Annotated in this window: 46 protein-coding genes, 13 tRNA genes, 1 rRNA gene and 1 other annotated feature (1 of these 61 running past the window's edge); of the genes, 28 read left to right on the top strand and 32 right to left on the bottom strand. The window is 32.0% G+C overall.

The features are described 5' to 3' along the window. The 16 genes from BG261_RS08290 to BG261_RS08215 form a co-directional block, all read right to left on the bottom strand. Positions 1 to 237: the beginning of an amino acid ABC transporter ATP-binding protein gene (locus BG261_RS08290; RefSeq protein WP_070793122.1), read on the bottom strand. 510 nt of this gene lie to the left of the window's left edge; the window shows 237 of its 747 coding nt (coding positions 1-237); the start codon lies at positions 235 to 237; its stop codon lies beyond the left edge, outside the window. Between the two features lies 1 nt (position 238). Then, entirely contained in the window at positions 239 to 913 is a 675-nt protein-coding gene (locus BG261_RS08285; RefSeq protein WP_070792870.1) for an amino acid ABC transporter permease, read from the bottom strand. Then, positions 894 to 1,553, bottom strand: coding sequence for an amino acid ABC transporter permease (locus BG261_RS08280; RefSeq protein ID WP_070792869.1), 660 nt, complete (start codon positions 1,551 to 1,553; stop codon positions 894 to 896). Before BG261_RS08280 ends, BG261_RS08285 begins: the two co-directional genes overlap by 20 nt. A gap of 71 nt (positions 1,554 to 1,624) precedes the next feature. Further along, positions 1,625 to 1,847 (bottom strand) — a binding site (T-box leader). Positions 1,848 to 2,018: 171 nt separating this feature from the next. Beyond that, positions 2,019 to 3,401 (bottom strand): amino acid permease, encoded by a 1,383-nt coding sequence (locus BG261_RS08275; RefSeq protein WP_070792868.1) that lies wholly within the window; start codon positions 3,399 to 3,401, stop codon positions 2,019 to 2,021. 166 nt (positions 3,402 to 3,567) lie between these two features. Next, the gene (gene ftsH, locus BG261_RS08270) at positions 3,568 to 5,595 is read right to left on the bottom strand and encodes an ATP-dependent zinc metalloprotease FtsH (protein WP_070792867.1); all 2,028 of its coding nucleotides are present in this window, start codon (positions 5,593 to 5,595) and stop codon (positions 3,568 to 3,570) included. Between the two features lie 159 nt (positions 5,596 to 5,754). Beyond that, positions 5,755 to 6,294: a hypoxanthine phosphoribosyltransferase gene (hpt, locus tag BG261_RS08265; protein ID WP_070786947.1), complete on the bottom strand. Its 540-nt coding sequence runs from the start codon at positions 6,292 to 6,294 to the stop codon at positions 5,755 to 5,757. Positions 6,295 to 6,298: 4 nt separating this feature from the next. Next, entirely contained in the window at positions 6,299 to 7,516 is a 1,218-nt protein-coding gene (gene tilS, locus BG261_RS08260; RefSeq protein WP_158007195.1) for a tRNA lysidine(34) synthetase TilS, read from the bottom strand. A gap of 179 nt (positions 7,517 to 7,695) precedes the next feature. After that, positions 7,696 to 7,989 carry a S1 RNA-binding domain-containing protein gene (locus tag BG261_RS08255; protein ID WP_070792865.1) on the bottom strand — a complete coding sequence of 98 codons (294 nt, stop codon included), beginning with the start codon at positions 7,987 to 7,989 and terminating at the stop codon, positions 7,696 to 7,698. Continuing rightward, on the bottom strand, positions 7,982 to 8,380 hold the full coding sequence (locus BG261_RS08250) for an FtsB family cell division protein (protein ID WP_070792864.1): 399 nt from the start codon (positions 8,378 to 8,380) through the stop codon (positions 7,982 to 7,984). Before BG261_RS08250 ends, BG261_RS08255 begins: the two co-directional genes overlap by 8 nt. Next, positions 8,355 to 8,639, bottom strand: coding sequence for an RNA-binding S4 domain-containing protein (locus tag BG261_RS08245; protein ID WP_070786881.1), 285 nt, complete (start codon positions 8,637 to 8,639; stop codon positions 8,355 to 8,357). The genes BG261_RS08250 and BG261_RS08245 overlap by 26 nt, the downstream gene beginning before the upstream one ends. 83 nt (positions 8,640 to 8,722) lie before the next feature. After that, positions 8,723 to 9,643 (bottom strand): ABC transporter ATP-binding protein, encoded by a 921-nt coding sequence (locus BG261_RS08240; protein ID WP_070792863.1) that lies wholly within the window; start codon positions 9,641 to 9,643, stop codon positions 8,723 to 8,725. Then, positions 9,644 to 10,723: an ABC transporter ATP-binding protein gene (locus tag BG261_RS08235; protein WP_070792862.1), complete on the bottom strand. Its 1,080-nt coding sequence runs from the start codon at positions 10,721 to 10,723 to the stop codon at positions 9,644 to 9,646. It lies immediately after the preceding gene. 11 nt (positions 10,724 to 10,734) lie between these two features. Beyond that, entirely contained in the window at positions 10,735 to 11,766 is a 1,032-nt protein-coding gene (locus BG261_RS08230) for an ABC transporter permease (protein WP_070793121.1), read from the bottom strand. Positions 11,767 to 11,841: 75 nt separating this feature from the next. Further along, complete coding sequence (locus BG261_RS08225; protein ID WP_070792861.1) at positions 11,842 to 12,756, bottom strand: ABC transporter permease; 915 nt, start codon at positions 12,754 to 12,756, stop codon at positions 11,842 to 11,844. Between the two features lie 60 nt (positions 12,757 to 12,816). Next, positions 12,817 to 14,481 (bottom strand): peptide ABC transporter substrate-binding protein, encoded by a 1,665-nt coding sequence (locus BG261_RS08220; RefSeq protein WP_070792860.1) that lies wholly within the window; start codon positions 14,479 to 14,481, stop codon positions 12,817 to 12,819. A 177-nt stretch (positions 14,482 to 14,658) separates the two neighbouring features. After that, positions 14,659 to 16,314, bottom strand: a complete 1,656-nt coding sequence (locus tag BG261_RS08215) for a peptide ABC transporter substrate-binding protein (RefSeq protein WP_070792859.1) — start codon at positions 16,312 to 16,314, stop codon at positions 14,659 to 14,661. A gap of 233 nt (positions 16,315 to 16,547) precedes the next feature. Between BG261_RS08215 and BG261_RS08210 the strand changes: the two genes are divergently transcribed. From BG261_RS08210 to BG261_RS08200, 3 genes are all read left to right on the top strand, one after another. After that, positions 16,548 to 18,887, top strand: a complete 2,340-nt coding sequence (locus BG261_RS08210; protein ID WP_070792858.1) for a 5'-nucleotidase C-terminal domain-containing protein — start codon at positions 16,548 to 16,550, stop codon at positions 18,885 to 18,887. 161 nt (positions 18,888 to 19,048) lie between these two features. Beyond that, on the top strand, positions 19,049 to 19,561 hold the full coding sequence (locus BG261_RS08205) for a helix-turn-helix domain-containing protein (protein ID WP_070792857.1): 513 nt from the start codon (positions 19,049 to 19,051) through the stop codon (positions 19,559 to 19,561). 65 nt (positions 19,562 to 19,626) lie between these two features. Then, the gene (locus BG261_RS08200; RefSeq protein ID WP_070792856.1) at positions 19,627 to 20,157 is read left to right on the top strand and encodes a helix-turn-helix domain-containing protein; all 531 of its coding nucleotides are present in this window, start codon (positions 19,627 to 19,629) and stop codon (positions 20,155 to 20,157) included. A 29-nt stretch (positions 20,158 to 20,186) separates the two neighbouring features. Here the strand turns inward: BG261_RS08200 and BG261_RS08195 are convergent, their stop codons facing one another. The 11 genes from BG261_RS08195 to BG261_RS08145 all read right to left on the bottom strand — a co-directional run bounded on the left by BG261_RS08195 (position 20,187) and on the right by BG261_RS08145 (position 39,580). After that, positions 20,187 to 21,665, bottom strand: coding sequence for an oligosaccharide flippase family protein (locus BG261_RS08195; protein WP_070792855.1), 1,479 nt, complete (start codon positions 21,663 to 21,665; stop codon positions 20,187 to 20,189). Further along, on the bottom strand, positions 21,652 to 25,209 hold the full coding sequence (gene mfd, locus BG261_RS08190; RefSeq protein ID WP_070793120.1) for a transcription-repair coupling factor: 3,558 nt from the start codon (positions 25,207 to 25,209) through the stop codon (positions 21,652 to 21,654). The genes BG261_RS08195 and mfd overlap by 14 nt, the downstream gene beginning before the upstream one ends. Before the next feature lies 1 nt (position 25,210). Continuing rightward, complete coding sequence (gene pth, locus BG261_RS08185) at positions 25,211 to 25,783, bottom strand: aminoacyl-tRNA hydrolase (protein WP_070792854.1); 573 nt, start codon at positions 25,781 to 25,783, stop codon at positions 25,211 to 25,213. A 66-nt stretch (positions 25,784 to 25,849) separates the two neighbouring features. Continuing rightward, positions 25,850 to 26,968 (bottom strand): redox-regulated ATPase YchF, encoded by a 1,119-nt coding sequence (gene ychF / locus BG261_RS08180; protein ID WP_070792853.1) that lies wholly within the window; start codon positions 26,966 to 26,968, stop codon positions 25,850 to 25,852. A gap of 33 nt (positions 26,969 to 27,001) precedes the next feature. Beyond that, a complete protein-coding gene (locus tag BG261_RS08175) occupies positions 27,002 to 27,199 on the bottom strand; it encodes a DUF951 domain-containing protein (RefSeq protein WP_070792852.1) in 198 nt (65 codons plus the stop codon). 78 nt (positions 27,200 to 27,277) lie between these two features. Then, the gene (gene addA / locus BG261_RS08170; RefSeq protein ID WP_070792851.1) at positions 27,278 to 30,937 is read right to left on the bottom strand and encodes a helicase-exonuclease AddAB subunit AddA; all 3,660 of its coding nucleotides are present in this window, start codon (positions 30,935 to 30,937) and stop codon (positions 27,278 to 27,280) included. Next, complete coding sequence (rexB, locus tag BG261_RS08165; RefSeq protein WP_070792850.1) at positions 30,924 to 34,247, bottom strand: ATP-dependent nuclease subunit B; 3,324 nt, start codon at positions 34,245 to 34,247, stop codon at positions 30,924 to 30,926. Before rexB ends, addA begins: the two co-directional genes overlap by 14 nt. 69 nt (positions 34,248 to 34,316) lie before the next feature. Further along, positions 34,317 to 35,459, bottom strand: a complete 1,143-nt coding sequence (dnaN, locus tag BG261_RS08160) for a DNA polymerase III subunit beta (RefSeq protein ID WP_070792849.1) — start codon at positions 35,457 to 35,459, stop codon at positions 34,317 to 34,319. A 165-nt stretch (positions 35,460 to 35,624) separates the two neighbouring features. Beyond that, complete coding sequence (gene dnaA, locus BG261_RS08155) at positions 35,625 to 36,998, bottom strand: chromosomal replication initiator protein DnaA (RefSeq protein WP_070792848.1); 1,374 nt, start codon at positions 36,996 to 36,998, stop codon at positions 35,625 to 35,627. Positions 36,999 to 37,381: 383 nt separating this feature from the next. Then, positions 37,382 to 38,179, bottom strand: coding sequence for a ParB/RepB/Spo0J family partition protein (locus BG261_RS08150; protein ID WP_099098651.1), 798 nt, complete (start codon positions 38,177 to 38,179; stop codon positions 37,382 to 37,384). A gap of 108 nt (positions 38,180 to 38,287) precedes the next feature. Then, positions 38,288 to 39,580, bottom strand: coding sequence for a S1C family serine protease (locus BG261_RS08145; protein ID WP_070792847.1), 1,293 nt, complete (start codon positions 39,578 to 39,580; stop codon positions 38,288 to 38,290). A gap of 242 nt (positions 39,581 to 39,822) precedes the next feature. On the opposite strand from BG261_RS08145, the gene rlmH reads away from it, so the two are divergent. From rlmH to BG261_RS11585, 20 genes are all read left to right on the top strand, one after another. Next, the gene (gene rlmH, locus BG261_RS08140) at positions 39,823 to 40,302 is read left to right on the top strand and encodes a 23S rRNA (pseudouridine(1915)-N(3))-methyltransferase RlmH (protein ID WP_070792846.1); all 480 of its coding nucleotides are present in this window, start codon (positions 39,823 to 39,825) and stop codon (positions 40,300 to 40,302) included. A 43-nt stretch (positions 40,303 to 40,345) separates the two neighbouring features. After that, positions 40,346 to 40,990 (top strand): YoaK family protein, encoded by a 645-nt coding sequence (locus BG261_RS08135; RefSeq protein ID WP_158007194.1) that lies wholly within the window; start codon positions 40,346 to 40,348, stop codon positions 40,988 to 40,990. A 111-nt stretch (positions 40,991 to 41,101) separates the two neighbouring features. Further along, complete coding sequence (gene guaB, locus BG261_RS08130) at positions 41,102 to 42,583, top strand: IMP dehydrogenase (protein ID WP_070792844.1); 1,482 nt, start codon at positions 41,102 to 41,104, stop codon at positions 42,581 to 42,583. 113 nt (positions 42,584 to 42,696) lie between these two features. Then, complete coding sequence (locus BG261_RS08125) at positions 42,697 to 43,863, top strand: DUF998 domain-containing protein (RefSeq protein ID WP_070792843.1); 1,167 nt, start codon at positions 42,697 to 42,699, stop codon at positions 43,861 to 43,863. Positions 43,864 to 43,952: 89 nt separating this feature from the next. Beyond that, a tRNA-Glu gene (locus tag BG261_RS08120) sits at positions 43,953 to 44,024 on the top strand. A 5-nt stretch (positions 44,025 to 44,029) separates the two neighbouring features. Further along, a tRNA-Ser gene (locus BG261_RS08115) sits at positions 44,030 to 44,119 on the top strand. 9 nt (positions 44,120 to 44,128) lie between these two features. Continuing rightward, positions 44,129 to 44,202 (top strand) — tRNA-Met (locus BG261_RS08110). A 34-nt stretch (positions 44,203 to 44,236) separates the two neighbouring features. Further along, positions 44,237 to 44,309, top strand: a tRNA-Phe gene (locus BG261_RS08105). 13 nt (positions 44,310 to 44,322) lie between these two features. Beyond that, positions 44,323 to 44,393 (top strand) — tRNA-Gly (locus BG261_RS08100). A gap of 45 nt (positions 44,394 to 44,438) precedes the next feature. Beyond that, positions 44,439 to 44,512: transfer RNA gene (locus BG261_RS08095), tRNA-Ile, on the top strand. A gap of 4 nt (positions 44,513 to 44,516) precedes the next feature. Then, a 5S ribosomal RNA gene (rrf, locus tag BG261_RS08090) occupies positions 44,517 to 44,632 on the top strand. Between the two features lie 5 nt (positions 44,633 to 44,637). Continuing rightward, positions 44,638 to 44,711 (top strand) — tRNA-Asn (locus BG261_RS08085). A 25-nt stretch (positions 44,712 to 44,736) separates the two neighbouring features. After that, positions 44,737 to 44,808 (top strand) — tRNA-Glu (locus BG261_RS08080). A 5-nt stretch (positions 44,809 to 44,813) separates the two neighbouring features. Further along, a tRNA-Ser gene (locus BG261_RS08075) sits at positions 44,814 to 44,903 on the top strand. A gap of 9 nt (positions 44,904 to 44,912) precedes the next feature. Then, a tRNA-Met gene (locus tag BG261_RS08070) sits at positions 44,913 to 44,986 on the top strand. A gap of 34 nt (positions 44,987 to 45,020) precedes the next feature. Further along, a tRNA-Phe gene (locus BG261_RS08065) sits at positions 45,021 to 45,093 on the top strand. 13 nt (positions 45,094 to 45,106) lie between these two features. After that, positions 45,107 to 45,177 (top strand) — tRNA-Gly (locus BG261_RS08060). 47 nt (positions 45,178 to 45,224) lie between these two features. Continuing rightward, a tRNA-Ile gene (locus BG261_RS08055) sits at positions 45,225 to 45,298 on the top strand. Between the two features lie 253 nt (positions 45,299 to 45,551). Further along, positions 45,552 to 47,171, top strand: a complete 1,620-nt coding sequence (locus BG261_RS08050) for an ABC transporter ATP-binding protein (RefSeq protein ID WP_070792842.1) — start codon at positions 45,552 to 45,554, stop codon at positions 47,169 to 47,171. 171 nt (positions 47,172 to 47,342) lie between these two features. Next, the gene (locus BG261_RS11585; RefSeq protein ID WP_206598620.1) at positions 47,343 to 47,777 is read left to right on the top strand and encodes a class I SAM-dependent methyltransferase; all 435 of its coding nucleotides are present in this window, start codon (positions 47,343 to 47,345) and stop codon (positions 47,775 to 47,777) included. 371 nt (positions 47,778 to 48,148) lie between these two features. Here the strand turns inward: BG261_RS11585 and BG261_RS08040 are convergent, their stop codons facing one another. Next, complete coding sequence (locus BG261_RS08040; protein ID WP_070792841.1) at positions 48,149 to 48,940, bottom strand: helix-turn-helix domain-containing protein; 792 nt, start codon at positions 48,938 to 48,940, stop codon at positions 48,149 to 48,151. Between the two features lie 220 nt (positions 48,941 to 49,160). Here BG261_RS08040 and BG261_RS11755 point away from each other — a divergent pair, with 220 nt between their 5' ends. The 5 genes from BG261_RS11755 (at position 49,161) to BG261_RS11635 (ending at position 53,030) form a co-directional block, all read left to right on the top strand. Continuing rightward, positions 49,161 to 50,183 carry an acyltransferase family protein gene (locus BG261_RS11755; protein ID WP_070792840.1) on the top strand — a complete coding sequence of 341 codons (1,023 nt, stop codon included), beginning with the start codon at positions 49,161 to 49,163 and terminating at the stop codon, positions 50,181 to 50,183. Between the two features lie 87 nt (positions 50,184 to 50,270). Further along, entirely contained in the window at positions 50,271 to 51,137 is an 867-nt protein-coding gene (locus BG261_RS08030; RefSeq protein ID WP_070792839.1) for an ATP-binding cassette domain-containing protein, read from the top strand. 2 nt (positions 51,138 to 51,139) lie between these two features. Then, positions 51,140 to 52,270 carry an ABC transporter permease subunit gene (locus BG261_RS08025; protein WP_070792838.1) on the top strand — a complete coding sequence of 377 codons (1,131 nt, stop codon included), beginning with the start codon at positions 51,140 to 51,142 and terminating at the stop codon, positions 52,268 to 52,270. A 37-nt stretch (positions 52,271 to 52,307) separates the two neighbouring features. Then, positions 52,308 to 52,811, top strand: coding sequence for an AAA family ATPase (locus tag BG261_RS08020; protein WP_233278920.1), 504 nt, complete (start codon positions 52,308 to 52,310; stop codon positions 52,809 to 52,811). Positions 52,812 to 52,820: 9 nt separating this feature from the next. Next, on the top strand, positions 52,821 to 53,030 hold the full coding sequence (locus BG261_RS11635) for a hypothetical protein (RefSeq protein WP_233278919.1): 210 nt from the start codon (positions 52,821 to 52,823) through the stop codon (positions 53,028 to 53,030). Between the two features lie 34 nt (positions 53,031 to 53,064). Here the strand turns inward: BG261_RS11635 and BG261_RS08015 are convergent, their stop codons facing one another. From BG261_RS08015 to apf, 4 genes are all read right to left on the bottom strand, one after another. Then, positions 53,065 to 53,595, bottom strand: a complete 531-nt coding sequence (locus BG261_RS08015) for a nucleoside/nucleotide kinase family protein (protein ID WP_075201860.1) — start codon at positions 53,593 to 53,595, stop codon at positions 53,065 to 53,067. Between the two features lie 8 nt (positions 53,596 to 53,603). Beyond that, on the bottom strand, positions 53,604 to 54,554 hold the full coding sequence (locus tag BG261_RS08010; RefSeq protein ID WP_070792836.1) for an ABC transporter ATP-binding protein: 951 nt from the start codon (positions 54,552 to 54,554) through the stop codon (positions 53,604 to 53,606). Then, positions 54,551 to 56,089, bottom strand: a complete 1,539-nt coding sequence (locus BG261_RS08005) for an ABC transporter permease/substrate-binding protein (protein WP_070792835.1) — start codon at positions 56,087 to 56,089, stop codon at positions 54,551 to 54,553. Before BG261_RS08005 ends, BG261_RS08010 begins: the two co-directional genes overlap by 4 nt. A 198-nt stretch (positions 56,090 to 56,287) precedes the next feature. Then, the gene (gene apf, locus BG261_RS08000) at positions 56,288 to 56,944 is read right to left on the bottom strand and encodes an aggregation-promoting factor (RefSeq protein ID WP_070792834.1); all 657 of its coding nucleotides are present in this window, start codon (positions 56,942 to 56,944) and stop codon (positions 56,288 to 56,290) included. Positions 56,945 to 57,671 lie beyond the last annotated feature (727 nt).

The raw sequence follows: 57,671 nt of genomic DNA, 5'->3' as shown, positions 1-57,671 counted from the left end.
AAGTTTTTCCCAAGTTTTTTCTTTAAGGTCAACATTCTCTCCTTCAAAAAAGATAGAACCTGAATCAATATTTTCTAAACCATTCAAACATCTGAGAAGGGTACTTTTACCACTACCTGATGGTCCCAATAAAGCAACCACCTGACCTTTTTCGATAGAAAAATCGATATCTTTTAATATTTCTTTTTTATCAAATGATTTATATAAATTTTCTACTTTTAAAATTGTATCTGTCATTTTATATTGCCTTTCTTTGTACATATTGAGCTAATTTGCTAAGTGGGTAACACAAAATAAAATATAAGAAAAAGATAAATCCATAGACCCATAAGCTAGCTGTAGGTTCACTAACGACATAATTTTCTATTATCTGTGTTCCAACTCGCATAAGTTCTGTAACACCAATCATCATGAGGAGACTAGTAGTCTTGATGACGCGCGTGGATAGATTGATTACGCTGGGAAGAATGGCACGTAATGCTTGAGGTATCAGTACGTAATAATATAATTGAAATTTTGAAAAACCAATGGATTTACCTATGTCTACCTGACTTTGTGGAACACTTTTAATCCCACTTCTCACCAAATCACTCATTTCGGCTGATATCCATAATACAAAAACTAAAATAGCAACCTGTCGATTATCGACTTCATGATTGAATGATTCAGGTAAAATATAGTAAAAGACAAATAGCAACACTAACAATGGAACTATCCGAAAAACTTCCAAATAAATTTTAAATATAAAATTTACTATCTTATTTCCACTGGTTCTAACTATTCCTATTATTATACCTAGCGTTAACCCTATAAGTAGAGAGATTAGGGATAGACTTATTACCTGTCCAACTGCTGACATAAGTCTTTGAAAATTATTACCTTCAAATAAAACTCTATATCCTGTTAACTGCATACTGAACCCTCCTTTCTATGAAATTTATTATCCAAATCATCGGTATAATAATCACTGCATAGCTTACTACAAGCATGAATAAAAATTCACGGGTCATATAATACATTCCAATCAAATCTTTAGCTGTATTTGTCAAATCCATAATAGAAATAGCTGAAAATACAGAGGTCTCCTTAAGTAAAAAAATACAATTCGCCCCTAAACTAGGAATTGCGATTGGAAGTCCTTGAGGAAGAATAACTTCTCTAGTCAGAAGCAATCTATTAAAGCCAATGGATTTTGCTGATTCAACTTGCACTTGCGGGACACTATTGAATCCTGAAAGAAAAGACTCAGCAATATATGCTGCTCCTAAAAATGTTAAACCAACAATAGCTGCTGTATTTTTCCCTATTGGAATACCAGCTTTTGGCAGACCATAGTAGAGAAAAAATATTTGGATTAATAAAGGTGTATTTCTCGCAAGTTCAGTATATATTGATACCAATTTTGAAATAAATGGGATCTTAAAGTACCGAGATAGTGCGCAAATAAATCCTATTATTATAGACAATAGGATTCCTGTGAAGCCTAAAAATAATGTTGTCTTCATACCTTCAATAAATAAAGGAATGTTATCTTGAATAACTTTGAAATCCATTTTTTACTCCTTAATAAAATATAACGACACAAATTTGTAATAAAAAATCGCCTCTTTGTCAGAAAAACCAACAAAGGGACGATCATATCGTGTTACCACCCTAATTTACATAGTAAAATACTATGCCTCCTTGTCTCTAATAAGACATGACCATTAACGGGGTAACCGTCCAAATTGCGTAAACAAAATGGAAACTCAGAGCTCATCTTCAACTGTTCAATAAGTACCCGCTCTCACCATTCGGGCTCTCTTTTAACTCATCTACAAGTCTACTCTTCTCTTCAATGTTGTATTATATTGTGAATTTGTTAATTGCTATGATAATAAATATACATTCTTCTGTCAATATTAATAACAAAATAATCTGATAATTTGATAATGTTATTTTCTTGAAGTACTTGAAGTATATAGATATATAAGAAAATAAAAAAACCTCTTAAATTATTAAGAGGCGATATATTTATACTATTCATTGATTTCGCTATTTTTATAGCCATAAGCGAAGTAAATCACTACCGCAATTATCAATGCAACTATGAATGCAATCCAAGTTTTAGCTTCAAACTGTGTCATAAATCCTATACAAATAATAATTGAAAGAATCGGTAGAAAAGGTACCCAAGGAGTTTTAAATTGCCCTTCTTTAGGCGCACCTTGATCTCTTCTTAGTTTAATAATTCCAGCTGCTAATAAGATTAAGTAAGCTAAGGTACAGATAACTACAAATTCAGTTAGTTGGTTAAGTGATGTAAATCCTGCAGCAAATGCTGAAAGCAAACCAGCAAGTATTGTAGCATTTTTAGGTATTTTAGACTTTACAGTAAGTTTACTTAATGATTTTGGTAATAATCCATCACGACTAATTCCATAAATCATTCGAGCATTGGCGTAGGTCATCGAAATACACACAGTAATCAACGTAAAGATAGCGACAACTGAAACGTAATTTGCTGCCCACGTAGCACCTACTGAACGTAGTGCAAATGCTACAGCGTCCTCAACATTTAAGTTTTTATAGTTTACAACTCCTGTCAACACAAGTGTAATTATGATGTAAAAAAGGGTAGCAATAATAAGAGATCCAATAATCCCACGAGGAATTGATTTTTGAGGATCTTTTGTTTCATCAACTGCGGTACCTATTGATTCAAATCCTAAAAATGCAAAGAACATTATAGCTGCACCACCAATTATACCAGTCTTACCTCCGAAGAATGAACCCCAACCATAAGGTGCAAAGTCAGACCAATTATCTGGCTTGATAAAGAAAACTCCAACAACAATAAATAATATTAGAGCTGAGAATTTTAAAATAACCAAACCGCTATTAAAACCAAGTGCAAGCTTTGAATTTAACAGTAATAAAGCAGTAACTGCCAAGATAACAAGTACGGGCATTATATCAATATAAGTACCTTTAGAGGGATCAAATGGACCAGAAACTGCTAAAGGTAGATTTAGATTGAACATACCTTTTAAATACGAACCCCACCCTGCTGCAACTCCAGATATTGCTGACATAAATTCCATAATCATTAGCCAGCCAGCTATCCAAGCAATAAACTCTCCAAAAACTGCATATAAATAACCATAAGCACCACCAATAACCGGTAAGCGAGAAGCAAATTCAGCAAAGAATAAACCAGATAAACCAACAGCAAAGGCAGCCATTATAATTGAAATGATTAGAGCAGGCCCGGCATAAATAGCTGCTCCTATACCAGTAATTGTAAATATACCTGTTCCGACCATAGCTCCAAGTCCAAGCATTACCAGATTCCAAGTTTTAAGCTCCCGCTTCATTTCAGTCTTATCTGCGGTCAAATTTTTCGTACGAAATATGTTCATAAATAAATCCTTCTTAAATAAAATTACACTTACTTTAAGTGATATTTCATAATTTTCTAACTTTTTGAGTATTTATTCATTTTACAAAAAATAGACTGAGATTGCAAGGCGATTCTTTTTTATGAACTAAGTATTGAAAAAATAGAGAAAAGAAAAACAGCTGAGATTATTCAGCTGTTTCACCCACTTCTTTTTCTTCTTCTTGTTCACGTTCTTCATCGTGTTTTTCATATTGTTCTTTAACTTCTTCATAAGTTTGAGCAACTTCTGGTTCATCATCAACAAAATCTTCTGGCATTTTACCAGTTTCATAAATTGACTTAATTTGACGAGCATCAAGTGTTTCATATTTAAGAAGAGCCATAGCAATATTTTTGTGCGCTTCACGATTATCTTCTATTATTTGACGAGCTTGTTCATGAGCCTCACCAATAATACGACGAACTTCTTCATCAATAGCAAGTGCTGTTGCTTCACTGTAACCTTTAGTTTGACCATAATCACGTCCAATAAAGACTGATTGATTACCTTCATATTGAACAGTACCAAGTTTATCACTCATACCATATTGAGTTACCATGGCACGAGCTAATTGTGTAGCTTGTTCAAAGTCATTTGAAGCACCAGTTGTAATTCGGTTGAAAATAATTTCTTCTGCAGTACGTCCACCGAGTAAACCTGCAAGACGTTCTTGCATATCTTCCTTAGATAAAAGCATTTGATCCTCTTTAGGAAGTGAAATCATATAACCACCGGCACGTCCACGAGGTACAATCGTAACTTTATGAACAACATTAGCATTTGATAACACAAGACCAACAATTGTATGACCTGCCTCATGATAAGCCACAGTCTCACGATCTTTATCAGATACTTTTTTATCTTTCTTAGCAGGACCAGCAATTACACGATCTTCTGCTTCATCAATATCTGATGCATCAATAACATTTTTATCACGGCGAGCAGCAACTAATGCAGCTTCGTTAAGTACATTTTCAAGGTCAGCACCGACAAAACCTGGAGTTTGTTGCGCAACTACCTTAAGATTTACATCATCAGCAAGAGGTTTATTCTTCGCGTGAACTCGTAATATAGCTTCACGTCCTTTAACATCAGGAGCTCCAACTAAAACCTTACGGTCAAAACGTCCTGGACGAAGAAGGGCTGGATCGAGTACGTCACTACGGTTAGTAGCAGCAATTACTATAATACCTTCATTACCTTGGAAACCATCCATCTCTACAAGGAGCTGATTAAGTGTTTGCTCACGTTCATCATTTCCTCCACCCATACCGGCACCACGTTGGCGACCAACAGCATCTATCTCATCGATAAAGATAATGGCTGGAGCATTTTTCTTAGCATTTTCAAATAAATCACGTACACGACTTGCTCCCACTCCGACAAACATCTCTACAAAGTCAGAACCTGAAATTGAGAAGAATGGAACGCCAGCTTCACCGGCAACTGCTTTAGCTAGTAAAGTTTTACCAGTTCCTGGAGGGCCCTCAAGTAGTACACCTGCTGGAATACGTGCGCCTAATTTAGTATATTTCTTAGGGTTTTTCAAAAATTCAACAACTTCAACAAGTTCTTGTTTTTCTTCCTCTGCACCAGCTACATCTTCAAATTTAACTTTATTAGCAGATTTATCTTGTTGTTTAGCTTTGGATTTACCAAAGTTCATAGTACCACCAGCACCACGACCACCGGCACCACCAGCATTCATCATCATATAGAAGAAACCAACAAGTAAAACAAGTGGTAAGAATGACATCAAGAAGCTCAACCATATACCACTAGAACTTTCAGGTACTACCGTAACCTTAGTAGAAGAATCTGCTGCCAACTTTTGAATTTCTGAAATAGTAGAATCGTTTGTAAGAACTAAAGTTTTATATTTTTTTACTTTAGTTGTTGTTGTTCCACCAAACAATTTCAAGTCTTGCTCAGACTTTACAGTTTTTTCAGATTTGTAATTACCTTTTATTTCTAAAAGACCGCTAGATGGTTGATAACTTAAATCTTTAATATCCCCATCCTTAAGTTCCTTTACAAATTCCGTATAACTAACTTTATTTACTGCCGTTGAAGTATCTCCAATTAACCATTGAAAACCAACAACTGCAATTACTACAAGTAGTAAATACAAAAAGGAATTTTTAACGAATCCGTTATTTTTCTTATTGTTCATTTATTTCCTTTTCTAACCTTTAATATTTTCTTATTATGGCAAAAAATTTAAAAAAATGCCAACCATGGATATCTAAATATCAGAATATTTAAATTAAGTCCATATCCTAATAAATTATAGTCCAATATCCATTATTACTCAATGGTACCTTAGACTGAATTATTGATAAATTTCTTCCTTTAATACACCAATATATGGTAAATTACGATAATTTTCATCAAAATCAAGTCCATAACCAACTACAAACTCATTAGGTACTTGGAAACCTACATAGTCAGCATCAATTTCAACAACACGACCTTCAGGTTTATCAAGTAAGGTAACAATTTTGACTGAATTAGCCTTACGATGTTCCAAAAGTTCAGCTAAGTATTTAAGAGTACGACCTGTGTCAATGATATCCTCAACTATTAAAATATCACGTCCTTCAACACTCGTATCCAAATCCTTAATCAGCTTTACTTCTCCACTAGAAGAAGTTCCACCATGATAGCTTGAAACCACCATGAAGTCCATTTCCAAGTGGGCATCAATTCTTTTTATTAAATCAGCTAAGAAAGGTACTGAACCTTTAAGGATTCCAACAACTAAAGGATTTTTCCCAGCATAGTCATTAGTTAAAACCTCTCCTAATTCTACCGCTTTTGCCTGTAACTCATCTTCCGAAATTAACACTTTTTTTATGTCTTGTTCTAACATTCTCTTACCTTTCAAAATAGTATAAAGTATCATTCATTTTAGCATTTTTAAGCGATTTACTCAAATCACTTGTCGCAATTCCTAAAATTTCATAGATTTGCCCCTCAACAACTAACATTTGAGCATTTTCTCGCATTTTTAAAGGAATTTTCTGATCAATAAAATATCTCTTGACCTTTTTATTTATTCCATTTAACAAAATGCGATCACCTACTTCTCTTCCTCGAACAAAAAAGTTTGCATCTTTTGGAATATAAATTTCTTTATAGTCAAGATTTTGTGGTTTAATCCTTGAAACTTCATACTCTATCTTTGATTCAGGTAAACTATCTGATGCAAGATAAAAATTCTTATCATCTTTTATTAAAGAATAATTTTTATTTATTCTCTGGTTAAATTGTCCACTCTTCCTAATTATATGTAATAGTTGGTCAAATTGATCTCGCCCAATACTAATATCCTTATAATTATCAAGATAATCTTGTAGTATAAAGTATTGTAGTGATCGGTCTTGATTTAAAAATTTTTCTAAATCAATCTTATCTTTTTCAAAATTCAAATTCTTAATACTATTATTAATGATATCCATTGCTGCATCAACTTCTTTAGATAAGGACAAAATTGATTTTTTAAAAGCCGGATTTTCTTTTTCTAACTCTGGAATATATAGATTTCTAATACGATTTCTTAAATATTCATTTTTATAATTTGTATAGTCATCAAAGTAATCTTTAGTATCAAAGTCAGATTTTTTAAAATTAAGTAAAGGACGAATGAGCTCTCCATTAGCAAAAGTTTGTCTTTGTTTAATTCCTGTGAGATACCTTAAACGACTCCCCCTTAGTTGACGCATGAATACTGTTTCTACAACATCATCAGAATGATGAGCAGTAACTAAACATGTATAATTATTTTCTTCCATCACTTTTTGAAAAAATTTATATCTAAAATCACGTGCTTTACTTTCTGTAAACTCACCTGTAAAGTAATCACAGTAAAAAGGAACGTCAATTTCAGACATTCTATGCCTTAATATATTTTCCTCATCATCACTCTCTGCTCTAACTTTATGATTAACATGAGCAACACCTATTTCTAAATTCAATTCTTTTCTAAATTTGTAAAGCAAATTGAACAACGTTTGTGAGTCGATACCACCAGATAATGCGATCAAAATTTTTGAATGACCATCAAATAAATGATTATTTTTCACTTCTTCCATAAACCTATTTTCTATCAAATTATCTATAAAAATCACCTCCATCAGTATTTATTTGTTCTTTTATGTTTACATATTTGTAAATATCAGTGTAAATCAATGTGTAAACTTTTTTATTTTAATTATAATTTTCAGGTCTTGAAAAAATTCAACTCCAGATTAAATAGTAACCTGGAGTCTTTTTATTTTATAAAATCTCTTATGTGCTTATTTTTCTCTTGTAAGTCAGTCAATCTAATATATGAAGTACTTATAAAATTTTCAAACTTGTCATTGAAATCTTCAGCAACTATCTCTAAATCAATTTTTCCATCTGGATGAGTATTTAATATATTGATACTCACATAATCACCAATATGATACTTTTCACTCTTTGGAACATTTGACCATCTAACTAAACCTGTTCCATTATCATCTAAATCAACAAATATACCAAATTTAGTTATATTAGAAATTTTGTATTGATTCTCAATCATTTTTTTCATTTCCTTGATTTGTAGTTAATAAATCAGGTGTACTAAATACCAGTTCATCATCTTTTGAATATAAATACTTAACACGCGCATATTTTGCCACATAATCATCATTTTGTAACTTAACTACTTGCCTTTCTTTCATATCAAGAGAAGTACCCAAATTCTTATCTTCTTCAGTATATTTTTTTTCAAGTTTCATCTTGTCCTCAAGCTCTGTATAGCTTTTTACAAGATTTACTACAGAAAGAGACATCAAGACAACAGCTATAACTGAAATAATTCCCATATACTTACGTCTAGGTAATTTTTCTTTTATGTGATTTTGCTGTTTTACTATACTATCATTAGTATAATCATTATTGAGTCTAACGACTCTCTTCTTCTTTGACATCTTGATTAATCCTCGTTTCGCTCAGCAACTCATACATCTTGCCTGCATCCTCTTTTTTTGTACTATCCTTAGTTTCAAGTACGCGTACCTCAACTATTTTATTTCCAAACTGGATAGTTAAAATATCATCGTATTTTACAGTGCTTGAACTTTTAGCCAGTACACCATTTAATTTTATTCTTCCTTTATCAGCAACTTCTTTAGCGACTGTACGTCGTTTAATAAGACGGCTGACTTTTAAAAATTTATCTAATCTCATGCCTAGATTATAACACAATTTTTTATTCTTAAAAACAATTATTCTTAATAAAAAATATCTCAACATATGAGATATTTTTTATACTAAGCATTCTTATAGTCTAAAAACTCTAATTCAGTACACAGAACATAGTGACCTGGTCTAACTTCTCGCATTTCTCTTTCTTGACCATCTAATTCAGCAGTTGGGTCATAAACTTCTATTTTCCTACTTCTTTCAATTTCAGGATCAGGAGTCGGAATTGCAGAGATTAATGATTTAGTATAATCGTGTATTGGATTATTATAAATTTCTTCTGCAGGACCTAATTCTAAAATTTTACCCCAATGCATTACTGCAATTCTATCTGAAATATACTTAACCATACTAAGATCATGTGCAATAAATAGATATGTAAGTTCTTTATCACGTTGTAAATCTTGCATCAGGTTTACTACTTGAGCTTGAATTGATACATCAAGTGCTGATATTGGCTCATCAGCAATTATAAACTCAGGATCAACTGCTAATGCTCTAGCAATCCCAATTCTTTGACGTTGTCCCCCGGAAAATTCATGAGGGTATCTTGAAGAATGATCCTTATTTAAGCCAACTTGATTTAAAAGATCATCAACCATTTTATCTCGTTCTTCTGAAGAAGAAGCAAGCTTATGAACATCTATTCCTTCTGCAATTATATCCTTAATCTTCATTCGACCATTTAGACTTGCTTGAGGATCTTGGAAAATCATTTGAGCATTTTTTCTAAATTGGAAAAGTTCTTTTTTCTTCAATGCTGTTACATCTTCACCATCGAAAATAATTTCACCACTCGTTGGCTCATATAACTTAAGAAGTGTTCGTCCAACTGTTGTTTTACCTGAACCTGATTCACCAACCAATCCAAACACCTCTCCTTTATGGATTTGGAAACTGATGTTATCAATAGCTTTTACTTCATTTGATTTTCCTTCATTAAAGGTTAGACTTAAATTTTTTACATCAACTAATACATTTTTATCCATTTAATTACCAGCCTTTATTGAATTTTGTTTTGAAATTTCTTCAAATCGTTTCCATCTATTTAAAATAGGTTTAGGAACATCTACTTTAGGGGCACGTTCATCCAAAAGCCAAGTTGCTGCATAATGTGTATCACTTACTTTGAACATCGGAGGTTGTTTCTCACGATCAATTTGTAAGGCAAATTTATTTCTTGCAGCAAATGCATCTCCCTTGGGAGGATTAAGAAGATCAGGTGGAGTACCCGGGATGGCTTGTAGACTCCCTGACTCTGTTTCTGTTGTAGGCATCGAATTAAGTAATCCCCAAGTATATGGATGTTGAGGATTGAAGAAAATTTCATCTACTGATCCATACTCTACGATTTTCCCTGCATACATAACAGCAACTTTATCTGCAATACCTGCAACAACGCCTAAATCATGGGTAATAAATATTATTGATGACTCTATCTCATTTTGTAATGATTTTAATTGTTCAAGAATTTGAGCTTGAATAGTAACATCAAGGGCGGTTGTTGGTTCATCAGCAATTAAGATTTCTGGTTTACCAGCTAGAGCAATCGCAATTACCGATCTTTGTCTCATTCCTCCAGACCATTGATGAGGATAATCGTCAATATGTTCTTCAGCATTTGGGATTCCTACTGCTTTCATAAGTTCTAAAGCCTTATCCATTGCTTCTGACTTGCTGACTTCACCATCATAATCATGAGTAGTTATAACCTCAGCAATCTGTTTACCAATCTTCATGGTTGGATCAAGACTTGTCATTGGGTCTTGAAAAATCATTGAGATTTCATCACCACGGATGTCAAACCATTCGTCATCATCAATTTTTAGAAGATCACGACCTTTGAAAAGAATTTCTCCAGCGGGTATTTCAGAATTTTTAGCATTTAAGCCCATTAAGGTTTTGGTCGTTACTGATTTACCTGAACCTGATTCACCCACAATAGCAAGTGTTTCTCCTTTTTCAAGAGTAAACGATACATCTCTAATCGCCTTAACAGTTCCAGCGTATGTTTTAAAGTTTACATGCAAATTTTTCACATCTAAAACAGTTTCTTTTTTTTCACTCATAAGTCCCCTCCTTAATCCTCTGATGATGCTTTCGGATCAAATGCATCTCTTAGCCCATCACCAACCATAATAAATGATAGAGAGATTAAAACCAAGGCAATTGATGGTACGAGAACTTGATAAGGATAAAATTGTAATTTTGATTGTGCGTCACTTATAAGAGAGCCTAGTGATGCTGTTGGTGGTTTAACACCTAAATTTATAGCTGATAAAACAGCTTCATACATTATTGCAGCAGGAATTGTCATCATTACTTGAACTATGATTGTTCCTGAGATATTCGGCAATATATGTTTTAGGGCAATTTTTGGACCTGATTCACCAATAGATTTAGCTGCCAGAACAAAATCTCTTTCTTTATATGAAAGGGTCAAGTTACGTACTTGTCTTGCCATACCGACCCAACCAGTCATTGCAATTGATAGGATAATAGAAAGTACTCCACTTCCTAGAAGAAGTCCTAACATTGTAACTATTACTAGATTAGGAATAGATGAGATAATCTCTATAATTCTTTGAAGGATAGTATCTGTTTTCCCACCTTTCCAACCTGAAAAGAGACCGTAAGCAACGCCAATAATAAGGTCGATTGCTGTGGCAGCCAAAGCTACAATTAAGGAAATTCTTATACCAACAATTACTCTCTTACCTAGAGAACGCCCTAACTCATCAGTACCCATAAAGAATTTTTTCCCTTCAGGTACATTCTGTTGTTTATAGACGTCTTTACTTTCAGTTGCTCCTGGTTCCTCAATTTTTCCATTAAGTCCTGGTACAGGTAAGCCAGTTTTTGGTGGTAAATTTTTATAAGTGGCTACTTGGTCTGAATTGAAATAGTTAGCATCTTTTTGTGGTACAAATATTGTACTAATTGCTGCGGCGATAATTAAAAATACTAAGAACCATGCAGATACTACCGCTAGTTTGTTTTGTTTCAGTCTACGCCAAGCATCTTGTGTAAAAGTTAATGATGGTTTTGATATCTTTTCCTGAGAAGCAGTATCTTGTAAACCAACCAATGTAAAATCGGCGTCTTCTGACATTGCATCTACTTGATTATAGACTGGTAATTTTTGTAAATTATTATTTTCTTTTGTCATAATGTACACTGCTCCTTTCTATTGTAAACGAACACGAGGATCAACAAGTGCCATTATAACGTCAGTTACTAAAATCATAGCCATTAACATTAGCGAGTACACTATCGTAGTTCCCATGATTACTGGGAAATCCTTAGTTGGTATTGATGTTACGAATTGTTGTCCAATTCCTGGAATAGAAAATATTTTTTCAATAAGTGCTGATCCAGTTAAAAGATTTGCAGCCATTGGTCCAATTAAGGTTAGTACAGGAATAATAGAATTTCTGTAAGCATGAGCTCTTACTACTTCACTATCATCCATGCCCTTAGAACGTGCTAACTCAATATAGTCTGAATTTAAAACTTCAATCATTTCTGACCTTACAAAGCGAGTTGTAGTAGCTGCTGGACCCGCTGCAAGTGCTAAGGTAGGCAAAATTGTTTGGGTAAATGAACCCCATCCAGTAACTGGAAAGATTGGGAATCTAAATCCTAATATATAAAGTAAGAACATTGCATATATGAAACTAGGCACTGCAATTCCAAGTGTTGAGATGATACTAACAATTCCATCAATAATATCATTTTTATGTCTTGCTGAAATTGCCCCAAAAATTAATCCAAGAATAACCCCAATAATTAGAGCCTGTATACCTAATTGGATAGAAATTCCCAATCTCTGATTAATCAATGTTGATACTGATTGATTAGCATACTGGAATGATGTCCCAAAGTCACCATGAAGAGCATTTAGTAAATAAGTAATATATTGTTGGAAAAGTGGTTTATCTAATCCATATGCCTTATTCATTTGAGCTATCATATCTGGTGTAAGTCTTGGATTATTATAGGGTGTTCCTGGCATGACTTGCATCATAAAAAATGTAATAGTTATAACTATCAATAAGGTAGCGAATAAGATCGCCAATCTCTTTAAAATATATTTCCACATAATTATTATTCCTTAAAACGAAAGAAGAATTGAATATATCAATTCCTAGTTTCGTAGTTCTTATTTTGATTCACGATATGCATATTTAAAGTCTGTATTTAAACCAGTACTTGCAAAAATTACATCCTTAACCTCTGGATTTTCAAGTGCATATCTACCACGCCAATATAGAGGGTTAATATTTGCTTCATCATAAAGAGCTTTTTCAACATCTTTATAATCATTATTTCTTGCTTCATCATTTAGAGCATCTTTTGTTGTAGCTAATTTAAATGACTCATCGTAAGCTTTATTTGAAAATTCTCCGTTATTGTATGGAGCACCTGTAGGGAATAAGCTATAGAAAGTAGAACCTTCTGGATAGTCACCACCCCAAAGTGAAATTACCATATCAAAATTATGATTTGTAGAGTCTTGCAAACGTTGTTTAAATGGAACAAACTTTTGTTCAATCTTAAGTCCAGGTAGAGCATTTTCCCACGCGCCAGATAAATATTCAACAGTTGTTTTAGCAGCAGGATTATCAGCATCAGATGTTATTGTAAGTTTAACTGAACTTTCTCCAATTTCTTTCAACCCTTCATCCCATAATTTCTTAGCTTCATCTACATTATATGTATAAGGTTGTTTCACAAATTCTGCTAAATCTTTTCCATCGCTTGTTTTAGCAAGTTCGGCAGGTACTAATCCAGTCGCTGGTTTAGAAACTCCTGCAGTCACTTGATCGACCAATTCTTTTCTATTAGTTGTTAAATTCAATGCTTGACGAATTTTAGTGTTAGAAAGAGCTTTATTTTTACCATTTTGTAAGTATTGAATATATGCTGTAGTTGCCTCAGCAACATATTTCACACCTTTTTCATTTTTATTAGCATTGTACAAATCTGGTGTACCAATTGGAGCAAAATCAAGTTTATTTTGTTTATACATTTGTACTGCATTTTCTGGTTGTTTTACAACTTCAAAATCAATTTCTGGTGCTTTTACACTATCTTTGTCCCAATAGTTTTCATTTTTAACAAGTTTGAATGATCCATTTGTACCATTCCATCCTTCAAATTTATAAGGACCTGAATAAAGTTGTTTATCAGAAGTTGTTCCATATTTATCACCTTCTTTTTCAACAAATTTCTTAGATTGTGGCATAAAATTTGTAAAAGTCAGTAAATATTCAAACTGTGGTACTGGTCTTTCTAAAGTAAAAGTAATTTTATTACCATCTGCTTTAACACCTAGGTCTTCAACTTTTCCCTTACCTGCTAAAATATCATCAGCATTTTTAACTCCTGATGCTAGGTAAGAGTATTCTGAAGCAGTTTTCGGATCAACAATGCGTTGCCATGTATAAACAAAATCTTCAGCTGTTAATTCTGAACCATCTGACCATTTCAATCCATCTCGAAGTGTAACTTCATAGCTTAATCCGTCTTTCGAATGGGTAATCTCTTTTGCCAATTCAGGAACTACTTTACCATCTGCATCTATACGAAGTAGATTAGAACCTGTATTACCAATAATTGTTCCTGAATATGTGTCAGTATTTTTAGAAATATCTAATGTAGAGATATCAGTCGGAAATGTCCAACGAATAGCTTGTCCTTCTTTATTGTCACTTTTCTTATTTCCATTGTTCAAAACAGAATATGCACCAAATGCAACAACAGCTACAGCTGCTGCACCGATGACATATTTAGTAGTAGAATTTTTCTTTTTCTTCTTTGCCATAAGTATCCACTCCTCAAAATTGTATTTTCAAGTGTTAATGTTATAATTTTCAGAACAATTTGTCAATAGAATATCAATAGAATATTCTGTTAATTTAGAATATTTCATATACACATCAATTTCGAACTGATTTATAACAAAAGAGTTGCCTAGTAAGGCAACTCTTTCTTTAAATTATTATTTTTCAGCATCTTTAAAGTCTACATTTAAACCTGTAGTTGCATAAATAACACCCTTAACATCTTTATTTACCAACGCATATGATCCCTTCCAAAATAGAGGATTGATATTTGATTCATCATACAATGCTTTTTCAGCATTTTTATAGTCATCATCTTTTGCAGCTCCATCCAATGCATCTTTTGTAGTTGCTGCTTTGTACACATCATCATAAGTTTTGTTTGAGAACTGTCCATTATTGTATGGCGCACCTGTTGGGAACATTCCATAAAATGTTGAGCCTTCAGGATAGTCACCACCCCATCCAGACATTACTAATTCAAAATTTTGATTTTGTTGATCCTGTAATCTTTGTTTGAATGGTACAAATTTTTGTTCAACTTTTAATCCCGGAAGAACATTTTCCCACGCTCCTACAAGATATTCTACAGATGATTTAGTTTCAGGTCTATCCGCATCCGCCGTAAATGTTAATGTAACCGAAGACTCACCAATCTCTTTTAACCCTTCTGTCCATAGTTCTTTTGCTTTCTTAGCATCATACGTATAAGGTTGTTTTACATATTCAGATAAATCTTTGCCTGATTCTGTTTTAGCAAGTTCTGTCGGAGCAAGTCCAGTAGCTGCTTTAGCAACACCTGAAGTTACTTGGTTTACAAGCTCGTCTCTATTTGTTGCCAAATTTAACGCTTCACGGATTTTCTTATTTGCTAATGCTTTATTTTTTCCATTTTGTAGATATTGAACATAGTTTGTTCTAGCTTCTGCAATATAAGTAGCTGATTCATTTTCTTTGTTAGCATTATAAAGATCTGGGGTAGCAATTGGAGCGTAGTCTAGTTTTCCTTGTTTAAAAAGCTGAACTGCGTTTTCTGGTTGTTTAATTACTTCAAAGTTTACTTCAGATACCTTCACATTTTTAGCATCCCAGTATTTTTCGTTTTTAACAATTTTAAAAGTACCATTTGTTCCATTCCAACCTTCAAATTTATATGGTCCTGAGTAAATTTGAGTATCAGAGTTGGTTCCGTACTTATCTCCTTCTTTTTCAACAAACTTCTTAGATTGAGGCATAAAGTTTGTAAAAGTTAATAAATATTCAAATTGAGGCATTGGATGCTCTAGAGTAAAAGTAATCTTATTTCCATCTGCCTTTACTCCAAGTTCATCAACTTTAGCTTTACCTTCTGTAATTGCATCAGCATTCTTTACACCAGAAGCCAAATATGCATATTCTGATGCAGTTTTTGGATTAACCAACCGTTGCCATGAATAGACAAAATCTTCCGCTGTTAAATCTGATCCATCGGACCATTTAAGTCCATCTTTAAGTGTCACTTCGTAAGTTAAACCATCCTTAGAATTTGAGATTTTTTCAGCCAAATCTGGTACTGGTTTTCCATCCTTGTCCATTCTCAACAAGTTTGAACCTGTATTACCAATGATTGTTGATGAATACATATCGGTATTTTTTGAAATATCAACAGTTGTAATATCAACAGGTAAAGTCCAATTTAAAACCTGACCCTTATCATCAGTTTTACTTGTGCTCTTGTTTCCTAAGACACTATATGCACCAAATCCAACAATAGCTATTGCAGCCGCACCAATGACATATTTAGTTACAGAACTCTTCTTTTTCTTCTTAGCCATATCTCACTCCTAAAAACTTTCTATATTATAGCTACAAATGATATAATATTCAGAAAAATTTGTCAACAATAAAATTGACTAAATTTTCTTTCTTTATTTAAACAGATATTATTTATCGCAAATACGAACTATATAGTTAAATTTCAGGTTAATTTATTATAAAAGGCTTTTCATAACTAATATTATATTTTATAATTAGGGTATTGTTATAATAATTTTTAAAAGGAGTAGGAATGAAAGAGAAAAAACACATAGGTAAATATCTTAAAAGTATAAGTTTGATTGCAATTGGTTCAGCAACTTTGTTATTTTCTAATGTAAGCTTAGCTGAAGAATTCTCATTTACTATACTACATACAAATGATATGCATGGTCGTATGCAATATGATGAGAAAAATAAATCAATTGGTTTAGCTAGATTAAAAACCTTAAAAGATCAAATCAATCCAACATTAATGTTAGATGCAGGTGACTCAGTTCAGGGTCTTCCAATTTCTAATAATAGCAAAGGAATTGAAATGGCCAAAGGTATGACCATGATTCCTTACGATGCTACTACTGCAGGAAACCATGAATTTGATTTTGGCTATGACCAAGCAATGAAATTAAAAGAATATACACCTCTTGTATCAGCAAATGTTTATAAAAATGGTCAACAATCCTTTGATCCTTATAAAATTATTGAGAAAGATGGTAAAAAATTCGCTATTATTGGTCTTACAACACCAGAAACTACAACTAAAACTCATCCTAACAATATCGTTGGAGTAACTTTTGATGATCCAATACCTACTGCTGAAAAATATATGGAAGAGCTTAAAGGAAAAGCAGATGTATTTATTTTTCTTAGTCATCTAGGTGTTGATGCTACAACACCTGTAGAATGGCAAAGTAGAACTCTTGCTAAAGAATTGAGTAAAAGTCATCCTACAGATAAAATTGTAATAATCGATGGTCACTCGCATACAGAACTACCAAATGGCGAAAAATATGGAAATGTTCTTTTAGCTCAAACTGGTAACTACTTAAATAACGTAGGAGAAATTGAAGCTAAATATTCTGACACCGATAGTTCAATTAATGCTAAATTAATACCGTTTTCAGAAGTAAAAGACTTACCTGCTGACTCAAAAGTTGACAATTTTGTAAACCAAGTTGCAGATAATTTTAATAAAGACATGTCTGAAGTTGTTTTAGAAGGAAATACAGTAAATCTTGAGGGCACAGGGGCAATGGTTAGGACACGTGAAACTAATCTTGGTAATCTAATTGGAGATGCTCTTTATCAATATGGACAAACTGGCTTTACACACGAAAGTGACCTTGCAATAATAAATGGTGGGGGAGTACGTCAATCAATTAAAGAAGGAAATATAACTAAAGGAGATATCTTATCAGTTCTTCCTTTCGGAAATACTATTTCACAAATTGAAGTAAATGGTCAACAAATTTACGATATGTTTGAACATTCTCTTAGGTCAATTGCATTAAAAGATGAAAATGGAAATATCATTTTGGACGAAAAAGGACAACCAGCTCTTGATAGAAACGGTGGATTTTTACAAGTATCCTCTTCTGTAAAAGTATATTTCGATTCAAATTTACAGGGTGAAGTCCCTGAAGAAAATACACCCGGTCAACGTGTTCTTAAAGTACAAATTCTAAATAGACAATCAAAACAATTCGAAGATGTTAATTTAGAGAAAATATATTACTTAACAACAAATGATTTCTTGGCAGCAGGTGGTGATGGTTATACAATGCTTGGTGGTACTCGTGAGGAAGGTCCATCAATGGACGAAGTATTTACTAACTATTTAAAATATGAAGGTAAAATATCAGAAGATAGAAAAGAACCTTTCCCTTACGAAAGAATTATTCCTATTAAAAAAGAAGTATTAGATTATAGAGAAAATGCAATAAAAACAATTAATGAACTTTCTTCTATAACTGACGATGCTAAAGCAGATTATATTCATAATATCCAATCATCTAATTCAGTTGAAGATATCGATAAGATATTAACTGAAGCTAAACTTGAGAATAGAAAACTGGAAGCAATAAAAGAAATTAATACTTTGAAATTTATAAATGAAGCAGATAGAGCTAAATACATTGAAGAAATTAAACAAGCAAGCTCTGATGATTCTATTAATTCTATTTTAAAGAATGCCACACAAGATGATAAAATAAAATCACTTGAAAAAGAATTAGCAGAACTAAAAGAAAAAACAATCAAAGAAATAAATGACCTTAAGAATTTAAATAAAAAACAAAAAGATGAATTCACTCTTGCAATTAAAAACTCTGTATCTAAAGATGAAATTGACAAGATTGTAAATGATGCTGTAAAGAAAAATAAAGTACAAGATCCACAAAATCAAATACACACAAGTGAATCTAGTAGCACAATAAACAGTAATTCAAGTAAAATTAAAGATTCTAAAGTTTCTAAAACAAATTCTGGTAAGTATCTACCAAAAACCGGAGATGTAAACAATTATGTAGCCCTAGCAACAGGTCTAATCTTTGTAACTTCATCACTTGTAATTGTTTCGAAGAAAAAACAATAATATTTATATAAAAAAGAAGGATTACACCTTCTTTTTTTATATAATATTTACTATGGTGAAACACTTTAACGTTTAAATTTGGCATATGTAAAAGAACTTATATAGACAGTTGGTTACATTTTGAGATAATAAATCTATCAAGGAAGAAGGGTATTAAACAAGTGGAATTAGGAACTATTTTAAAAGATAAACGCTTAGAGAAAGCTTATACTCAAGAATATGTAGCTGATAAACTTTTTGTAAGTAGGCAAACCATTTCAAACTGGGAGAATAGTAAGACCATTCCAGATATTGAAAGCCTAATTGACTTGGCTAATTTTTATGACCTTTCTTTAGACAATATATTATTGAAAGGAACTGACATCGTGGAAAATATAAAGAAAAAAGAAAAAATTGCTGAGATAAGAAAAGGAACTGTACCTTTTCTTATCTCTACTATACTTACTATGGTGCTCCTCTTTAAAATACTAGCAGCACCAAAAGTTGATATCGTTAGTTTTGTCATATGCTTAGCAATTATGATTGCAAATTTATTTATTATACTTTATTTTGCCAAAGAGGAAAATAAAATTAAAGGCTTACCTTTTAAAACAAAATCATTTTTTATTATGGTAATAATTGGAGCCCTAGTTGGCTTAATTATTGGTGCAATAGCAGGTCATATATTTAAATAAGTTAGCATATTTTTCGAAATAAATATTTTTATGGAACAATGAATAGGTGATAAGGAATATAGAGAATGGAATTAGGCAAAATTTTGAAAGATAAACGGTTGGAAAAAGCTTATACACAAGAATATGTAGCTGATAAACTTTTTGTAAGTAGACAGACTATATCAAACTGGGAGAATAGTAAGACCATTCCAGATATTGAAAGCTTGATTGATCTTGCTCAATTTTATAATCTTTCACTAGATGATGTATTATTAAAGGGATCTGATGTTGTCGAAAATATTAAAAAAAATGAAAGAAGACTTGAACTTAAGAAATGGTATATTCCAATTTCAATAACAAGTATATTATCACTAATACTCTTGTTTAGAATGGTCATAAATTATAATATTAACCTTAAAAATGCACTTTTGTATGAGTTGGCTATATTACTAAATATAATACTATCAAGTCTATTCTTTATGAAAGAAATTTACGAATCTGATAATAAAAAGTTAAATACAAAAAAATTATTCATTCTCATGATATTTGGAATGCTTCTAGGGGCAGTTTTGGGTGCCCTAGTTGGTCAAATTATTGAGTATTTTACATCAAATTAAAAAGTTGAGACTTCTCTCAACTTTTTTTCTTATAATCCCAATTCTTCCCACAAATCATTTGAGAAGGCTTTTAATTTCTTGGCAGATAGAAGGAAGACTCCTGCAGAAACTACACTTATAATTACTAACTTAATTAATTGCATAAAACGGTGTTCCACGTGGAACATATTTGATCCAATCATTAAAGTTGCAGCCATTAAAATTAGGGAAATAATAAATCTTAAATTGAATATTTGAGCTGGGAATTTTTTACTAACGAGGATATAAGCTATCAGAATAAATGATATGCTTATGACACTAGATAGACTAGCACCACTTAACCCCATTTCCCTTGTTAAAAGGGGGCTAAGGAAAATTTTAAGAACCAAACCTATGATAAGGATAATTCCTGATTGTTTATTTCGTCCTTCAAGAAATAATAGGTGATGATAAAATTGAACAATTCCTATTAAGGCAACCTGACTAACAAAGATTATTAAAGCTGTACTTTGACTATTACTCTTAAATAAAACTTGATTCATTTGTGGGAGTAAGATCATCAAACCAACTGTTAATGTGATTGAAAGGTATACAGTTAAATCAAAAATATTTTTTATTTTTTTCTCACTTTTATCAAGTGTAAGTCTTGGCAATGCATTTGTAAATATTGAGGTTACAAAAACTAGACCTAATTGTAAAAATGGTTGACCTCGATCATATATTCCTTTCAGAATCTCTGCTTGGTCACTTGAAATACCACTAGCTACTAATGCATCTTTTACAGTGAAGACATCTATAAGCTGCATAATAAGCATATAAATCATGAAGAAAACAAACACTAGAGAAGATAATCCAAATCTTTTTATGATTGTAAACTTCGCCTTTACATTAGTAAAATCTTTAAAAAGATTTTTAAATTTAATATCAGATTTTGATATTAAATATATCAAAGTTACAAGACCAGCTAGAAAACTACCTAGCATTGCTAGTGATGATACTCTGTAAACATCTTCATCAATAACTAAAAATGTTAAAGCTGCAAGAATAATCATTGTAACTCTGATTGTTTGCTCAAGAACCTGTGATATTGCTGTTGTGGTCATGTCCAACTGACTCTGCTTTACACCTCTGTAAAGAGAGAGAAAAGGAACTAACAATAAGGGAGTTATTGAACATATCAGGGAAGTTGCTAGTTTTTCCGTTCCCATGGCTCTTGCAAGAGGTATTGATAAAACCGTTAAAATAATGAAACTTACTAAAGATATTATCAAAGTAACTTGGAAGAATTGACTTTCATCTTCTTCACTTGTATCAGATGTATTTAATAGGCTGGAAAGAAAATTAGGCAAAGCTGTCAAACTTAATGTTGTGATTATGGCATAAAATGGATAAACTTGCTGGTATGCATAAAATCCTAAATCACCTACAATATTTTGATAAGGAAAGCGGTAAAGGGCTGATAATATTTTTCCAATCAAACTAGAAATTATTAAAATATTAATTCCCTTCAAGCGCCTAATCATTTCCATCCTCTGATGTCTCTTCTAATTCATTTTCTTCTTGGGAGACTTTCTTAAGCGAATCTTTTTCATCTCTGATTTCACTAAGTCTTTCTGTAAATCTAATAAGTTCAGACAGGTAATTAGCATCACTTCTATTTTTTATATCGAAACGAAGAACCATAACTCCTGATTCCTCACCTAATTTAACAGGAAGATCAGTTTTTGATAAGGCATCAAAATAATCTTGAGGAAGGTAAACATTTTTTGCTGCCATAGACATGGTGTAAACAATTGTATCTTTTTGTTTAACCATTCTATCAACCAAGGCGTTATCAGCATAGTACTTGAGTAAACCAATCTCTAACAAGAAGGCGACTGCATCTGGATATTCTCCAAAACGGTCAATAAGCTCATCTTGAAGGTTTTCATAGTATTTTCTGCTATCAATTTCACGTATGCGCTTGTAAATCTCAATTTTTTGTCTTTCATCAGTGATATAATCGCTTGGAATGAATGCATCAATACCAACGTTAATTTCAGCATTACTTGTTTTCTTACTATTTCCTCTACCAAGGCGACTATTAACTGACTCTTCCAATAGTTGTGAATATAGGTCGAACCCGACACTTTCAATAAAGCCTGATTGTTCAGCTCCTAATAGGTTACCAGCTCCTCGGATAGAAAGGTCACGCATAGCAATTTTAAAGCCGCTACCAAGCTCTGTGAAGCCTTTAATGGCATCCAAGCGTTTCTCGCTAACTTCTGATAACTGCTTATCTGGATCGTACATAAAATATGCATAGGCTATACGATTACTACGACCTACACGCCCTCTTAATTGGTAAAGTTGTGAAAGTCCCATGTAATCTGCAGCCTCGACAAAGAGGGTATTTGCGTTAGGGATATCAACACCTGTTTCAATGATTGTTGTTGTAACCAACATATCATATTCACCATTTACAAAATCAAGTAAAGTATCTTCAAGTTGTACTTCATTCATTTGACCATGCACATATCCAATACGTGCTTCAGGAATTAATTCTGATAATTGGGCCACTTTTTGCTCAATAGTGTCAACACGATTGTAAAGGTAGAATATTTGTCCACCCCGACTTATTTCACGTAAAGATGCATCACGAACTACACCATAGTTTGTCTCCATTACATAAGTTTGAACTGGGTAACGGTTGGTTGGAGGTGTTTCAATAACTGAAAGATCTCGTATACCAAGCATTGACATGTGTAAAGTTCTTGGTATTGGTGTCGCCGTTAGAGTCAATACATCAACCTGTGACTTAAGTTCTTTTAATCTTTCCTTATGCTTTACACCAAAGCGTTGTTCTTCGTCAATAATCATTAGACCTAGGTCGAAAAATTCAACGTCCTTTGAAAGAATTCGATGTGTTCCAACTATGATATCTATTCTTCCCTTTTTAAGTTTATCAAGGATATCTTTTTGTTGTGATTTAGTTTGGAAACGTGAAAGCACTGCAATTTCAACACCAAATTCGCTAAAACGTTCAAGCATTGTTGAATAGTGTTGTTCAGCAAGTACAGTAGTAGGTACCAGAACTGCTACTTGTTTATGATCATTCACTGCTTTGAAGGCTGCACGCATAGCAACCTCAGTTTTACCAAACCCAACATCTCCAACTAAAAGACGGTCCATAGGACGTTCTTTTTCCATGTCTTTCTTGATTTCAGCAATACTTCTCAATTGATCTTCAGTCTCTGCATAAGCAAAGTTATTATCAAACTCTAATTGGTTATCGTCATCTTTTGAAAATGCATATCCTTTTTGACTTTGACGAAGAGCATAAAGTTTTATTAAATCCTCAGAGATATCTTCAACCTGCTTATTGACAGTACGCATTGTACGTTTCCATCGACCATCATTAAGTTTATTGATTTTTGGAGCTTTACCTTCACTAGCTGTGTATTTTGTCAGCATGTCCAGTTGATCAACAGGAACTGAAATTCTATCAGAATTTTGATATTGGATGGTCAAGTAGTCTCTATGAATACCACCAACTTCAATGGTCTCAATTCCCATATACTTACCAATACCATGGTTCTTATGTACAACATAATCACCAATCTCAAGCTCGTTGTAGTCCTTTAGACGCTCAGCATTTGAAATATTATTAGATCGGCGAATTCTTTTCTTTCTTACCTTACCAAAAATTTCCTGTTCAGTTATGACAACTAGCTTGTCATCTAAGAAATTGAAGCCTTTACTAATAGCTGTAGAAGAGATCAGATTGACCTCTTTATTTTTAATATCATATTCTTTGGTTTCTGTAAATTTAATGTCAACATCTTGTAAAGATTGAAGCATTTTACCATATTTTTCAGGAGTAGCTACAATAACAACTGTATTTTCATTTTTTACAAATCGGTCAATTTCAGCTTTTAAAAGTCCAAGTTGTCCAAAAAAGTCTTGCATACTATGTTGATTAAAATTATATATTGCATCAAATCTTAAATTTCCCAAACCTTTTTGGAAATTAGAAAAGAAAGAAGATGGTTTATAATTTCTAACCTTTGAAAAATTATCTGCTAAATATTTTTGGCCTTCAACATAACGTCCTAGATTTTTTTCACTCAATATAAAATCAGCTAATTCAAGACTAATTTTATTATTCATTTCATTTATTTTTTGGAAATCATCTAAGAAAAATTGAACATTCTTGGGAAAATAATCAAATAAAGTCGTTTCTTTCTTATAAAAGAATTCAGCAAATTTACGTAAATCTTGATGATAGTATCTATTTGATGCTGCTGAAACTACTTCTTCAAGATATGACTTGAAGATATCATCATCACTTTTATCAATTATCTTGTAAAGTTTCTTTACACCTCTATCAAATTCTTCATCAGATAGAATAAAGTCATTTGCAGGTTTAATAACCAAAGAATCAAGTTGTTCAACTGATCTTTGTGTCTCAACATCAAAATACCTTATACCATCTATTTCGTCCCCAAAGAATTCAATTCTTACAGGATACTCTGCATCAAGAGAATATAAATCTAAAATATCCCCACGACGTGAAAATTCCCCAGGAGTCATAACCCTCTGGGTTCTTTCATATCCAATATGACCAAGCTGATCAGCAAGACTATCTAAATCTACTTCCTGACCAACTTTAATTTCCTGATAAGCACCTTTAAAATTTTCTACTGAAGGTAGTAGCTCTCTTAGGCTCAAAAGAGGTGTAATAAAGAATCCTGTACGTTTAGGATCAATTAGAAATTCCAAGGCTTCCAGCCTATATGTGACCCTATCTTTACTAGCAATAGCGTAATCAGCATATACATTGTCATCAGAAAAATATTGAACTACTTTATCTTCACCAAGTAAATTTCCCAACTCGTCAAAAAGTTCACTAGCATGATACTGGGTATCTGTGATTAATATATATTTGTCAGGATCATTATCATAGGCATTGGCCATAACAAGACTCTTAATACTTCCAGATAATCCCAAAAGTAGTGTTCTTGACAAGGTTGTAAACCTTGATTCCCAAGCCTGTAAATTTCTATCCTCATTTAATAAATCAATAATGTTCATATTATTTACCATTATATTTGTTCATAGCAGCAACAAAATCATTTGTTCGAACAATGTCATCACTAGCTTGAACAGCTTTATCTAGGCCTTGTTTAACTGATGCTTGATCATCAACATCAAATTTACTCAATACATGACTTGTTACCTTCATACCATTTTTCGGTCTACCAATACCGACTTTTATACGATTAAAATTAGAATCACCAGTATGAGCAATAATACTCTTAATTCCATTATGACCACCAGCAGACCCTTTTTGTCTAAGTCTTACCTTACCAACTTCCATATCAAGATCATCATAGATAACCAATAAATTTGAATTATCCAAACCATAATATGAAAGTAATGGACCAACTGACTTACCAGATTCATTCATAAAAGTAACAGGTTTTACTAAATAAACTTTTTCACCATTAATAAAAGTAGATGCAGTATCTGCGATAAAAGTTTTATCACGTGTAAAGCTAACTCCATATTCCTGTGCAAGCATATCAAGAGCCATAAATCCTATATTATGTTTAGTATCTGTATATTTATCACCTGGATTTCCCAGACCAACTATCATTTTTGTCATTTCTTACCTACCTATAAATTTCAAAAAAGGTTTACACAAGTGTAAACCCTATATTTATTAACTGTTTTAGACGTTGAATCTAAATTCCATAATATCGCCATCTTGGACAATATATTCTTTACCTTCTTCACGTAAACGACCTGCTTCTCTTACAGCACGTTCGCTACCATATTGTAAAAGATCATCATAAGACATCGTAACTGCTCTGATAAAACCTTTTTCAAAGTCAGAATGGATAATACCTGCTGCTTGTGGAGCTTTAATTCCACGTTTGAAAGTCCATGCACGAACTTCTTTTTCACCAGCTGTAAAGTATGTTCCAAGACCTAGTAAATGATAAGCAGCTTTTGTAAGCTTATCTACACCTGATTCTGTTAAACCAATTGCTTCAAGAAACTCTACTTTTTCTTCATCTTCATCAAGCATTGCAATTTCTTCTTCAACTCTTGCTGAAATAACAACTACATCAGCATTCTCAGTTGCTGCAAAATCACGAATTTGATTTACATATTCAATTGCATCTGGATCAGAAACTTCATCTTCAGAAACATTTGCTACGTATAATACAGGTTTTGTAGTTAATAGAAATAATTGCTTAACAACTTTTTGCTCATCTTCATTAAATTCGATTGTTCTTGCTGATTTTCCATCTTCAAGAACCGGTTTAATTTTTTCAAGAACAGCAAATTCTGCAATAGCATCTTTGTCTTTAGTAGTACGAGCAACTTTTTCTACTCTTGCATAACGTTTATTTACAGACTCAAGGTCAGCTAAGATTAGCTCTAAATTGATTGTATCAATATCAGCCATAGGGTCAACAAATTCTGCATCACGGTTTTGTTCACGCATTACATTTTCATCATCAAAAGCACGTACAACGTGGATGATAGCATCAACTTCACGGATATTAGCTAGGAATTTATTACCAAGACCTTCTCCTTTACTTGCTCCTTTAACGATACCTGCAATATCAGTAAACTCGAAAGTAGTTGGAACTGTTTTCTTTGGTTTTACAAGTTCAGTCAATTTTTGTAAACGTTCATCTGGAACTTCAACCATTCCAACGTTTGGATCAATTGTTGCGAAAGGATAGTTTGCAGCCTCTGCACCTGCTTGAGTTATTGCATTAAAAAGTGTTGATTTACCTACATTTGGTAAACCTACGATACCAGCTGTTAAAGCCATTGTTTTCTCCTATTTACTATACTTTATTTTAATTTACTTATCTAAAACTTTACTTAATTTCTTCTCAAAATCACGGCGGTTCATCATAACTATATGATTGCAATTAGTACATTCAATCTTTATATCTGCACCAAGTCTTATGATCTCCCAGCGATTAGCCTTCTTACCTGTCGATTTTATCGTACAAGCATGAGGTTTTTTCATTTCAACAAAATCACCTAAATCATACATTTACAAAGCCTCCTCAAATTTTTAGCACTAATAATTCTACTATATAATGGTTAAAAAAGCAATTTTTCAGACACTTAGTTAAGGTAGTTTACGGACAATAATGCCCTTTGTTCCGCCCAATAGAATTAAATACTTTTCAATCTGATCAATACCGTAACTCATAGTTAGGGCTTCAGCATAAAGATTCATTTGAACTTCATACCTTTTTTCAATTTCTAAAACTTGTGAATCACGTGTAAACCTATCTGTCTTATAATCGAAAAGAATTATCTTATCATCAAATTTCAAAAATCCATCAACGATACCACGTATCAAATACTGTTCTTTCGATTCACTATCTGTTTTAAGCATTGAGAATGGCGCTTCACGAGTTAACTTATCTTGATTAGCAATCATTAATTTTCCAAGTTCAGTATCAAATAAATTGGATATTTTTTCCAAATTTATTTTTTCTTTTACAGAATTTCTAGCAGATACCTTCTGTAAAGCTATTGTCAAACCTTCCATGCTAGTATCATCAAGGTTAACCTGCTGCATTAGTTCATGAGTTGCACTACCTAACTCAGCTGCTGACACAGAATCCGAGCGAGATAATTCAAATTTACCATTTGATCTAGAATTATCTTGTGTAATCCCATCAATATCAATTATTTTTTCATAGCGCTTTTTAATTTGACTTGGTGTTTGAATTGTTGGAAGTTCAATTGCTTTTGCATACTTAGAATTGACTTCATCAGTTGAATCTAATATTCTTCTAGCTTCCCTAACTTTATCAGCAACAAGAGTCTCGTTATCAAATATTGTTATTTCTTCTTTAAACTCTTCAAATACTTTATTTTCTTCTTGATCGAGAATAGTAGACTGCTCCTCTATAATTGGCATTTCATTATCAAATAATTTAAATGCTAACTTCAATTTATTTGAAATAAATTCTTTGCTTTCAAGTGCGTCAGTAAAGTTTTCTTCCTCTTTTGCACTTAATAAACTAAGCAACCAATCTTGATATGACTTGGCATTTTTCCTTGACTTCACATCTAACATACCATCTTCAAGTACAGAATTGTCATACTTTGCAAATGGAGTCTTACCTTTTACACTACCTACCATATATAGTTTCTTTACAGCTCTGGTAAAGGCAACGTAAAGAACTCTCATTTCCTCTGATAATGAGGCCTTAAGCTTATCATTACGATTTACAATATATGGAACAGTTTCCATACTGACTAAAGCATACGGGAAGTCTGTTTCCACCTTATCTTTCATATCAACAATCATCTGAGTACCAGCACCGTTTTCACGAGATAAGATTAATTTAGATGTTAGATCACGTTGTTGAAATTTTACTTGTAAATTTAAAAGGAAAACATAATCAAACTCTAGACCTTTACTTTTATGGATGGTCATAACCCTTACTGCATTTTCAGGTAGTTCAACATTTACACTTGCAAGATCATTATTTTGTTCTAAAAAGTTATCAATCATCTTAACAAAACGGTAAAGACCCTTGTAACCATTGTTTTCAAAATCATTTGCTCTTGTTGACAAAGCTTGTAAATTTGCCTGTCTCAATGCACCATTATTCATGGCACCAACATACTCATAATAATATGTATCTTGATAAATTTTCCAAATTAAATTATGTAAACTAACCTTATTTGCCATCTCTATCCAATTCGAAAACTTATCATTAAAGTCCTCTAGCTTTTGACGCAAAGCTTGGCTAATAAGTTCAGATTTTTCCCCCAAACCATTTAATGCAAGTTGATATTTTCTGTAAAAAGGTAATTTTTTGTCTTGTAAAGAGATACGCATCAAATCATCTTCGTTAAAATTGAACATAGGTGAATTAATAAGTGCCACGAAAGAGACATCTTGTAAAGGATTGTCAATGGCTCGTAAAGTTTCGAGCATGATTTTAACTTCCATAGATTCAAGATAATTATTTCTTCCCTCATCTAAAACGATAGGTATACCAAGATTAGTTAGCGTATCTTCAATCTCATTATTATGGGATTTACTTCTCACCAAGATTACAATATCATCATACTTTACACCTGATTTTACAAGTTCTTTTATTTTCTCTGCAGTAACAAGAAGCTCATTTTGACTAACAAATTCATTTTCATCAGTATTATAACTTCCAGCCTCCTTATCATAAAAAAGCAAAAGTTCTGGGTAGCTGTCAACCTCCTCATCCTTAGGAAATTCATTTGAACCGAATACTAATTTTTCCTCTGATCCGTATTCCATTTCTCCCAAGTTTTTATCCATTATACTCTTGAAGAAATTATTGGTGAAATTAAGAACCTCTGTTCTACTTCTAAAATTTTCCTTAAGTCTTATTAATTCACCATCAGCATCATCACTCTGATATGCAATATACTTTGATAAAAATAACTGTGGATCAGCCTGTCTGAAACTGTAAATTGACTGCTTTATATCACCAACCATAAATAGATTATGGCCGTTAGAAATTAATTGATATAGTGCTTCTTGTACCCTATTAGCATCTTGATATTCATCAATCATTACTTCATTATACTTGTCAACAAAGTGTAAACGAATTTCTTCATTTTCTTTTAAAATCTTTAATGCCAAATGATTAATATCCGCATATTCCAAAGTATTTTCTTGTAACTTTCTCTCTAAATATATTTTATAAAAATATATTGATACCTTCTGTAGATCCTGCATTAACTGATATGACATATCAGAATATTCCTCTATCAAATTCGCATGTTTAAAGGAATTAGTAAACTTACGAATTGATCCAGGACTTGAAGGACTACCTACCAATAATGATTTGACTTTTTTAAATTCATTTTGTAATTCAACCATGACTTCATCTTTTGATCTACCAAAACGAAAATCTAATTTCATAGCTGAAAATTCTTCAGCAAATTTCGCAATCTTTCTTTCTTCTAATAATTTCAAAAGTAAAGGTTCTTGTGCTAAAAAATTCTCAGAATTTTCCTTGGCAGCTTTCCCAGAAAAAAGCCCATTCTCTGATGAAGTTTCCATTAAACGTATAAACATATACAAATCTGACTTTACATCATCAATTAAATCAGATGGTAAATCCTCACTACTTTTATATAGTTTACTAGCAGTTAAAAAATCATTTTTTAACCACTCTAATGGATTTTCAGTACTCTCAGCAAATGAATGAATTTGATAAATTACTTCTCTGAATCCATTTGTGTTTCTATCATTTGAATAGTTTTTTGACAAGGCTGTAAAGTTACCAGTTGACACTTTTAATGAATTTTCTATTTTCTCATCCGCTGCCAAGTAAGATTCAAACATCTCATTAAAAACTTCTTCTTTTAGTAAGTCTTGTTCTGCCTTATCAACCATTAATCTAAAGTTAGGATCAAGATCAATTGTATAGTAATATTCTTTAAGTAAGAAGTTTGTATATGAGTCTGTTGTTCCAATATGAGCATTCTCGAGTTCTTGTAAAGCTCTTGTAAATTTCTGACGTTCTACTATATCACTTGTATTACGTCGTTCGGCCTTCAATTTTTTATCAAGTCTTGTCTTCAATTCTTCTGCAGCTTTTACGGTAAAAGTTGAAATAAATAAATCATTAATGCTTACGCCTTGACGTATTTTATTGATTATTCTTTCAATCATTACAAATGTTTTACCACTACCTGCACTGGCTGATACCAATATATTTTGTCCGGAATCATAGATTGCTTGTTTCTGCTCTTTAGTAAGCTTAATCTCTGTCATCGGTTATCTCCTCAAAAATCGCGTCTTTTGGTTGTTTAATAATTTTTCTACCATATTTCATGTGGATATCTGGCTCAAATTTACATATAGCTTTTAGATTGCAAAATCTACAACCAACCGCAACATCTTTTTCCACCACTGGATTTACAGCTAACTGTCCAGTCACTAATTTATTCGCTGCTCTTTTATATAGCTTTTCATTATGCTGAATTAAGTTATCAATCTCAGAAGTTGAATACGAATTATTTTTACTTATGTTATATAAATTAGTATCTCTTAGCTCTATTGATTCCTCTGAGTTATATACTCCTTTATATAACATATTTTTTAAAAGATATACTGGCAATAAATCTAGTTCAGGTAAATCATTCAACTTTATAGCTGAATTCTTTAATTGAAGGTAAGTTGCACCCCAAATAGGACTTTGATAGTTATTTTTTAAAGTATCCAAGTAGGTCATAAATTGCAAACTTTGACCGTTAAATACTTTATTCAAATCAAAATCTAGATTTCCCGACTTATAATCAACTACTCCTATACTGTCAACTATCTTGTCAATTCTATCAATCTTACCACGTAATTTAAGATGATGATTTTCATCAATTTTCACTGAATAATCCGAGAGTTTTGACCCAGGAAAACCAAAAGTATCTTCAAACTCCTGTGGACTTATTAACTCATTATTAATAACTTTTTTAAGCATTGTTGCTGTTTGAAAAATTATTTCTTTCAACCTGCTGTAAACGTACTTGCCTGTCTCATCTTGAAAATAATATTTGTAATTGTTTTCATTGTAAATTTTTTGTAAAGAATACGTCAACTTTTCATCAAAATCATTAGTTGATGGATAAGATTTCATCAAATCCTCAAAAACTTCATGAAAATAATTACCAGAAGTTCTTGAATCAACATTAATCGTTTCAAGCTCTTGTAATCGCAAACTGTTATTTATAAAATATTGATATTGGCAATTATAAAAAGTTTCAAATGATGAAACAGAAGCATAGATATTCTTTTCATACATATCTTCTAAAACATCAATTGAAAGATTAACTGGAACAATATCATCAACATTAGCTTGAATAATACTATTATAAACTTTATCATTTTTTATTATTCTAAACATACTACGCCAGAAAGCAGAATTACTGACTTCACCTTGATTATTGCCAGTATCATCTTTCATCTGTCTCTCTAGTTTACCAATATTAGAAAGCAAGCCTCTATAATTTCCTATTTCCTCAATATTTGAGTTTAGATTTACACCTTTTTTTACTTCAACATTTACACCTTTGTTAATTAAAAATGATATATAGGGTGATACTTCTTCCTGGCTAACATCATATAATTCTGGGGATGATAGTACGAGCGATTCAGTTGCAGAGTTAAATAAAGACATTGCATTATAAATGTTTTTCGCGTTGCTTGTAAAGCCTGGCTGTTCAATAAATTTACTCTTATTAGCTGTTTTTTCACTTGTGTCTTCAATACTTTTATTAATATTTTCCCTATCCTCATCTGACAAGAGGCTAGAATTTGTCTTATGTTTTGGAAAGTTTGCTTGGCTTAATCCGATTGCATACACATACTTGGAACTTCTAGGCTCTACTAATTCATAATCCCTGACATTTACAACGTCAACATTAGCCGGAACTCCTCGATAACTTGCAGTTGAAAGACCAGAGTATAGTAACTCCAAGAACTCTAGCATGGTCATTTTTTCACCTTCAAAAACTTGAAGGAATTCATCAATACTATCTAGCATTAAATCCCATACCTGTTGATGCCTATTTGCTAAGGCAAAATCATTATCATTTTCAGCCTGATTAAATAGATCTTGCATTATTTCATCAATACGTGATTCTTTTAAATATGATTTGAAATCACTTATTAATGTTTTTGCAAGTCTTTTATTATTATTGCTTAATAGTTTTTGAATCGGGGACTCATCTCCAAGTAAGCTTTCCCTTAAACTATTTTTTTCTTCAATATTTTCAGCAGCAAATCTTCCATTAAACTCTTCTGAATATTTTTTTCTTCCTCTAATTTTATTTGCAACTATATAAAATTCAAAATCATAAATTTCATCTAGTGAATAATCAATTGGTTTGTACATCTCAGTTTTCAAAAGATTAATTACATCATTCGAATCATAATTATATTTCTTAATTCTAATTAAAGATTCAATTACAGTTATTAGGGGATGATTTTTCATAAGTTCTTCAAGTGAATAGAAATAAGGAATTTCATAAAGTGAAAAAATTTGTTCTAACTTTATTCTATAATTTTCTGCATCACCGACTAAAACTTGAATATCCTTATATCTTACTCCATTACTTAACAGTTGTCTTATTTCTTTTGCAACATATTCAATTTCTTCTTTTTGATTGATTACTTTCCAAATTCTTAATCTGTTTTCTTCATTTTTGGGTATTTCAAGCTTGAATTCATCAGTCGAAGTTGGATCATTCTCGTTTTCCCATGCTATTGAAACATCTGTAAAGTAATTATTTACATTTTCATTTACTATTTTGTAAACCTCTGCTGAATATTGCTTTTTAAACCTATTAACCATTTCTATGGTATTCTGATAAACACTCCCTTGTATATAAGGTGATCTATATGATTTTTCACTCATATATGCACCTATCACAAGGTCTGAGCTCTTATTATCTAATACAGTAATTAAGCTCTCTTCTTCAGCTGAAAATCTACTATAGCCATCTATTATAAAAATCGAATTTTGTAAAGAATTCGTAAATTTATCCTTTACTATATTGTCAATAAATTCGTCAATTTTTGAATAATTTGCATATTTTTCTGAAAGTTCAAGATCAAATTGATCGATGATTAAGGCAAGTTCCTTTATCCTCTCACCACCATTTGCTTTTACCATATCTGAAGATGTCAAATTTGATTTTTCCAGTTCTGAATGAAGGTCAACCAGTGAGTCTAGAAAAGCTGAACTAGTACCCATTGAATAATACAAAGGAAGTTCATCTTTTGTGAACTTTGAAAGCACGCGCTTAAATAACATAGCTTTTCCAACATTTGTAAGTTCAACTTTGTCCTGATCATTATCATCTTTTACAAAATACCAAGGTAGTTGTTTAAACCTAGTAACTGTTAAATCAAACAATGATGTATCAATTCCATTATTAAAACGCTCTAGAATTTCTTTTTCCTTGTCAAAAGAAAGTGATGAAGGGACAATATAAAATACTTTTTTCCCAGCAGAAATAGCCTCCTTCGATATTCGAAGAAGTTCTTTAGTTAAATCATTGTAAATATCTGTATATACTATCTTCATATGCACCTCACTACGAAAAAAATAAGACTAGTTTCTTAGCCTTATTTTAACACATTATAATAAACTATTTTAATTTGTTCTCACTGGAGTAATTAATTGGATAAAATCAACACTCTCACTATTTGGAACAAGTGTAAAAGGTCGAACCCCTGAGATAAATCTGATTCTTACCTCTGGTTCTTGGATAACCTTTAAAGCATCAATCATAAATTGAGGATTGAAGCTTATTACAAGATCTTCACCTTCGTATTTAATAGCATCAATTTCTTCATGAACACTACCAACTTCTGGTGAGTTAACTGAAGCAATGATTTTATCATTTTCAATTGTTAATTTAACAGTACCATTTTGAGTAGCACTACTTAAAAGACGAGCACGATCCATCGTATGACGAAGTGATGCAGTATCAAAAGTTAAATCTAATGTATAGTCGCTATCATTTGGGATAAGACGATTAGTTTCTGGATAATTTCCTTCGACTAGACGAGTATAGAAGCTCGTTGTATCGTTTCTAAATAATACTTGACTATCAGATAAGAAAACTTCAATTTCATCAGTATCATCAGAAAACACGCTCTTAAACCCGTTAACTGACTTATTAGGGATTACTACATCAAAGTTTTCACTCAATTTCTCAAGAGTAACAACTCGTTGGCTTAAACGGTGAGAATCAGTTGCTACTGCTTTAAGTTTTTGATTTTCAAGTAATAATAAATGAACTCCTGTTAAGATTGGACGACTTTCTTGAGTACTTGCTGCAAATGAAGTTTCTGAAAAAATACTTTTCAAAAGTCCAACATTAATTTTTAATGGATTTTCAGTAGAAATTTCTTGAATACGTGGATAGTTCTCAGAATCTAACCCTTTAAGTGTAATTTCAGACTTTCCTGAAGTTATCAAAACTTGATTTTGCTCGATTTCTTTAAAATCAAAAGTTACTTCTGGTAAATTAGATACAATACTATCAAAGAAAGCTGCTTCTAATAAAATTGCTCCACTTCCATTAACAACCATACCAGCATTTTCATCTGCTACTGGTAAAAAATGTTCAATAGAGATTTGACCATTTGAACCTGTTAATGTTAAACCTTCATTATCAACTGAAATTTTTACTTTAGATAATGCTGGAATAACAACCTTAGAACTGATTGCTAATTTTACAATTTTTAATGAATTTAGAAATGCAGTTCTATTTATAGAAAAATTTATCATATTTTCAAACTCCTTATATATATATTAATATTATAAATAAAATAGTAATAGTAATAAGTCCTGTGGATAAGTGGGATAAGTAACAAAAACCTATAAAATAAAAGGATTTATCCCTGTGGATTACTTGTTAATAATCTCTGAATAACTTTAGGACTTATCCACATGCTATTTTAGATTACTTTTGATGGTATCAATATCTTTTTGTAAATCGGCATCAATTTTCATCATGTCTTTTATCTTATCATAGGCATACATTACTGTAGTATGATCTTTACCGCCAAAGTCAGCACCTATTTTAGGTAGGCTACTGTCAGTTAGTTCTCTTGTAAGATACATTGCTACCTGTCTTGGAAAGGCGATTTGCTTTAATCTCTTCTTACCGACTATCTCATCACGAGTAATGCGATAGTGTTTGGCAACTGCAGATTGAATATCTTTTGTAGTTATTACTTTTGTTGCTATAGCACTTTTGGCTTTTAATCCTTCAAGGGCTTTTTCTGCTATTTCAATATTTGCTGATGACACGCCACTAGTTTTAGTAACAAATTCTACTCTATTGAATGCTCCTTCAAGCTCACGAATATTAGAGTCAATCTGACCAGCAATATATCCTAGCGTTTGATCATCAAAATGAATTTCAGATTTTTCAGCAAGATTAAGTAGTATTGCCATTCGTGTTTCATAATCAGGAGGAGTAATGTCTGTAGTTAGTCCCCATGAGAAACGAGAAACTAAACGCTCTTCTAGATTATTCAGTTCTTGTGGTAATCTATCACTTGTAAGAACAATTTGACTCTCTTTATCATATAAGGCATTGAAGGTTGAGAAAAACTCATTTAAGGTTCCTTCTTTACCACTGAAAAATTGAATATCATCAAGTAGCAATAAATCTAAACTACGATAGGTTTTGGTAAACTCATCCATTTTATTTTTACGTGTAGCATTAACATAGTCGTTAACGAATGTTTCACTTGATACGTATTTAACTTTTGCACGTGGATTATCTTCTAATATTTCATTGCCGATAGCATGCATTAAGTGAGTTTTACCAAGTCCTGCCCCACCATATATAAATAAGGGATTATAAAGTTTACCAGGTGAATCACTAGCAGCAATAGCAGCTGCTAAAGTCCACTTGTTTCCTTCTCCTTGAACGAAATTTTCAAAAGTGTAATCAGACTTAATGCCAGTATCTTCCTTTTGAGTGACTGCTGGTTTGAGCTGTTCTTGGCCATCTTCTGAAATTGAACTACCACTTAGTTCAGCGATTTGCTCATCAGATGTCTTTTCAGCTGCAAATATACTATAAGAAATCTTATCACCGTATACTTCAAAGCCTGCAGTGGTAACTAAATCTTCTTGACTGCGCCAAAAAGGTTCGTGGAAGGTTGTCGGTACTAACACTTTAGCATCATTATCTTGAATTGAAAGCAAATTGGCAGACTCAATAAAATAATCATAAGCAGCGGGCTTGATATTTTCTTTAGCCAGTTCCTTTATTCTATTCCAAAACTGTTGTTCGAGATTATCTAGAGTCATGGTGCTCCTTTCATAAAAAATCAGTATAGCTATGATAACACTTTTTATAAAAGTTATCCACATATTTTAGAAAGAAAAACTATTTATTTTAAATTATATCCACAGGAAAAGTAAATTGTGAATAAGAAATTAACAGTATTTTAGGATGGAAATTAGTAGTTGTGTATAAAGTGGATAACTATCCCAAACAACTATCCAATTAACAGGAAAATGTGTATGAAAATTTCAGTAAAATCAATGGTTTCAAGAGTTTTAAACAGCTTGTGGATAAAAAAGTCTAACAGCCTGTGAATCTAGTTTTTTTTGTGTAAATAATTGTATATTAAAATAAAAGTATCCACAGGTATAATTTATCCTGTGGATACTTTTGTTGATTATAATGTTTATAGTAAATCGTCAATAATTCGATTCAATTCTTCTAAATTTGAAAAAGGAATTTCAATTTTTCCTTTACTATTACCACTATTTTTTATCGATATATTGATACCAAATTTTCGAGATAACTTTTCTTCAATTTCCTTAGAAAAAATATTTTTATTCTTAGAATTTTTTTCTCGGTTATTTTTATCTTTGGTAGATGAAACTATATCTTCTAGTTGTCGGACTGAAATTTTATCTGTGATTATCTGTTTAGCAATTTTTTCTTGGTCATTTTTATCGTCAAGTGAGAGAAGTACACGCGCGTGACCTGGACTTATTAAGTTTTTATCTAATAGTCCAAGGATACTCATAGGAAGATTGAGTATACGAATCATGTTTGAAACATATGGTCTTGATTTTCCTAGGGTTTGTGCAATTTCTTGATGAGTCATATCTGTTTTATCAACTAAATTTTTATAAGCTTTTGCTTCCTCAATTGCTGTCATATCATCTCTTTGAAGGTTTTCAAGAATGGACAGAGTCATCATTTTTTGATCACTAATCTCTCTTACTATTGCGGGAATTTCATCTAATCCTGCAATAATTGATGCTCTAAATCGTCTCTCTCCTGCAAGTATTTGATAACCAAATACTCCTGATTTGCGAACAATTATTGGCTGTAAGATACCATTTTCTCTGATTGATTTTGCTAATTCTTCCAATTTTTCTTCGTTAAAATTCAATCTAGGTTGATAAGGATTAGCTGTAATTTCTGATATTTTTATTTTTTTAATTTCTTCATTGATTCCATCATTTCTCATATCTTAATTTTAAGTTAATGATTTTATAAAGGCAAGTTTCACGTGAAACAAATTAAAATTTTTTATAATAAAAAAAGCAGCCCCTTAGGACCGCTCAATAAATATATTTTAGTTTCGACCAGAGTTACCACCGTCTTGTTTTTGATCATCACTATTTTGTTCTTTACTGTCATTGTTGCTTTGTGTCTGTTTTAAATTTTTATTTGATTCAGTAAGTTTTACATCTGTTGTCCCTTTTTTACCATTTCTATAATAAGTAACTTTTACTGTATCTCCGATATTTAATTTATAGAGAGCAGATTGTAACTCGATATAAGTTGGAGTATCGACATCACCTAATTTAGTGATTACATCGTATTTCTTCAAACCAGCTTTTTCAGCAGGCATGTTAGATTGAACATTAGTTACCACAACACCACTTGTAACATCTTCTGGAAGTTTAAGAGATTTATCAATAGACTCCTTAGGGATATCAGTTAGATTTCTCATCTCAATACCCAGGGCAGGACGGGATACTTGTCCATCTTTTTCTAATTTAGCAATAATACTCTGAACATCATTTGAAGGAATAGCAAATCCCATACCTTCGACTGAAATGCCATTTACGCTAGATGAAGTTGATGCGATTTTACTTGAATTAATACCAATTACTTGTCCTTTAATATTTATTAAAGCACCACCAGAGTTACCTGGATTGATAGCAGCATCAGTTTGAATTGCATTAATACTTACAGTTTCACGATTGTCATTTTGTGAAGTGACTTGTCTATTTAGACTTGAAATTATACCTTGAGTTGCTGAGTTTGCATATTGGCTTCCAAGAGGTGAGCCAATTGCAATTGCAGGTTCACCAACTTTAAGAGTACTAGAATCACCAAATTCAGCAGTATTTTTAACCTTACTACCATCTATTTTGATAACCGCTAAATCACTAAATGCATCTTTACCTACAAGTTCACCCTTAACTTTTTCACCTGTAGAAAGCATTACCTCTAAGCTACTAGCACCCTCAACTACGTGATTATTAGTAACAACATAGGCAGTTTTTCCATCTTTCTTATAGATAACACCACTACCTTCACCAGCTTCTTCTTCTTTTGCATCATCGTTGCCAGTTTGATCAAAATTACCATTTAAAAAATCTTCAAGTGAAGTTCCTGATTGTTTCTTTTGATAATTGATAACAGATACTACTGCATCAGAAACCTTATCAATTGCTTTTGTTGTATCACTTTCAACAACATATGATACTTTTGTAGCTGATTTTCCGTTATTCGTTGTTGTTGTAGTTGTGCTTGGTGTATTTGCGAAATTATTTTGATAAACAGCGTTTCCACCTAGTGCAAGAGCACCACCTGCCACACCAGCTAAGACAGTACCAATGAAATTATTTTTTGCCATATTATCTCCTTGTTATTTTTTATTAATTTTATTTCCACAAACTTAATAATACCTTAAAAGCCTTATAAATAAAAATGTTAAGCAAAGTTATCCACATTTTTGTTAATAACTTTGCTCAATTCTGTTAGTAAGTGGAAAAGATTAAAAGTTTTCCACAGAAATGTGGATGGTTTTTAGTAATTGTTGATAAATAAAGCTTTCAAAAGTATTTTCATTGGGGAAAACTATGATAAAATAAATTTATGAAATTAAAATTAGTAGTAGTTGGAAAACTAAAAGAAAAATATCTTAAGCAAGGAATAGATGAATACAAAAAAAGAATGACTACCATGCTCCCACTTGAGGTTATTGAACTATCAGATGAAAAGATCCCAGATAAAGCAAGTGATAAGGAAAAAGAACTTGTCAAAAATAAAGAGGGACAAAAAATTCTTGAAAAAATTTCTCCCCAAGATAAACTTATTGTCTTAGCTATTAAAGGGAAATTAATGACCAGTGAGGAATTAGCTGAGAAAATGAAAGATTTTGAAATCTACGGCGCACAGAATGTTGTCTTTTTGATTGGAGGATCACTTGGATTATCAGATGACGTTTATAAGAGAGCAGATTTACAAATTTCTTTTGGTAGATTTACGCTTCCTCATCAATTAATGAGATTAGTTCTAGTTGAACAGATTTATCGAGCTCAGATGATAAATCGTGGTAGTGAGTATCACAAGTAATAAAAAATTTAAGGAGTTACAAATGAATAAAAAGAGTTACCATATGGCTGAACGACTGAGGACAGCATCCATGCTGACTTTTATCGGAGGTTTTATGGACGCTTATAGTTTTAAAACGCAAGGTGGACATTTCTCTGGTATGCAGACAGGAAATATGATTTATCTTATGATGGAGCTAGCTGCTGGTAGGTATTGGAGTGCATTAAGTTACCTTTTACCGATTGTATGTTTTATACTAGGGGCGATGTTTACATACTTTATAAGAAAAAAAATTACAGAGAAGCGAGGTCCATGGTACTTAACATCTGCAACCTTAATGTTTATAGGTATTTTTATTATTGGTCTGTCTTCAATGACATCTTACAATCAATTAACCGTTGCACTTTTAGCATTCTTTGCTGCAATCCAGGCGGAAACTTTTAAACATGTTCGTGGAACACCATATGCAAATATCATGATGACGGGAAATTTAAAAAGTTTCTCAGTTTTTCTTGCTCAAGGTATAAGTGAGAGAGACCCTATATATATCAGAAAAGCAAGAAATACCTTTTTGGTGGTACTGGCTTTTGCATTTGGAGCATATCTATCAGCCAAATTAAGTAATTATATGGGAAGTAATACAATCTTTCTTTTAATGATTCCATTTGCAGCTTTAATTTGTATTCTATATGGTGAGGAAAAGAAGTAAAAGAAAGATATTAAAAGAACATATCAAAAGGTTTTATTGTATTGACCTTTAGGTGTAAAATGTTATCATAGGAAAAATAAAAAAAATTCGTATAGAAAAAAGGAGAATCTAATGTCAAATTGGGACAGTAAATTTTTGAAAAAAGGCTTTACATTTGATGATGTTTTATTAATTCCAGCAAGAAGTGAAGTTTTACCAAACGAAGTAAATATGCAGGTTAAACTTGCTAGTAATTTGACATTAAATATTCCAATTTTATCAAGCGCTATGGATACAGTTACTGAATCTGCTATGGCAATTTCACTTGCTCGTCAAGGTGGACTTGGTGTTATTCATAAAAATATGTCAATTGAACAACAAGCTGAAGAAGTTCGTAAGGTTAAACGTAGTGAATCTGGAGTAATTACAGATCCATTTTTCCTAACACCTGATCATGCTGTTGAAGAAGCTGAAAATCTAATGGCTACATACCGTATTAGTGGTGTGCCAATCGTTGAAACTTTAGAAAATCGTAAACTTGTTGGTATCCTTACTAACCGTGACTTACGCTTCGTTGATGATTATTCTCAATCTATCAAAGATGTTATGACTACAGAGGAGCTAATTACAGCACCAGTTGGGACTACTTTGAAAGATGCTGAAAAACTTTTACAAAAACATAAAATCGAAAAACTTCCATTAGTTGATGAAAAAGGACGTCTAAGCGGTCTTATTACAATTAAGGATATTGAACGCGTTATTGAGTTCCCTAATTCTGCTAAAGATGAACATGGACGTTTAATTGTTGCAGGTGCTGTAGGTGTAACAAGTGATACATTTGATCGTGCAGAAGCTTTATTTGAAGCAGGAGCTGATGCAATTGTTATTGATACTGCTCATGGACACTCAGCAGGCGTACTACGTAAAATTGCTGAAATTCGTGCACACTTCCCTGATAAGACTCTTATCGCTGGTAATATTGCTACTGCAGAAGGAGCACGTGCTCTTTACGATGCAGGAGTTGATGTAGTTAAAGTTGGTATTGGTCCAGGTTCAATTTGTACAACTCGTGTTGTTGCAGGAGTTGGTGTTCCTCAAATTACAGCTATTTACGATGCAGCAAGTGTTGCGCGTGAATATGGTAAAACAATTATCGCTGATGGTGGTATTAAATATTCAGGAGATATAGTTAAAGCTCTTGCAGCAGGTGGAAATGCAGTAATGCTTGGTTCAATGCTTGCAGGTACAGATGAATCTCCAGGTGAATTTGAGATTTATCAAGGTCGTAAGTTTAAAACATATCGTGGAATGGGAAGTCTTGGAGCTATGAAGAAGGGTTCAAGTGACCGTTACTTCCAAGGTTCTGTTAATGAAGCTAACAAGTTGGTCCCTGAAGGAATTGAAGGACGTGTTGCCTATAAAGGTAGTGCAACTGATATTGTATTCCAAATGCTTGGTGGTATTAAAGCAGGTATGGGATATGTTGGAGCAGGAGATATTCAAGAATTACATGACAATGCTCAGTTTATCGAAATGAGTGGTGCAGGTCTTAAAGAAAGTCACCCACATGATGTTCAAATAACTAAAGAAGCTCCTAACTATTCAGCTCAATAATAAATAAATTTAGAAAGATCAAGTAAATTATACTTGGTCTTTTTAAATTTGAGTAATAAAATTTTATAGTTTATAATTAAAACAATTAGAGTTTAATTTATAGGAGATTATTAATGACTGAAACTAAGATACAGTTACCAGAAGAGGTAAAAAATGATTTGAACTTACACTCTGCTGATGAATTGCAAGTAAAAATTGATGGCGATAGAATTGTTATTGAAAAATTAGAGAATATTCAAAGTGGACAAAATATTTCTTTGAGATGGTTCCTTGTTCCATCTATTTTGGCTAGCATTGCATTTTTTATATATTTTAGATTTTATGAAAAAATAAATTATATTTCTTTTACAGGAGCAAATACAGTTTCAATTTCTACAATGACAATTGTTTTAGGGCTTTTAACAGGTATAATCTCATTTGCTATTTTCTTTATTAAAGGTAAAAGGAGTGCTCAAAAAAACTTAAAGAATATATATTGGAGAAATTTCCCAGTTCTTTTAATTTCATTTGCTGTTATGCTAGGAATGGTTTTATTGGCTATATTTTGGCTATTTAGTATTATTTTTGAAGGTGCTAAGTTTGATATATATACATCAACATTTTTATTCTTTATTTTTGTTGCAGTTATTAACTATCTAATGATCTACTTTGCAGTAACTATCACACCAACTAGAATAATAACCTTATTTACAGTTGTAATTATTGGTGGGGTGTTTATGGCAATGATCTCTAATAGAAATTTACAGTGGTGGCAGGTTAACCTTAGTTTTCTTGGCACAGCAAATGCAGCTTCTTCATGGCAATTTAATTTGACCCTTATCCTATCAGCATTTTTACTTCTTACACTTACAGATTATATTTTTAGTGTTTTAAAAGAAAATATGCCTAAAAATACAGGATTAATGATTTTGCGAGTATTAATGACAATTACGGCACTTAGCTTAGCGGGCGTTGGTATTTTTCCAAATAATAAAGATACGTATTGGCATATCTTGCATGACAAGTCAGCAAATATGTTAGTTTACATGATTGTCATAATGATAATTGGTCTTCGTTGGTTATTACCAAATGTAAAAAAAGAATTTTTAACAATATCTTATGGAATTGCAGCTCTTTTAGTTGTTGCTGATGTTTTATTCCAAAATGTTGGTTATTTATCTTTAACAGCATTTGAATTGATTGCATTTATTTTAGCATTTGCATGGATTTTGCTATTATTCCAAAATTTACAGGCCTTATCAGGTATTGCTATTAAAGCATATGACGTTATTTTAGAGTAAATTTAAAAAAAGTTTAAATTTACTCTTTACAAATACCAAAAATAATATATAATAATAAAGTACCGTTGAGAGACGGGCAAACAACAAATGGTCCGTTGGTCAAGGGGTTAAGACACCGCCTTTTCACGGCGGTAACACGGGTTCGAATCCCGTACGGACTATTTATGGAGGATTACCCAAGTCCGGCTGAAGGGAACGGTCTTGAAAACCGTCAGGCGTGTAAGAGCGTGCAAGGGTTCGAATCCCTTATCCTCCTTTTTAATATCGCGGGATGGAGCAGTTAGGTAGCTCGTCGGGCTCATAACCCGAAGGTCGTAGGTTCAAATCCTGCTCCCGCAATACTTACATTGGTAAGAGCGGTAAACACCGATATGGCTCGGTAGCTCAGTTGGTAGAGCAATGGATTGAAGCTCCATGTGTCGGCGGTTCGATTCCGTCTCGCGCCATTTTTAATAATAAGCGGGTGTAGTTTAGTGGTAAAACTACAGCCTTCCAAGCTGTTGTCGCGAGTTCGATTCTCGTCACCCGCTTTGAACCACGGTTCAAATTTTTATAACTTAATTCTTAAAGAATTAGGGCGCATAGCTCAGCTGGTTAGAGCGCACGCCTGATAAGCGTGAGGTCGGTGGTTCGAGTCCACTTGTGCCCATTAATTTGGTACTAATTGCATGAGAGATACACCTGTTCCCATGTCGAACACAGAAGTTAAGTCTCATTACGCCGGAAGTAGTTGGGGGTTGCCCCCTGTGAGATAAGGTAGGTGCCAAGTTATAATCCGGCATAGCTCAGTTGGTAGTAGCGCATGACTGTTAATCATGATGTCGTAGGTTCGAGTCCTACTGCCGGAGTAGAGAGAAATCTCTAACAACAAATGGTCCGTTGGTCAAGGGGTTAAGACACCGCCTTTTCACGGCGGTAACACGGGTTCGAATCCCGTACGGACTATTTATGGAGGATTACCCAAGTCCGGCTGAAGGGAACGGTCTTGAAAACCGTCAGGCGTGTAAGAGCGTGCAAGGGTTCGAATCCCTTATCCTCCTTTTTAATATCGCGGGATGGAGCAGTTAGGTAGCTCGTCGGGCTCATAACCCGAAGGTCGTAGGTTCAAATCCTGCTCCCGCAATACTTACATTGGTAAGAGCGGTAAACACCGATATGGCTCGGTAGCTCAGTTGGTAGAGCAATGGATTGAAGCTCCATGTGTCGGCGGTTCGATTCCGTCTCGCGCCATTTTTAATAATAAGCGGGTGTAGTTTAGTGGTAAAACTACAGCCTTCCAAGCTGTTGTCGCGAGTTCGATTCTCGTCACCCGCTTTGAACTTCGGTTCATTTTTTTTTGTAAAACTCTTTTAGGTAAAATAGGGCGCATAGCTCAGCTGGTTAGAGCGCACGCCTGATAAGCGTGAGGTCGGTGGTTCGAGTCCACTTGTGCCCATAATTAAGAATCTGGAAACGGGTTCTTTTTTTATTTACTATTATATAGTATTTTTGTAATCGGTTATAAAAAATCTAAATTCATAGTAGTTATTAAAGTAAATTATTAGAAAATTTAGATATTACTTGTTTAAGTTTATAAATTTTTATATAATCAAAATTAGGAGAAATATCAAATTATAAGGTAGTGGGGATATTCATATATATAATTTCTTAATCTATTTAAATTTTACCTGTAGTTGATAAGCATATTTATGAAAAAATATTTTAAAAATCACAAAAACGAATTTATTATATATTTATTGGCTGCTATTGTCACTTCTTTATTTTCAGCAGGCATAGGATTCCTTTATAGTGCTCTGACATCAGCCGCCTTAGGAAATAGTTTTAAAAAGTTTATTTTAGTTGCAGTATTTGCTGTTGTATATTTAATTTTTGATGCCTATTTTGATTATATTCCAAGGTATAAAAAATCAGTTCTAGTCAATTCAATTATGAATTCAATGAGAAAAGATTTATCTGCTTACTATTTAAAACAAGATCTATATGAGCTAAATAAAGAGGATCCAGCTGTTAGAACAAGCAGATTGGTAAATGACTTAGATGTAATTGAAAATGAGTATTTACGTCCAATATTATCAATTATCCAGACTTCATTCTTATTTATTTTCTCTTTAGTGGGTGCCTTTTACCTCCAAGGTGTACTTACTATTATAATGCTGGTAGTTTGTTTTGTTCCTTTTCTTGCACCATTGATTAATCAAAAAATACTATCTGGTAATAAAAAAGATTATCAGAAGGCAAAAAAGAATTATTTGTCCGCCTTTGAAAGCTTTTCAAGAAATATTTCAACCGTTGTAATTACTAATTCTCAAAAAATCTTCAGTAAGATTCTTGGTCAAGCAAGTCAAAATATGAAGGATTCCAACGATGAATTCAAAAAGCAGGAAGGTAAAACTATTGCTATTTCTTACGGCTTAAGCAATATTGTTTATTCTGGGACATGGATTATTGGAGGTATTTTTGTTTTTAATAAACAACTTACAGTTCCAGGTTTGATTGCTATGACGACTCTTATGAATACAGTGGCAGGTCCTATACAGTACTTGAGTGAGCTAGTTACTGATTTATCGTCTAGTAAAGAAGTTGTACAGGATTACTTTAATACTATTAATCAAGATCAAATTACTAGTGATGAAAAAGAACATTCTTTTTCTGAAGAAATAATAAAGTTATATTTAGATAATATTACCTACTCAGTAAAAGGAAAAGAGCTTTTTGATAAATTAAACTGTGAATTTGATAAAAATAAAAAATATGCAATAAAAGGTGAGAGTGGAGCTGGTAAAAGTACCCTCCTTAAAATTTTAATGGGGATTATCAAACCTGATAAAGGATCTATAAAAGTTAATGGTCTCAATTTGCAAGAGATGAGTTCTTATGATTATTACGACCACATAGCATACGTACCTCAAAAAACTGCAATTTTCCCTGCAAGTATTGCTGAAAATATTACAATGTTTGGTCCAGTTGATGCTGAGAAAGTTAAGATATGTCTAGAGAAGGCAGGATTATCTAAATTAATTTTAGGCTTTGAAGCTGGGATTGATACTAAACTTACAGCTGAAACTAAATTATCTGGTGGAGAAGAAAGACGTTTAGACATTGCACGAGCACTATATAGGGATGCTAATGTATTGATTTTTGATGAACCTACAAGTGGACTAGATTCAATCAATGAGAATCTAATATCTGAAGCCATTGGAAAAATAGAAAATAAGATAATTATCGTAGTTACCCATTCCAATAGTAAAGAATTTTTAGGAAACTTTGATCAAATATTAAAACTGGAAAATGGAAAGCTGAACAAATAGATAATATGATTCTGCTTTTACATCTTATTTTGGAAATTAGGATATGGTAATTTGGAATTAGAATGGAACATCGCATGAAGAACTAAAACGAGCGGTTTTTAGTCGTTTAAGTTTGAATCAAAGTCCTTATATTCTCTTTCGATTTTAAATGACTAACATAGGAGAAGGAGAATGGAAATAAATCAATATTTAATAGATTTTTATGGCAGTTATAATGAAGATAATAGAATGTCTTCAAGATTAGGTAGTATCGAATTTATTACTACTATGACTTATATAGAAAAATATTTAAAAACAAATGATAAAATTCTTGAAATCGGAGCAGGTACTGGTAGATACTCTCATATTCTTGCGAGATTGGGTTATAGAGTTGATGCTGTTGAATTGATAGAACATAATATAGAAATTTTTCAAAAAAATACTTTGCAGGATGAAAATATTTCAATTAAGCAAGTAAATGCACTAGATTTGTCAATGATTTCTGATAATAAATATGATATAACTTTGCTCTTAGGTCCCTTATACCATTTGTATAATGTTAAAGATAAAAAACAAGCTATTAGTGAAGCACTGAGTGTTACAAAAAAAAGGTGGTTTAATATTTAATGCACATTTAATTTCAGATATATGTGTGATTAATGAGGGATTAAAACATTGATATTTTGATGTACAGGGTTATATCAATCAAGGAATTTTAGATAGTGAAAGCTTTGCTGCCAATTATAAAGAAGAAAATTTATTTGATTTGGTTCGTAAAAAAGATATAGATGAATTAATGTAGAGTTTTCCAGTAACAAGGCTTCATTACATAGTTACCGATGGTTCTGCTGCACTTTTAGAAAAAGAAATCAACGTAATGAGTTATGAAGAATTTCAATTGTATTTGAATTATCATCTTGCCACCTGTGAGCAAAAAGATCTAGTTGGTATGACTAGTTACGCTCTGGATATATTTAAAAAATAAGATGCCCAACAAATTAATAGGGTATCTTTCCTTTAGTTATAGGGAGTTTATCAAGTTCTTCTTTAGTAAATAGAAGGTCAGCATATGATGAAATATTTTTCCGATCAATATTTTTATTAGTTTTGTATGGGTCGTATAAGTAGATGTCTTTATTCATATTTGTGTTATCATCTTCAAAATCATATTCTGACAATAACTCACGATTACTACGAATAAATATCTTACCTTCCTTAATTTTTTTCCCAAATATTTTTCGACCAACACGTATTTGAGTAACAATTTGTTTTTTATCCATACCTAAGTTATATCCTGACACATCAGATAAATCTACAAAAGATTTATTAGTTTTAAAGTATATAGTATATTCTATATCTTCAGCTAAAGTTAATTCTTGTCCTGTTTTACTATTTTTGAGTTTCTTTTCAGGTACAAGTATTTTTTCAATTTTAGTAATTTCTATATCTTTTTTTGTCAAAAAAGTTCCATCATAAAATGATATCAATAAAAATGATGCTACTAAATAAAAGCTTAATGTGATGAGGATGTAAATCAAATACTTCATCCATTTTTTCTTTTTAGAATCGAAGTTTAATTCGTTAATCATTTTTTTATCTTCTTTTAAAAGATAATCAAGAGGTAAGTCAAAATACTCAGAAATTTTTACGACTTGCTCTAGATCAGGATAAGATTTATCATTTTCCCATTTAGAGATTAGCTGGCGGGTCACGAAAAATTCGTTAGCCATATCCTCTTGTGTAAGTTCTCTATGAGTTCTTTCTTCCTTTATAATTTGTCCAATTTTCATGACACGTGCTCCATTTATTTATTAAATCAATTATATCATATAAAAAAGTACATATATTTAGAAATAGCTTAACCACGCGCCTGCAACAATTTGTTACGGGTCTTTTTTATACATGTTAGCTACTGTTTCTCATCAAATTCTGACATGTTATTCTTCATTTCTTTAATATTACTCCTTTAGATTTTATATTAAATATATAAATATTAGGGGAGGGAAAGATATGAAGGAAAAATATTCTGGACTAGATATAAGTCAATTTATATCATCAATATTAATAATCTTCATACACTCAGGACGAATGTTTGAAAACGACTTGGCACAATTTATTTTAAAATCAGGACTTTGCCGAATAGCCGTCCCACTATTTCTTATAACAAACGGATACTTTTACCGTAAGATGTCACTATCTACCCCTAACTATCTCCCAACGTATGTCAAAAGTCAGCTCAAAACGTACTTACTATGGTCGATCGTCTATCTACCCTATGGGCTACAAATGCTCTCTACCTTCAATATAGAGGCGAAATACTATCCATTAGCTCTCATCTTCGCCTTATTGTATCTTGGTGTCTGCTACCATCTCTGGTACTTCCCAGCCCTCATATTTGCCATATGGTTAGTTGAAAAGTTGAAAAAATACCTATCCTACAAATTACTACTAGTCTTAGGATTTATCCTCTATAGCTTTGGCGCTCTAGAAACATATTCATCATATACCAGGGGAACAGCTCTAGGTCAAATGTTCGATCAATATAAAAGCATCCTCTTTACCAGTAAAAATGGTCTATTCTTTGCTTTCATCTTTATCCTCCTTGGTTTTATCATTCACGACTTTCAGCAGGCGAAAATTTTCAAGCAAAATATCCTTGTAAAACTAATAATTTCAATCTTCATTTATTGTTTGGAAGGAAAAGTAATATTCAATAATCAAGGATATGACAAAAATTTTATCTTTAGCTTAATTATTCTGGTACCGATAATATTTCTACTAATCATCCAATCAAAATTCAAATGGAATAAATCTTGGATTTTAAGAAGCTACAGCAAGAAATTGTTCCTCCTACATCCTATGTTTTTGGAAATAATAAAAGTGAGTGTTGAAAATAGTGGGGTAGAGAAGTTTCAAGGTTTTCCTTTATTTATATCAACTCTAAGTAGTTGCCTAGTTTGTATTTTTATAGTAGATAAAATTATAAATAGTTCAATATTTAATCATAGAATACTGAAAATACCAAAATTGTAAAGCTGTATTTACATATATATTTACACAATTGTCAATTAAATTTACACAAAAAATCATAATACATACAAATTGAAAGAAGGAAAAATTATGAATTTAGAAATTAAAAATGTAAGTAAATCTTATGGAGATAAGTTAGTTATTGATGACATAAATCTGACTTTAGGACCAGGACTTTACGGATTATTAGGAGCGAACGGTGCAGGTAAATCAACATTAATGGAGATGATTTGTAATGTTAGTAGAACTTCAAAAGGTGAAATTACTTATAATGAAAAGAATATTGTAAATAATAAAGAATTTTTGGATGACTTGGCTTACCTTCCTCAAGATTTTTCTTACTATCCAGAGTTTACAGTGATTGACTTCATGCTTTACATGGCTACCTTGAATGGTATGAATAAAAAAATTGCAAAAAATAAGACTTTTGAGGTCTTAGATAAGGTGGGTCTTAATCGAAATTTATCCAAAAAGAAGATAAAGACATTATCTGGTGGTATGAAACAAAGATTAGGAATTGCTCAAGCTATATTAGATGATCCAAAGGTATTAATTATTGATGAACCAACAGTTGGACTTGATCCTAAAGAACGTGTTCGTTTTAGAAATATGATTAGTGAAATTGCTGAAGATAATATTGTTCTTCTATCGACCCACATTGTTTCAGATGTTGAATATATTGCTGACGAGATTATTATTTTGAAAAATGGTCAAATTAAGAATATAGGAACAGCACAAGAACTACTTTCTGAAATTGAGGGATTGGTATGGGAGGTAAATGTAAGTGCGCGTGATGTCAAAGATTACCGTAAAGAATATACAGTTATCAATCAAAGACATGATACTGGCGGAGTGCTTTTAAGAATAATCTCTGAAACTAGGCCAGCAGGAGATGCAGTGAGAGCAGATGCTACTTTAGAGGACTTATATTTAAGATATTTTCAGGAAGAGGTATAAAAATGTTTAATATTTACAAATTTGAAATAAAAAAAATACTAAAAACAAAATTATTTATAGGTTCTTTTGTAATTTTTTTATTAGCACTTACAGGGATTTACTTCCTAAATTTTGAGGTATCAAGACTAAATGACAATGCTCAACAGGTGGCAAAAAGTCACGAAGGAGACTTCACAGATGAAAAACTTAAACAAATAATAGATGATTATATGGTCAAATTTCAAGATGAAAGGAAGACAGGTAAATATAAATTAGAAAATAATATGGATGTATATACTTGGTTCATATTTGATAATTTTGATAAAAGTTCTGAGGATAGAAATTCTTATGTTAAGCTTGACCAAGCTGTGAAAAGTGGTACTACACTTAGAGTTAAGGATATTGATTTGAAAAAAATCTCTGACCTTAACTTTCCTAAATTTAATAAACCACTCTACACTAGTAGTTATTATGGATGGTATGACTTATATAATGCTACTAGTATGGTGATAATGGCTATAGTTATTTTTACTATTATTCTATTAGCAGGGATTTTTGCAGGAGATACTGAAAAAAATATTAATCAAATATTACTGACAACTAAATACGGTCGTTCAAAACTTATTTCAGCCAAGATTTTAGCAGGATTTACGATAGCAAACGGAATATTTATTTTAGCAAATCTATTAACATATGCCATATTTCTATACTATTCAAGTAGTCTAGGATGGAATACTAGTATACAACTTAACTTTATGCTTGAAGTATTTACCTTCCCAGTAGAATTAAATCAATTTCAAGTGTATATTTTATTATTGTTACTTCAGTTCACTGGACTTTTGGTAATATCAGCTATTACTATATTGCTTTCATCATTAAGCAAAGCATCATTTCCTGTTCTGGCCATATCAGTTGGTTTATACTTACTACCTCTTATCTTTGATAAATTCAATAAACCATTTCTTACAAAGATTGGTAATTTATCACTAGTTAAGAATCAATCAGTACTTGAATTCTTAAGTATACAAGATAGAGTTTTCATCTCAAATAATTTCCAAACTAATCTTCTATTTTTAATGCTAATCTTTCTTTCAGTAGCCTTACTTTCAAATATTTTTGTTTATCAAAAAGAAAAACGTTCTTATATTAAATAATGTGCTAGAATATTGGAAAAAGGGGGATTGAGATATCATGGAAAATTTTATCAGTCGAATATATTTAGATGGATTTGATAAGGATTCTTATCTATTTGAAATCGATGGTTTAAAGAAATTTAAAGAGCTTGATTTTACTAGTCCAATAACAATATTTACAGGTGAAAATGGAAGTGGAAAATCTACCTTACTTGAAGCAATTGCTGTAAATTGGGGTTTTAATCCTGAAGGGGGGAGTAAAAATTTCAATTTTTCAACTCATGATACACATTCACCTCTTTATTCTTCTATAAGATTAGCTAAATCTTTTAGACATGCTAAAGATGGTTTCTTTCTTAGAGCTGAAAGTTTTTACAATGTAGCAAGTAATGCTCAAGATATTGGGATTGGTATTGAAAATGGATTTATAGAATGGGGAGGAAAGGCATCACATGAGCAGTCACATGGAGAAAGTTTTTTAAATCTCGTTAATAATAGATTTAGAGGTGATGGACTTTATATTCTAGATGAACCAGAGTCTGCTTTATCCATGCAAAGGTAATTATCACTAATGGTCAGTCTAAAAGAACTTGCTGATGAGGGTTCACAGATTATCATTGCAACACATTCACCATTGTTGCTTTCACTTCCAGGTGCACAAATTATCTCACTTGATTCAGACAGTTCACTTGAAATTAACTATCAGGATAGTAAACCATATCAATTGTTAAAACTTTTTTATGAAGACAAAGAATTACTCTTTTCAAAATTATTTGATTGATAAAAAGACTCAAGGCCGGACGACCTTGAGTTTTTTAGATTGAATAAAAGTTTAATATTATTTCATCAACTATTTCTTCAATTGATTTTGAACCATCAATAACTAAATCAGAAGATGGAAGAACATCTTTTTGCATTTGAGTAAATGCAATTCGAGCAAAGTTCAAATAAATTTGTAACTCTTTTCTAATTTCACTAGCTGAGGAATTTTTAAAATCTCTTAAAATTCTTCTAGCCAATGCAATATCAAGAGGAGTGTCAATAAATATAGAGAAATCAATATAGCCTTTAATTTTGTCATTTAAATAAGCAAAAGGATAATCTAAAATTAATAAATCACATTTATCTTCAATAATAATTTTTTCAATGTCTTTTATTAATGGTTCGAGATTCCAAACATTATAATCAGCACCTTCTAGTACCCAATTGTTGAAATTTTCGACTTCAGATTCAAAAGTATAATCATCAAAATAAAGAGTATTAATATCGCCTAATTTTTTCTTAAGAGCATTTACAATAGTTGTTTTTCCGCCACCACTGACAGCAGCAATTGAGATTATTTTCATAATGTTCCTCATTTCTCGCTTAAATATTTGAAGACTAAATCTTGTGATAAAGAAGCGATATTTTTTCCATTATCCTCTATATTGATAATGACATTTTTTGATAGAAGTGAAAATACATCAGTCATTTTTGAATTTATATTTATTTGAGGAGCTTTGTCATCAATATTTGCAGCAAGCATTGGTCTATTGGATAAAAATTGCAATATACTTTCTTTTCCATCCTCAACATTGTGAGTTTCCTTAAAGAAGTCACGAACAAAATCATTAGCAGGATTATTTGAAATATTTTCTGGAGTATCGCACTGAATAATTTGTCCGTCTCGCATAATCGCAATTCTATCCGCTAGAAGTAATGCTTCTTGCATATTATGAGTTACAAATACAATCGTTGTTTGCAAATTTTGATGAATATCAAGAACTAAATTTTGGAGGGACTCACGAGAGATAGGGTCTAATGCACTGAATGGTTCATCCATAAGAATAATATCGGGCTTAGATGCAATAGCACGAATAATACCAACTCTTTGCTGCTCTCCCCCAGATAGTTCTTTGGGATAACGTTTGAGATATTTTTCAGGATTTAACCCAACCTCTTGTAACAATTTACTTGCAAGATCTTTCATATCTTCTTTCGACCATTTAAGCATAGATGGTATAAGCTCAATATTTTCCTTAACAGTCATATTAGGGAAAAGAGCAATTTGTTGCAAAACATAGCCCATTTGCCAACGCATTTTCTGAAGATCATATTCATGAATATCCTTACCTTTGAATAAAATCTCCCCACTTGTTACAGGTATTAATCCATTAATCATCTTTAAACTAGTAGTCTTACCACTTCCAGATGGACCAACTAATACAAAAATTTCCCCCTCTCTTATTTGTAAATTAATATCTTTAAGAGCCTTTTTCTGGTCATAATTTTTATTTACATCTTTGAATTCAATAATATTTTTCATTTCTTTTCCCCCACAAGTCCTTCTTTGACTAAATAGTCATGGGCGACATCATGAGTCTTACGTCCCTTAACATTGACCTGGTAGTTCATCTCTATCATCTGATCCTCAGTCACACGACCGGCTAACATATCGAGAGCCTTGACAACTTCTGGATTAGCATCCTTAAATTTTTGTGTCATAAGAGGCGCGCCTTGGTAGGCTGGGAAAATACCTTTGTCGTCTTTCAGAGTAACTAGGTTATATTGCCTTATTTCACTGTCTGTAGAGTATGCGTCAATTAAATTGATATCTCCCTTATTAATTGCTTGATATCTAAGAGCAGGCTCCATAGACTGAACACTAGGTATTCCTATATTATAAGTTTTTTCAATTCCTTTTAATCCATCTTCCCTATCAATAAATTCAAGTGTGAAGCCACCTTTAAGATTTTGACTAATCTTTTTTAAATCACTTATATCTTTTAAATTATTGCTATCAGCAAATTCTTTTTTAACAGCAAGTGCGTATGTATTTTCATACTCCATTGGTTCAAGATAAGCCATATTATCTTCTTTTTTAAGTAATTCTTTAGCAAGTTTGTATGTACCCTCAGCACTTTTGTCAATTTTTGTTTCATGTGGAACATCGACCAAACTCTCCAAGACTGTTCCTGTAAATTCCGGATAGATATCTATTTGTCCTGCCTTTAAAGCATTGAAAAGAAAGCTAGTTTTACCAAAGTTTTCCTTTAATTTAACATCAACATTGGGATTTTCTTCTTCAATTAGCTCCTTATACATATTAATAATAATTTCCGGTTCAGCACCAAGTTTACCAGCAATTGTTATTGTCTTAGCTTGCCTATTATTAATATTTTTTACAAGAACACCTCCACTTATTAATAAAATAAAAGAAAGCATAACTAAAATTATAGTTTTAAAAGATTTATTTTGAAGAAATTTTATAAAGCTACTGAATATTATTGCAAGAAGTGCTGAACAAGTGGCCCCAATAATTGTTAACGAAGGATCATTTCTGTCAATACCTAAAAGTATAAATGAACCCAGACCACCAGCTCCGACTAAAGCGGCAAGAGTAGCAGTTCCAATTATTAAAACTAAGGCAGTTCTAATACCTGAAATTATTACTGGCATAGCAATTGGTAACTCAAATTTTACTAGTTTTTGCATTCTACTCATACCAAAAGCAGTACCTGCCTCTTCTAATGAAGGGTCAATTTCTGAAAGTCCAATATATGTGCTTTGGAAAATAGGTAGTAAAGCATATATTATCAATGCAATAAGAGCAGGTGTCGTTCCAATACCAACAAAAGGGATGAGCAGACCTAGCAATGCAAGTGAAGGTATAGTTTGAAGAACACTTGTTACTTGAAGAATGAATTCAGCCCCTTTTTTATAGCGAGAAAAGAATATAGCTAAAGGTAGTGCAATAATTACTGCAATGATTAAGGCTGTTAATGAAATGGATACGTGTTGTATTAAGGCTTTGAAAAGATCGTCTTTTCTCTCAATAAATGTTTCTATAATTTTATTCATAAAGTAACTTTCTAATTTTTTATAAGTTCTTGTTACTTAAGATAATAGCAAATATTTACATATATATGAATTAATAAACATGAAAATTAGTTTACAAACAAAAAAGTAGCCCTTACAGGCTACTTCATATCTCTATACTTTAATTTAAATCTATCTCTATACTGTTATTATTTATTTTATATTAAACTGAAATTTATTTTAGTACCAACCATTTGCTTGCCAGAAAGATAGAGCACCTTCCCATGAACCATAACGTCCACTAACATAAGCATCTGCTACACGTTCTTGGTTAGCAGGGCTGTAATCACCTTTTAAATAAGATGAATCTAATTGATATCGTCCAATGTAACGTCCGTTAGTTGCTGAGTAAGAACCAGAAGATTCTTTTTGTGCAATCCATTCTTTAGCAGATGAAGAATTACCAGTGTAGGAAGTTTCTTGTTTTACTGGTTGTGCAGGTTGTGCAGTATATGTAGTTTCAACAGGAGCTTGGGCTACGGCAGGAGTAACAACTTCCTCAGTCACAGAAGTAACAACTTCTTGAGTTGCAGGAGCAGCATCTTGAAGTGAAACAGTTTTTTCTTCGTTAGTATTTGTATTAGTGAAAGTCACAGTTAAGTTGTCAGTATCAAACTTAATTACTTCTCCAACATAGATTAGATTAGCATCTTGAATTTTATTCAGGCTAGCAAGTGTTTTAACGTAATCAGCACTTCCAAGGTATTTTTGAGAAATAGATGAAAGAGTATCACCAGATACAATTTTATGAGAGATTGTTTCTGCATTTGCTGAAGTGGCACCAAAAGCTGCCGTTCCTAATACTGCACCAGTTGCTAATATTGATTTAATATTCATAAGTAAAATGAATCTCCTTTTGTGTTTTAATATGTTTGTTTTTATTTTCTTGTACAAACATATTAAAACAAAGTAATATTACAATGATATGGGATATATGTATAAGTTTGGTTTCAAATATTTCTTATTTATTACAACAGATAATCAAAAAATAGAAAATTATGTACAACTGTTGAGGTTGAATACAGATTTTTAAACTAACTTTTCTTCTATATATATACATAAATAATGAATCATCTTAATATCTAATAAAAAAATAGAAGATAACTACTTAATATTGACATATTTATTTCTAAAACTAATTAAGTAAATTATATCTAAATAATGACGACCTATATTTATGTAAAGTTAAAATATAAATATGAGGTTGAATACATTAAAATCTTATATCTATATTAACTTTTATTAATTTTCATATAAATATATAATTAAATAAACCAAAGTTCTTATTGGATAACTCTGACTATTTATGAAACGATATGAAAAATATACTTTAAAAACTATCAAAATCATTTTCAGTATTATGAAATAAAAATGAAAATTGTTAAAAAATTGTTGACACAAATTTACCTACGTGATAAACTAGTCAAGTTGTCTCATGATGAATTAATTATTTGTTTAACAATGATTTTGTGAAATTCTAAAAAAGTTATTGACAAATAAATTAGGTAGTGATAAGATAATAACACTGTCAAGGATGAAGCAATCAACGAAAAGAACTTGTGAA

This window comes from Floricoccus tropicus (assembly GCF_001832905.1).
Taxonomy (GTDB): Bacteria; Bacillota; Bacilli; order Lactobacillales; family Streptococcaceae; genus Floricoccus; species Floricoccus tropicus.
This window is presented reverse-complemented; position numbering and strand designations above follow the sequence as displayed.

Excerpts from the sequence above, each read along its gene's own strand:
- BG261_RS08215 (WP_070792859.1), bottom strand. The coding sequence starts at position 16,314 with ATGGCTAAGAAGAAAAAGAAGAGTTCTGTAACTAAATATGTCATTGGT.
- ftsH (WP_070792867.1), bottom strand. The coding sequence starts at position 5,595 with ATGAACAATAAGAAAAATAACGGATTCGTTAAAAATTCCTTTTTGTAT.
- BG261_RS08015 (WP_075201860.1), bottom strand. The coding sequence starts at position 53,595 with ATGAAAATAATCTCAATTGCTGCTGTCAGTGGTGGCGGAAAAACAACT.
- BG261_RS08275 (WP_070792868.1), bottom strand. The coding sequence starts at position 3,401 with ATGAACATATTTCGTACGAAAAATTTGACCGCAGATAAGACTGAAATG.
- BG261_RS08040 (WP_070792841.1), bottom strand. The coding sequence starts at position 48,940 with ATGAAAATTGGACAAATTATAAAGGAAGAAAGAACTCATAGAGAACTT.
- rexB (WP_070792850.1), bottom strand. The coding sequence starts at position 34,247 with ATGAAGATAGTATATACAGATATTTACAATGATTTAACTAAAGAACTT.
- pth (WP_070792854.1), bottom strand. The coding sequence starts at position 25,783 with ATGACAAAAATGATAGTTGGTCTGGGAAATCCAGGTGATAAATATACA.
- BG261_RS08005 (WP_070792835.1), bottom strand. The coding sequence starts at position 56,089 with ATGAATAAAATTATAGAAACATTTATTGAGAGAAAAGACGATCTTTTC.
- BG261_RS08200 (WP_070792856.1), top strand. The coding sequence starts at position 19,627 with ATGGAATTAGGCAAAATTTTGAAAGATAAACGGTTGGAAAAAGCTTAT.
- addA (WP_070792851.1), bottom strand. The coding sequence starts at position 30,937 with ATGACAGAGATTAAGCTTACTAAAGAGCAGAAACAAGCAATCTATGAT.
- BG261_RS08025 (WP_070792838.1), top strand. The coding sequence starts at position 51,140 with ATGTTTAATATTTACAAATTTGAAATAAAAAAAATACTAAAAACAAAA.
- BG261_RS08280 (WP_070792869.1), bottom strand. The coding sequence starts at position 1,553 with ATGGATTTCAAAGTTATTCAAGATAACATTCCTTTATTTATTGAAGGT.
- BG261_RS08210 (WP_070792858.1), top strand. The coding sequence starts at position 16,548 with ATGAAAGAGAAAAAACACATAGGTAAATATCTTAAAAGTATAAGTTTG.
- BG261_RS08125 (WP_070792843.1), top strand. The coding sequence starts at position 42,697 with ATGACTGAAACTAAGATACAGTTACCAGAAGAGGTAAAAAATGATTTG.
- BG261_RS08020 (WP_233278920.1), top strand. The coding sequence starts at position 52,308 with ATGGAAAATTTTATCAGTCGAATATATTTAGATGGATTTGATAAGGAT.
- BG261_RS11635 (WP_233278919.1), top strand. The coding sequence starts at position 52,821 with ATGGTCAGTCTAAAAGAACTTGCTGATGAGGGTTCACAGATTATCATT.
- tilS (WP_158007195.1), bottom strand. The coding sequence starts at position 7,516 with ATGGAAGAAGTGAAAAATAATCATTTATTTGATGGTCATTCAAAAATT.
- BG261_RS08240 (WP_070792863.1), bottom strand. The coding sequence starts at position 9,643 with ATGGATAAAAATGTATTAGTTGATGTAAAAAATTTAAGTCTAACCTTT.
- dnaA (WP_070792848.1), bottom strand. The coding sequence starts at position 36,998 with ATGACTCTAGATAATCTCGAACAACAGTTTTGGAATAGAATAAAGGAA.
- rlmH (WP_070792846.1), top strand. The coding sequence starts at position 39,823 with ATGAAATTAAAATTAGTAGTAGTTGGAAAACTAAAAGAAAAATATCTT.
- apf (WP_070792834.1), bottom strand. The coding sequence starts at position 56,944 with ATGAATATTAAATCAATATTAGCAACTGGTGCAGTATTAGGAACGGCA.
- BG261_RS08175 (WP_070792852.1), bottom strand. The coding sequence starts at position 27,199 with ATGTATGATTTAGGTGATTTTGTTGAAATGAAAAAACCTCATGCTTGT.
- BG261_RS08250 (WP_070792864.1), bottom strand. The coding sequence starts at position 8,380 with ATGTCAAAGAAGAAGAGAGTCGTTAGACTCAATAATGATTATACTAAT.
- BG261_RS08225 (WP_070792861.1), bottom strand. The coding sequence starts at position 12,756 with ATGTGGAAATATATTTTAAAGAGATTGGCGATCTTATTCGCTACCTTA.
- BG261_RS08255 (WP_070792865.1), bottom strand. The coding sequence starts at position 7,989 with ATGATTGAGAATCAATACAAAATTTCTAATATAACTAAATTTGGTATA.
- ychF (WP_070792853.1), bottom strand. The coding sequence starts at position 26,968 with ATGGCTTTAACAGCTGGTATCGTAGGTTTACCAAATGTAGGTAAATCA.
- mfd (WP_070793120.1), bottom strand. The coding sequence starts at position 25,209 with ATGAACATTATTGATTTATTAAATGAGGATAGAAATTTACAGGCTTGG.
- BG261_RS08195 (WP_070792855.1), bottom strand. The coding sequence starts at position 21,665 with ATGGAAATGATTAGGCGCTTGAAGGGAATTAATATTTTAATAATTTCT.
- hpt (WP_070786947.1), bottom strand. The coding sequence starts at position 6,294 with ATGTTAGAACAAGACATAAAAAAAGTGTTAATTTCGGAAGATGAGTTA.
- BG261_RS08245 (WP_070786881.1), bottom strand. The coding sequence starts at position 8,639 with ATGAGATTAGATAAATTTTTAAAAGTCAGCCGTCTTATTAAACGACGT.
- guaB (WP_070792844.1), top strand. The coding sequence starts at position 41,102 with ATGTCAAATTGGGACAGTAAATTTTTGAAAAAAGGCTTTACATTTGAT.
- BG261_RS11585 (WP_206598620.1), top strand. The coding sequence starts at position 47,343 with ATGGAAATAAATCAATATTTAATAGATTTTTATGGCAGTTATAATGAA.
- BG261_RS11755 (WP_070792840.1), top strand. The coding sequence starts at position 49,161 with ATGAAGGAAAAATATTCTGGACTAGATATAAGTCAATTTATATCATCA.
- BG261_RS08235 (WP_070792862.1), bottom strand. The coding sequence starts at position 10,723 with ATGAGTGAAAAAAAAGAAACTGTTTTAGATGTGAAAAATTTGCATGTA.
- BG261_RS08220 (WP_070792860.1), bottom strand. The coding sequence starts at position 14,481 with ATGGCAAAGAAGAAAAAGAAAAATTCTACTACTAAATATGTCATCGGT.
- BG261_RS08150 (WP_099098651.1), bottom strand. The coding sequence starts at position 38,179 with ATGAGAAATGATGGAATCAATGAAGAAATTAAAAAAATAAAAATATCA.
- dnaN (WP_070792849.1), bottom strand. The coding sequence starts at position 35,459 with ATGATAAATTTTTCTATAAATAGAACTGCATTTCTAAATTCATTAAAA.
- BG261_RS08145 (WP_070792847.1), bottom strand. The coding sequence starts at position 39,580 with ATGGCAAAAAATAATTTCATTGGTACTGTCTTAGCTGGTGTGGCAGGT.
- BG261_RS08230 (WP_070793121.1), bottom strand. The coding sequence starts at position 11,766 with ATGTCAGAAGACGCCGATTTTACATTGGTTGGTTTACAAGATACTGCT.
- BG261_RS08135 (WP_158007194.1), top strand. The coding sequence starts at position 40,346 with ATGGCTGAACGACTGAGGACAGCATCCATGCTGACTTTTATCGGAGGT.
- BG261_RS08030 (WP_070792839.1), top strand. The coding sequence starts at position 50,271 with ATGAATTTAGAAATTAAAAATGTAAGTAAATCTTATGGAGATAAGTTA.
- BG261_RS08050 (WP_070792842.1), top strand. The coding sequence starts at position 45,552 with ATGAAAAAATATTTTAAAAATCACAAAAACGAATTTATTATATATTTA.
- BG261_RS08285 (WP_070792870.1), bottom strand. The coding sequence starts at position 913 with ATGCAGTTAACAGGATATAGAGTTTTATTTGAAGGTAATAATTTTCAA.
- BG261_RS08010 (WP_070792836.1), bottom strand. The coding sequence starts at position 54,554 with ATGAAAAATATTATTGAATTCAAAGATGTAAATAAAAATTATGACCAG.